We start from the raw sequence: 57,148 nt of genomic DNA, 5'->3' as shown, positions 1-57,148 counted from the left end.
GGCTCAGCGCGGAGGAGCGCGCCCGCGGCGTGGTGGCCGCCTCCGCCGGCAATCACGCCCAGGGCGTGGCCGTGGCCGCGAAGTCGCTGGGCATCGCCGCCCGCATCTACATGCCGGTGGGCGTGGCGCTGCCGAAGCTGGCCGCCACCCGCGGGCATGGCGCCGAGGTGGTGCTGCACGGCAACAACGTCGACGAGTCGCTGGCCGAGGCGCAGCGGTACGCGGACGAGACCGGGGCCGTGTTCGTACACCCGTTCGACAACGTGGACGTCGTGGCCGGGCAGGGCACCATCGGCCTGGAGATCCTGGACCAGATCCCCAACGTCGACACCATCCTGATGGGGGTCGGCGGCGGCGGGCTGCTGGCCGGCGTCTCGGTCGCCGTCAAGGCCCGGGCCAAGGAGCTGGGCCGGGAGATCCGGATCATCGGCGTGCAGGCCGAGAACGCCGCCGCTTACCCGCCCTCGCTGGCCGCGGACGCCCTGGTGCCGCTGAAGAAGGTGTCCACCATGGCCGACGGCATCGCCGTGGGCCGGCCGGGCCAGCTGCCGTTCTCCATCATCCGCGAACTGGTCGACGACGTGGTGACGGTCAGCGAGGATGCGCTCGCCCGGGCGCTGATCTTCCTGCTGGAGCGGGCCAAGATGGTGGTGGAGCCGGCCGGCGCGGTGGGCGTGGCCGCCCTCATGGAGGGCAAGGTTGAGAACCCGGGCACCACGGCGGTGATCCTCTCCGGCGGCAATATCGACCCGATGCTCATGTTGAAGGTCATCCAGCGCGGCCTGGCCGCCGCGGGCCGGTTCATGACGATCCGCATGATGCTCGACGACCGGCCCGGCTCGCTGGCCACCATCTCCCGCATCATCGCCGAGAACGACGCGAACGTCACGGGCGTGGACCACACGCGCGTGGGCGGCTCCATCAGCATGGGCGACGTGTCGATCACGGTGAACTTGGAGACAAAGGGCCACGAGCACTGCGAACTGGTGCTGACGGCCCTGCGCGCCGAGGGCTTCCAGCCGATCGTGGTGCATTAAGCACAAAACTGGTGGACGGTAGTTGCTGGGAATGCGTGGATTTTCAGCAACTACCGTCCACCAGTTGGGTGGCTAGCCCTTGTACGGGGTGGCCGCGAGGACCTCCACGTGGATGGTCTTGCCATTCGGGGCGACGTAGCTGAGCGTGTCGCCGACCTTGTGGCCGTGGATGGCCGCGCCCAGCGGGGACTTCTCGCTGAACACGTCCAGGTCGGTGCCGCCACCGACCTCGCGGCTGCCCAGCAGGAACGTCGTCTCGTCGCCGGCGATCGTGGCCGTGACCAGCATGCCGGGTTCGACGATGCCGTCGTCGGCGGGGGACTCGCCCACCTGGGCGTTGCGCAGCAGCTCGGTGAGCTGGCGGATGCGGGCCTCGATCTTGCCCTGTTCGTCCTTGGCCGCGTGGTAGCCGCCGTTTTCCTTCAGGTCACCCTCGGACCGGGCCTGCTCGATGCGCTTGACGATTTCGGCGCGACCCGGACCGGACAGCTGCTCCAGTTCGGCGGCAAGGCGATCGTAGGCGTCCTGGGTCAGCCACGCGGCGCTGTTGGTTGTAGTCACGTTCTTCTCCTTGAGCGTACTAACATGCAAAGACCCCGCTGGCTGCATGCAACGGCTCTGCACGCGACCTGGCGGGGCGAGGGTATTAAGTCAGTTTAGCAAGAGGGCGGTGCAACCCGCCAACCGACGGGAATCATCCCGGATGGACCACCCAGCAGTTGTCGACGACGCCGGTCACGGCGAGCGAGTCGGTGCGCACGTCGGCGCGGAGTATTGTCGTTTTCCCGTTGTTGGAGCCGGTCGCGGTGCCGTTCGGTCCGATCGTGACGGTCTTCCACCCCACCACCGCGTACGCCGCGTTCATGGCCTTGACGTCGCAGGCGGCCGTCGCGCCGGCGTCCTTCGTGACCTCGAAGTCGACGTGCGTCATGGTCGAATCCAGCACCGTGTAGCCGACGTCCTTGAACTGCACGCTCGGCCCCTGCCGGCCCACCGCCAGCCACGTGACGAACGCGAGCGCCAGCACGGCAATGACGACGGCGGTGAGCACCTTGGTGCGCTTGCCGAACGCGCGCTTGGGTGCCCCGTACCGATTGGTTAAGCTGGTAGCTGCAGGAGAGTCAGAAACAGTCACGTGGTCCACAGGGTCGAAGGTCGTCTCAGGGGTGTCGTGGCCCGGCCGATGCCGGTCCCTGACCACAAGTTTAGCGTTGAATTGAGCAAAGGAAGGTGCGTTCGTGGCTGCTGAGAAGGTGCACGCGTCGACAAGCCTGCGGCTGCTGGCCGTGCACGCCCACCCGGATGACGAGTCGAGCAAGGGCGCGGCCATGATGGCCGGGTATGCGGCCCAGGGTGTGGAGGTGCTGGTCGCCACGTGCACGGGCGGTGAGCGCGGCGGCATCCAGAACCCGGCGATGGCGTCCAACGCCCACGCCGCCCGGGACATGGGCGGGGCGCGCCGGCACGAGATGGCGGCCGCCGCGGCCATCCTCGGCGTCGAACAGCGGTGGCTCGGCTTCCAGGACTCCGGCCTGCCCGAGGGCAACCCGCTGCCCGCCCTGCCGGCCGGCTGTTTCGCGACCCTGCCGCTGGAGATCGCCGCCGCCCCGCTGGTCCGGCTGGTGCGCCGGTTCAGGCCGCACGTGATCGTCGCCTATGACGAGAATGGCGGTTACCCGCACCCGGATCACATCATGGCGCACAAGGTGGCCGTGGAGGCGTTCCGGGCCGCCGGTGACGCCGCCTGCTACGAGGGCCTGGGTGAGCCGTGGGAGCCGTCGAAGCTGTACTACGATCTGGCCTTCAACCCGCAGCGCTTCCGCGCCCTGCACTTCGCGCTGGAGGAGGCCGGCATCGCCTCGCCGTACGCCGAACGGCTGGCCGCCTGGCTTGAATCCGATTCCGAGGGCCACACGTCGCCGGCCGGATCCCATCCGGCCACCACGCAGGTCGACTGCGGCGACTTCATCGAGCAGCGCGAGGCCGCCCTGCGCGCCCATGCCACCCAGGTGGACCCGGACGGCTTCTTCTTCGCGGTCAGCCCGGCCATGCAACGCAAGGTGTGGCCGTGGGAGGATTTCTCCCTGATCGAATCCCGGATCCCCACGACGTTGCCGGAAAACGACCTGTTCGCTGGCCTACGATAGAGACGGGGCCACGCCCGCACCGGACCACGGGGACAAAACGAAAGACGCAACTGTGCACACCTTGATACTGCTCGCCGCCACCACTCCTCCCGTGCAGCCGGAACCGACGCTGCGGCCCGGCCTGACGGCCGACCAGGTGGGTCCCGGGTTCCTCGGCTTCCTGGTCACCTTCGGGATCGTCGTGGTCATGTTCTTCCTGATCCGCGACATGATCAAACGCAACCGCCGGGTCCGGTACCGTGCCCAGGTCGCCGAGCAGGAGCAGGCCGCCGTGGAGCGGGCAGCCGAGCAGGAGCGGGCAGCCCGGGACGCGGCCACGCCCGCCGGTGACGGCGACGCGGGGGCGCCCGGCGACCAGTCCGCCGGCGACGCCCCGGCGGACACGCCCTCGACCCCGGCCCAGTAGACCGGACGCCCGTCATGAACCGGTTGGCCGGCGAGCCCAGCGCATACCTGCGCCAGCATGCCGCCAACCCGGTCGACTGGCAGCCCTGGGGTGCGGCGGCGTTCGCCGAGGCGGCGGAGCGCGACGTTCCCGTGTTCCTGTCGATCGGTTACGCCGCCTGCCACTGGTGCCATGTCATGGCGCACGAGTCGTTCGAGGACCCGGCCACGGCCGCCGCCCTGAACGCGCATTTCGTGGCCATCAAGGTCGACCGTGAGGAGCGCCCCGACGTCGACGCCGTCTACATGGACGCCACGCAGGCGCTCAGCGGCCAGGGCGGCTGGCCCATGAGCGTGTTCCTGCTCCCGGACGGGCGCGCCTTCCACGCCGGAACCTACTTCCCGCCGCGCCCGGCACCCGGCCGCCCGTCGTTCCGGCAGGTGCTTGAGGCGGTCGCGGACGCGTGGACGCGGCGGCGGCCCGCGGTCGAGGCCAACGCCGCGGCGTTGGCCGACGCGCTGGCCCGCCCCGATTGGCCGGTGGCACCGGGGAACGTGGTCGTGACGGACGACGACGGCGGCCCCGGCTCAGCGGGCGGGGAACCGTGGCTGCCGCTCGCCGACGCGGCGGTGGCCGCCCTGCTGGTGGACGAGGACCCGGTGCACGGCGGGTTCGGCGGCGCGCCGAAGTTCCCGCCGACGCCGGGGCTGGAGTTCCTGCTCCGGCGGGCCGCGCTGCCCGGAGGGGCGGCCGCGCAGGCGCTGGCCGGGCGCACCCTGGCGGCCATGGTGAACTCGGCCGTGTTCGACCAGCTCGGCGGTGGCTTCGCCCGCTACAGCGTCACGGCCGACTGGTCCGAACCGCACTACGAGAAGATGCTCTACGACAATGCGGCGTTGCTGCGGGTGCTGGCCCACTGGCTGCGGCTGCCCGACCACCAGGCGTTCCCGGCCGTCGACGCCCGGCGGGCATTGGCCGCCACGGCCGATTGGCTGTTCCGCGAGCTGCTGCTGCCCGGGGGCGGCTACGCGTCGTCGCTGGACGCCGACACGGTGATCGACGGCGTCCACCACGAGGGCGCCACCTACACGTGGATACGGGCGGAGGCCGGGGAGCCGGTGGCCGCGCTCATGCACCTGCCGGCGGACGGCTCGCCGGGCCCGCTGCACCCCGGCCGGGCGTTGACCGCCGGGGAGCGTGCCGCGTGGGAGGCGGCGGCGCCGCGCCTGTGGGCGCTGCGGCGGGGGCGCCCGGCGCCGGCCCGGGACGAGAAGGTCGTGGCCGGCTGGAACGGGATGCTGCTCGCCGCCCTGGCCGACGCCGCCGCCACGGCGGGCGAACCGCGGTACGTGCGCGCCGCCGTCGACCTTGCCGGCTACCTGCGCGACGTGCACTGGCGCGGCGGCCGGCTGGCGCGCGTGTCGCACGACGGGGCGCCCGGGCGCATGCCCGGCCTGCTCGAGGACCATGCGGCCTGCGCCGACGGGTACTTTGCCCTCTACGCCGCCACGGGGGACGCCCGGTGGTACCGGCTGGCGGAGGAGCTCATCCTGGCCGCCGAGGCGCGGTTCCTGGTAGACGGGGTGCTGCTTGACGGCATCCCCGACGCGGCGACGGACGGCGATGACGGCGGGGCGCTGCTGCGGGCGGCGGGCGGGCCGCGCCGGGCGGATCCGTTCGACAACGCCACGGCCAGTCCGGCCGCGCTGCTGGCCGGGGCGTTCACGACGTACGCGGCGTATTCCGGCTCGACCCGGCACCGGGAGCTGGCCGAATCGTTGCTGGCGCCACTGCCCGCCCTCGTGCCGCGCGGCGTGCGGGCGGCCGGCGGGCTGCTGGCCGTCACACTGGCGTGCGCGGCCGGGCCGCTCGAGGTGGCCGTGGTCGGGGCGGATCCCGAGGCGAGGGCCGCGATGGTGCGGCGGGTCGCCGGGTCCCCGTCGCCCGGGCTGGTGCTGGCCGCCTGGGACGGCGTCGGCGCCGCCCCCGTGCCCCTGCTGGAAGGCCGGGGAACGACGTCCGTGCTGGCACATGTGTGCCGGAACATGGTGTGCGAACGCCCGGTGGGCACGGTGGCGGAACTGGACGCGTTGCTGCGCTAGTGTAGAGGAAGGACCGTGGACGTTCGTGGCTGGCCGTGTCCTGGGCTGGGGATGGCGCCTGATAGTCCTCTTCTGGATGTGGTGGATACGCCGCTGGCGTGCCCAGGTTCGGCAGTAACAATCCAGTGGTTCGCAGGAGCACCCATCACGGGGCTTACGAGGCTGCTGGTGGTTATGGATGCCATCGCCTTTGGCTCCTCGGTCCCAGCCACTCTCCGTCGCCGCTGAGAGGACAGGCACCGGCACCATCGAAAACTTTTCGCAAAGACAACTGCGCCCCAAGATCGAGGGTCTTGGGGCGCAGGATGTGAGAGGGTCAGCGCGCCTTACGAGTGCTCGTCTGCGATGAGGCATTGGTGAAGCGAGTCTCAGTGGCATCGCGGCGCAGAAGCCATGGGCGACGGCGCGCAGTCTTAAGCACGGCGGGAGCGTCCGGGATCGACTTCTTGGCCGTCGTGCGGATGAAGCCGATGCCTCCTGGCGATACTTCGACTCGTGTGCTCATACCCACAGTGTAGGCCGTCAGACTGACTTTTCGCTGCGTCCCGCGGCTGCGGCAATTGCGAATGCTGGCGCGAGCTCCGCTGCGATCAACTCCGCCAAGAAGACATCTCCCTTCGAGAGAGACCCTGCCTTCGGGGCGTCGACGGTGACCATGCCGAAGAGTACTCCGCTCGACCAGATCGGGGCACGGATGAACGTGCGGTAGCGTGCTCGATCGCCTTCGTAGTCCGAGGGCGCTTCTCTGGCCGTGTCGGTGTACAGCTCCCCTTCGGGCGAGCTGCTGGACAGGTACGCAAGGATCTCGGCGCCGTCTTGCTCGTCGAAGGAGAAGGTCCGGGGAACGTCGTTCCGGCCGAATCGGGCCAGCGGGTACATGCCGTTCGGCTGATTCATCGCATACACGATGGCCCTGACATCCGTGCTCGCCGGAATCATCGCATCGAGTGCGCCGCAGCAATGGGTGGCGATTGTCTTGAGGCTTTCCTTCAGCAGCTCAGGACTGGAGTATGCCGGATCGACCTCGGCGAGCTCGGCCATCAGGTCCAGCGCTGGACCGAGCTTGTTCCGGAGCTCTTTCATCGTGTCGTACCTGGCCTCTGCCACGGACAAGGATCTCTTGTGGTCCCGGACAGCCTTGACGATCAGCAGCCCCGTGGCCACAGCACCGGCGGCGATCGCCAGATATCGAAGAAGGGCGGCCAGCCCGCTGTTGAGCTGGGCCCACCCCATGAGAGTCGTCGCGATGCCGGCCAATGCCGTCGCCGCCACCGTCAGCAGCAGATCGGCCCGGTCCGCCAGGAAAAGACGGAGCCCGCTCAGGGCCGGCCTGTCGTGGCGCGATTGGCTGGACATGTCACCTTCTTCATGGACGTCGTTCCGTGTCGTACCCCTGAAGTTCAGCAGGACTGGGCCCACAGTTCCACTACACTGGGATAGCGGGTAAACCCGCCAGGGATTGACTTCAGGTTCAGAGTATCGAGATTCAGGCTTTCTGGCTGGTTTATACGTTCAGGCTGATTCGATGTATTTTCATGTCATGACACGCTTGGCCGACCGTTTCTTGGACTTCTCCCGTACTCTCAGCTCCAAGGAGCGCCAGGCCTTTGAAGCGCGGCGAGCCCGCCTTAATGGCCAGTTCGGCGAGGCGGCCGCCAATGCAACTGCAGCCATGAGCGACTACCTTGGCGCGCCGGGGCTGCTGGCGACCGAAGGGCTGCGAATACGGACCCCGTTCTGTCGTCTGGAGAAGCCGATTCCCGAAGGCGAGGTTTCGGACAGGCGGGCTCCGAAGCGCGCGCTGCGCCCTCCGGCCACGATGATCTCCTCGAGCAAGGGGGCAGCACTGCGCGTGTACCTCACAGCGCTGGCCGCTGCGCAAATCAAGAATCGCCCTGGCCGACGGGTCACGCTCGACATGCCCCTCGCGACCTTCTCACGGGAGCGGGGCTGGAATGACTTGGTGGCCACCCCAGCGGTCACCTCCGGCCGCGGGAAGACTACCTCGACCATCCGGGAAAAGAAGGCGAGAACGCTGCATACTGCGCTGGACACTCTCGAGGAAGCAAAGCTCGTGCATCTGCCGGGGACGCCGGGCAAACGCGGACGTTACGAAGGGTTCAGCCTCCTCGACGAGGCAGGATGGCAGCACAGCGGCGACCCGCTCCCATACACAGTCCCTCCCAAAGGCGAGGATTATTTCGCCCTGCCTGTTGGCTTCGTGACCAGCGGGTGGCTCCATGTGCTCGAGGACTCCGAGATCACGCTTCTCCTGATGGTCGCCTGCCGCCGCGGCACCCTCGCGGCCATGGGTGACGAGCCGGACATCGCGCAGGGTGAGGTTGCGATCCCCGCCGACGTCCGGCTCAGGTGTTACGGGATCCACCGCGATCCCTTCTCTACAGCACGAAAGACGCTCGAATGGTTCAAGCTCCTTGGCGTACGGGAAATGGACCGACGCGATGACGGTCGCGCCGAAGATGCGGCGAACAGACTGCATCGGCTCTCGCTGTTAAAGGACGGGTTCGAACCGACAGCGTTGGACGTCTTGCGCGAGACCATCGACCGCCAGCTGAGCCGGGTCTAGGGCCGGAAGACGGCGAGCACGATGGCGGCGAAGTGCAGGCCGAACCCGGCCAGCGTGAACGCGTGGAAGAATTCGTGGAAGCCGAAGTGGCGCGGGCTGAAGTTCGGCCGCTTGATGCCGTAGACCACGGCGCCGGCGATGTAGAAGGCGCCGCCGGCACAGACCAGCAGCGTGGCCGGGATGCTGGCCGCCCAGAACTGTGGCAGGAAGAACAGCGCCGCCAGCCCCAGGGCCACGTAGATGGGCACATAGAGCCAGCGCGGCGCCGTGACCCACAGGACGCGGAACAGCACGCCGGCCACGGCGCCCGACCAGATGAGCCACAGCACCAAGGTGGCCGTGGAGCGGGGCAGAAGCAGGGCGGACAGCGGCGTGTACGTGCCCGCGATGACGAGCATGATGTTGCTGTGGTCCAGCCGCTTGAGCAGGATCTTGACCGTGGGCGACCAGTCCACGCGATGGTATAGCGCACTCGTGCCAAAAAGCATGACGCCCGTCAGCGTGTAGATGGACGTGGTCACCTTGGCGGTGGTGCCCGGGGCGAGGAGGATGAGCAGCACGCCGGCCGCGAGGACCACGGGGGCCGCGCCGGTGTGCAGCCAGCCGCGCCAACTGGGCTTGAGCGCCGCGGGGTGGGGGGAGGACATGGACGAAGCATAGCCCGCCAATCCGTAGGTTACTTTGGGGTAACAATGCGCCTGCGGGATTCCCGCCGTTGCGGCGGGTAACGTTGGGTGCACACAGGCAGGTGACCGGATGGTCGTACGCGGAAGGATCGGTGGAGTGACCATGCGGCTTCTCTCGCGCCCGTTGCGGATGCCGCATCTGCTGTACGACTACTACGAACGGCGCCTGGCCCGGTCGCTGGACCGCGGCACGGTGCCGCGGCACATCGGCGTCATGGTGGACGGCAACAGGCGCTGGGCGAAGCAGTTCAACGCCCCGACCAGCCGCGGCCACCAGGCCGGGGCGGACAAGATCGTCGAGTTCCTGGGTTGGTGCCAGGAGCTGGGCATCAAGGTCGTGACGCTCTACATGCTCTCGACCGACAACATGAACCGGTCGTCCGATGAATTGGACGAACTGATGGGCATCATCGCCAACACGTTCGACCTGCTCGACGCCGACGCCAACATCAGCGTGCACGCCATGGGCGCCCCGGAACTGCTGCCGGACTACCTGGCCGAGCGGCTGTCCCGGCTGACCGCCCGCGCGCCCGAGCACGAAAGCGTCCACGTCAACATGGCCATCGGCTACGGCGGCCGGCGCGAGATCGTCGACGCCGTCCGTGAGCTGCTGCACGAGGCCGACGCCGAGGGGCGCACCATGGGCGAGGTGGCGGACACGCTCAGTGTCGAGGACATCTCCAGGTTCCTGTACACACGCGGGCAGCCCGACCCGGACCTGGTGATCCGCACCTCCGGCGAACAACGGCTCTCCGGCTTCCTGATGTGGCAGAGCGCGTACAGCGAGTTCTACTTCTGCGAGGCGCTGTGGCCGGCGTTCCGCCGGATCGACTTCCTGCGCGCCCTGCGCGACTACGCCGGGCGCAGCCGCCGCTTCGGCACCTGAGCGGGCGTGGGCTCCCGTGGGTGCGCCCCAAACGTTTACCGGGCCGTAACCGGACACGCCGGGGGCGTTGGCCGGGGTGCGGGGTGGGGCGGCGTAGCTTGGCGTTAACGGCGGGCATCCCGCCCGTCGTGAGGTTCGATTCCGGGCGATGTTTGCCCGGGGGCTGGAGTCGAAGTGGCGGCAAGGGAAGAACAGGCCCGGCGCAGTTACGTGATTGACACGTCGGTGCTGTTGTCGGATCCGCGGGCCATCCTGCGGTTCGCCGAGCACGAGGTCATTGTCCCGATCGTGGTCATCTCGGAACTGGAGGGCAAGCGGCACGACCCCGAACTGGGGTACTTCGCCCGCTCCGCGCTGCGCCTGCTGGACGAGTTGCGCACCGAGCACGGCGGGCTGGACCACCCGATCCCGATCGGCGCCGAGGGCGGCACGCTGCGGGTCGAGCTGAACCACATCTCCGCGGAGGTGTTGCCGGCCGGCATCCGCGGTGGCGACAACGATTCGCGCATCCTGGCGGTGGCGAAGAGCCTGGCCAACGAGGGCCGCCATGTCACCGTCGTGTCGAAGGACGTGCCGATGCGGGTGAAGGCGTCCGCGCTGGGCCTGGCCGCCGACGAATACCGCAACGAACTGGTGAAGGACTCCGGCTGGACCGGTGTGGCAGAACTCGAGGTCACGGACACGGACCTCGGCTCGCTGTACGAGCACCAGCCCGTGTTCATCCCGGCAGCCGCCGAGTTGCCGGTCAACACCTCACTGGTGCTGCTGGCCGGGCGCGGCTCCGCGCTCGGCCGGGTCGGCGCGGACAAGCAGGTCCGGCTGGTCCGCGGCGACCGGGAGGTGTTCGGACTGCACGGCCGTTCGGCCGAGCAGCGCCTGGCCCTGGACCTGCTCATGGACCCGGAGGTCGGCATCGTCTCGCTCGGCGGCCGGGCCGGCACCGGCAAGAGCGCGCTGGCCCTGTGCGCCGGCCTTGAGGCGGTCATGGAGCGCCGCGAGCACCGCAAGGTCGTCGTGTTCCGGCCGCTGTACGCCGTCGGCGGCCAGGAGCTCGGCTACCTGCCGGGGGCGGAGGTGGAGAAGATGAACCCGTGGGCGCAGGCCGTGTTCGACACACTGGGCGCGCTGGTGTCCAAGGCGGTCATGGACGAGGTCATCGACCGGGGCATGCTGGAGGTGCTGCCGCTGACCCACATCCGCGGCCGGTCGCTGCACGACTCGTTCGTCATCGTCGACGAGGCGCAGTCGCTGGAGAAGAACGTGCTGCTGACCGTCATGAGCCGGATCGGGCAGAATTCGAAGATCGTGCTCACCCATGACGTCGCCCAGCGCGACAACCTGCGCGTGGGCCGGCACGACGGGATCGCCGCCGTCGTCGAGACGCTCAAGGGGCACCCGCTGTTCGGGCACGTGACCCTGACCCGCTCCGAACGCTCGCCCATCGCCGCGCTCGTCACCGAGCTGCTGGAGGGCATCGAGCCGTAGGATTTCAGGCGCCCGGGCCCAGCTCCCACGGGATGTGGGCCCGGACGTCCGTCAACCCCATGCCGACCTCCTCGAACAGGTCGTCGAGCATGTACTCGTCCACGCCCAGGATGGCCAGCTCATGCCCGGCGCCGGCCAGGTCGCCGTCCAGGGCGCGGCTGGCCACGCACACGCCCGTGCCGGCGTCGACGCGCACCATGGTCCGGCCCGGGTACAGCAGCGGCGCGTCCACGGCATACGGCACATAGGCCGGGTTGGGCGTGAGCACGGCCTCCACGGCGGGTCGGCCCCCGTTCGCGACGCGGGCCGGTGACTCGATCTCGGCCACGTTCGAGCGCGGTTCCACGCTGGGCACGGGCCGCACCCCGGCCAGCTCCACCGGGTCCAGGGCGGCGGGGAACCGGCCCGAACCGAACGCCGGTTCCCCGTAGGCGGCCTCGGGCCGCCGCGCCACCAGCCCGCCGTCGTCGTACACGGGCGTGACCAGGTGCGGCGGCAACAGCCAGGGCTTGCGCCGGCCGGAGATGTACAGCGCGTCCCGCGAGGCGTTGATGTCCGGCGTGCAGGCCAGCAGTGCGCCGTCGAGCGCCTCGACACGCAGGGCCCCGGGCCGGCGCACCCAGGCGCGCACCGTCAACGGCTCCGCCCCGATGTCCAGGTCGGCCGGGCGGAACGTGAACTCGAAGCGCAGCGAATTCCACCGCCACGGGGACGATCGGCACAGGTGGCGGAAGGTTTCAACGTCGGGGACCGGCTCCATGCCCCCAGTGTAGGCCGGATAGGGTGGGGCCATGGCAGCCCCCGACTTCGTGCTCAAGCTCCGCCGGCAAATCGGCCACGACCCGCTCTGGCTGCCCGGCGTCAAGGGCATCGTGTTCGATGACGCCGGCCGGGTGCTGCTGGGCAAGCGCTCCGACAACGGCGAATGGGCGCCGATCACCGGCATCCTCGAGCCGGGGGAGGAGCCGGGGCCCGGCCTGGTGCGCGAGATCCTGGAGGAGACCGGCGTTGTCGCCGAGATCGACGCGCTGCTGGGCGTGCACGTCGTCGGCCCGGTCACGTTTCCCAACGGCGACGTGTGCGACTTCCTGAACGTCGAGTTCCGGTGCCGCCACGTCAGTGGCACGGCGCGCGTGAACGACGACGAATCGACCGCGGTCGGCTGGTTCGCGCTCGACGCGCTGCCGCCCATGCGCCGGGGCCACCGGGACAGCGTGGCGCGCGCCGCCGTGTTCGACGGCGTTCCGCACTTCAAACGCTGACGGCGAGCCACCGTCGTCGTCCCTCTCTGGAGTCCCTGTGTGAAGCACGACGGCGGCACCTCGCCGCGGGAGCGCGACGCTAGGAGCGTTGCGGGTCGCCGGCGCGCTGGGCCTCCAACAGCTCCGCCTCCTCGCCGCCGATCGCCTCGCCGCGGGCCACCATGCCGGACGTGTCCGAGAGCGGGATGACCTTCATGGTCAAGGCCAGGACCAGCGCCACCACCATGAACGGGATCAGGTACCAGAACACGGGGGCCAGGGAGTTGGCGTAGGCGTTGATGATGCCGTCCTTGACGGCCGGGGGAAGATGGGCCAGGGCCTTTGGGTCAAGGGTGGCCATGGAGTCGGCCGCCTGCTGGTGGCTGGCGCCGGCCTCCGTGAACAGCTTGGTCAGCGAGTCGGCCAGGCGCGTGGTGAACATGGCGCCGAAGACCGCCACGCCCAGGGCCGAGCCCACCTCGCGGAAGTAGTTGTTGGTGCTGGTGGCGGTGCCGAGCTGGTTGGCCGGGACCGAGTTCTGCACCACGATGACCACGATCTGCATGATCAGGCCAAGGCCGGCGCCGAAGACGAACAGCTGCGCGCAAATCACCCAGATGGGGGTGTCCGCGGAGAGCGTGGTCATCCACCCCATGGTGATGATGGTCAGGATGGAACCGGCGATCGGGAACATCTTGTACCTGCCGGTCCTGGTCATGCGAATGCCGGACCAGATGGACGTGCCCATCAGGCCGGCCATCATGGGCAGCATCAGCAGGCCGGACTCGGCGGCGGACGTGCCGGAGGACATTTGCAGGAACGTCGGCACGAACGCCAGCGCGGCGAACATGCCCATGCCCAGCACAAAGCCGATGGCCGTGGAGTTCAGGAAGATCGGGTTCTTGAACAGGGAGAGCGGGATGATCGGGTCCTGCGCCCGGGCCTCGGTGACGACGAACAACGCAACCGCGGCCATCAGCCCGGCACCCCAGGCCCAGGTGGCCAGGGACGTCCAGCCGTCGGTCTTGCCGCCGAAGTCGGTGAAGAAGATCAGGCAGGTCGTGGCGATCGACAGGAACACCACGCCCATCAAGTCGATCTTCTTCTCGGGCGACTTGTTCGGCAGGGTCAGCGTGAAGAACGCAATCACGAACGCGATGATGCCGACCGGGATGTTGATGTAGAAGCACCATTCCCACGTCAGGTGGTCCACGAAGTAGCCGCCCAGCAGGGGCCCGGCCACGGCGGCCAGGCCGAAGATGGCGCCCAGCGGGCCCATGTACTTGCCGCGCTCGTTGGCGGGGACAATGTCGGCGATGATGGCCTGGGACAGGATCATCAAGCCGCCGCCGCCCAGGCCCTGGATGGCGCGGAAGATCACGAAGCCCCAGAAGTCGGTGGCAAACGCACAGCCCACGGACGCCAACGTGAAGATGGCGATCGCGGCCAGGAACAGGTTGCGCCGGCCCAGCACGTCGCCGAACTTGCCGTAGATGGGCATGACGATGGTGGTGGCCAGCAGGTACGCGGTGGTGATCCACGTCTGGTGCTCGACGCCGCCGAGCTTGCCGACGATGGTCGGCATGGCCGTGGAGACGATCGTCTGGTCGAGGCTCGAGAGCAGCATCCCCGCGATGAGCGCGGAGAAGATGATCCAGATCCGTTTCTTGGTCAGGAGCAGCGGTTGCGGGGCTGCGGTCGCGGCACTCATCGAGTCCCTTCGGATGGTGGGAGCGAATGGATGAAGACCCCCTGGGCCTGGGCCAGGTGGCCGGTCAGCAGCTCACGGTAGGTGCGGGTGTTGGATTCGGTGAAGAACGCCGCGCCGGCGCGGCGCGACAGGGCGCCGAACAGCGCGGCAGCCAGCTGCGCCAGCGGGTCGTCGGACGGCAGGCCCTCGCGCTGGGCGATGAGCCCGGCGAACTCCTTCTCGCGTGCGTCGACGCTGCCCATCATCTTCAGCATCAGCTGCGGCTCGACCCGCATGGCGGCCATGAGGTCGCCGGCATTCTCGCGGGTCAGCTGCACCTGGTCGGCGACCGCGCAGGCCAGTTCCACCAGGTCGTGCAGCAGCGACGCCGAAACCCCCGACGGGCTCCGCCGCGCCCCGCCGGCCAGGAACGCCGCCATGGCCGCCGGCGGGAAATCGTCCAACAGGTAGCCGATGATCGCGTCTTCCTTGGACGGGAAGTAGTTGAAGAACGTGCGCCGGGAGATGCCGACCTCCTCGCACACCTGCTCCACGGTGAAGCCGTTCAGGCCGCGGTTGGCCGTGAACAGCCGCGCCGTCGCCGTGATGGCGGACCGGGTCGCCTCGCGCTTGCGTTCGCGCAGCCCCGGGTGCGTGTCCGGGACGGCGTTTTTTGCACTTTCACTCACAAAGTAAAAGTTTGCACTATTCGGGCCATAGTGCAAAATCTTTTGTGAGTGGCGTTGATCACTGCGCCGTTAACGCAAGGCGCCCGGGTCTCGACGGGCTCGACCACCGATGGTCGAGCCCGTCGAGACCCGGGCGCCTTGGAAGCGCGGTGGGGGAGCCGGTGGGGATTACTGCGGGGGACGGGTCATGGACAGCACGTCCAGGCCCGCATCCAACTGCTCGATGGTCAGCTCGCCGCGGTCCACGAAGCCCAGTGCCAGGACGGCCTCGCGGATCGTCAGGCCCTCCTTGATGGCGTGCTTGGCGATCTTCGCCGCGTTCTCGTAGCCGATGTACTTGTTCAGCGGGGTCACGATCGACGGCGACGCCTCGGCCAGGAAACGGGCGCGCTCGACGTTGGCGCTCAGCCCGTCGATCATCTTGTCCGCCATGACGCGGGACGTGTTGGCCAGCAGGCGGATGGACTGCAGCAGGTTCGCGGCCATGACCGGGATGCCCACGTTCAGCTCGAACGCGCCGTTCGTGGAGGACAGCGCGATCGTCGTGTCGTTGCCGATGACCTGGGCGGCGACCATGATGGCGGCCTCGCAGATGACCGGGTTGACCTTGCCCGGCATGATCGAGGAACCGGGCTGCAGGTCGGGGATGGAGATCTCGCCCAGCCCCGTGTTGGGGCCGGAGCCCAGCCAGCGGAGGTCGTTGCTGATCTTCATGATCGAGTAGGCGATGTTGCGCAGCTGGCCGGACGCCTCGATCAGCCCGTCCCGGTTGGCCTGCGCCTCGAAGTGGTTGCGGGCCTCCGTCAGCGGCAGGCCGGTGTCCTCGGCGAGCAGGGCGATGACGCGTTGCGGGAAGCCGGCCGGGGTGTTGATGCCGGTGCCGACGGCCGTGCCACCGAGCGGCACCTCGGCCACGCGCGGCAGCGAGGACTGAATGCGCTCGATCCCGTAGCGGACCTGCGCCGCGTAGCCGCCGAATTCCTGGCCGAGCGTGACCGGGGTGGCGTCCATCAGGTGCGTGCGGCCGGACTTCACCACGGTGGCGAACTCCGCTTCCTTGCGCTCCAGCGCCTCGGCCAGGTGGGCCAGGGCCGGGACGAGGTCGTTGATCAGTGCCGAGGTCGCGGCCACGTGCACGGACGTCGGGAACACGTCGTTGGAGGACTGGGAGGCGTTCACGTGGTCGTTCGGGTGCACGGTCTTGTCGCTGCCGGCGGCCTGCAGGGCGCGGTTGGCCAGCGACGCGAGCACCTCGTTGGTGTTCATGTTCGACGACGTGCCGGACCCGGTCTGGAACACGTCGATCGGGAAGTGCTCATCGAAGTCCCCGGCGGCGACCTGGTCGGCGGCGGCCCCGATCGCCTTCGCCAGCTCGGGGTCCAGCACGCCCAGTTCGGCGTTCGCGGTGGCCGCGGCCTTCTTGATGCGGGCGAGCGCCTCGATGTGGGCCCGTTCCAGCGTCAGTCCGGAGATGGGGAAGTTCTCCACGGCGCGCTGCGTCTGGGCGCTGTACAGGGCGTTGGCCGGGACCCGGACCTCACCCATCGTGTCGTGTTCGATGCGGAACTGTTGTGCGGTGGCCGCGGCATTGTCAGTCATGACTCCTACCATATCGCCGCCGCGCGGCTGTTTTGAAACCGCTACAGGCCCACGGTCAGGGCGCCATTGCTGTACACCAGCTCGGCCCGGCCCTCGTCCAGGTGGTAGGTGAGACCGACGACGGCGGTGCGCTGGCGGGTGACGGCGTTGGCGATGATGGGGGAGTTCTCCACCAGCCGGGCCGCCGTCTCCCGTACGTGTTCCTCGATCATGTCGTCGAGGGTGCTGTCCTGGTCGCGGCGCAGCGCCGTCAGCACCGACGGGGTGACCTTCTCGACCAGGTCCCGCACGAAGCCGCCCGGCATCTCGCCCGTGGCCACGGCGTCCCGCGTCGCCGTGACGGCCCCGCAGCTGTCGTGGCCCAGCACCACGATCAGCGGCACGTCCAGGTACTCCACGCCGTATTCGAGTGAACCGAGCACCGTGTTGTCGATCACGTGGCCGGCCGTGCGGATCACGAACGCGTCACCGAGTCCCAGGTCGAAGATGATCTCGGCGGCCAGCCGGGAGTCGGAGCAGCCGAAGATCAGCGCGAACGGATGTTGGGTGGTCAGCAGGGACGTGCGCCGGGACGCGTCCTGGTTCGGGTGGGAGGCGGCGCTTGCGACGAAGCGCTGGTTGCCCTCCATCAGGCGGACCCAGGCCTGGGCGGGCGTGAGCGGGTGGTCGGAAATGGCGTGGATGTTGCCGTCCTCGGCATCGGGCATCTAATTCGTCTCCTTCGGTGTGGCGGTCGTGCTGGGTGTCGGGGCGCCGGCCAGCATCCTGCTTGTGGCGGCGGCCAGGGCGTCGAAGTCCACGAAATCGGCCTTGCCTGTCAGGATAACCGTGGTGTGGTTGATGGTGGCAACCAGGCTGCGTGAGCCGGAGCCGTCGTCGCGCAATTCCCAGGTGGTGCCGGCAACCTGCCGCGTGCCGGTGACCGGTGCGTTGCCGGTCTGGCCGGCCAGCCAGGTCGGGTTCGCCCGGTCCGTCTGGCGCAGCGCGATGAACGTGTCATGCGGCGTAAGATTTCCCACATCCCAGTACGCCACGGCGCCCGGGCCGTTGGCCCCGTTCCACCGTGCATAGTTGGCCCGCCAGCCGGCGGGCAGGTGCGGGGCGGCGGGCGCGAATCCGGCCACGGGCGCGGCCTGTCCGGCGACGGCGGCCACGTCGACGGGCTGGATGTAGGAGGTGGCGTTCTTCTGCGGGTTCAACCCGACCACGACCAACACGATGGCGACCGTGGCCAGCATGGCCAGGATCATGCCGATCACCGACGCGTTGGCCCGCTTCGCGGCGGCGGCGCTGATCACCGGTTTGACGGACGGCATCTCGGGTGGCGGTTCGGGCGTTTCACTCACCCCTCCATCTTCCCCCATCGGGGCCGCTGCCTTCATCATGGTGCAGGTCACAGCCGGGGTCGGGGTGCGGCGAACTATGATGGAGCCGTAGGCGTCCGTTCGGCCGGCATGCCACGGGGCATGCGACGACTCCCAGGCCTACTCGACGATGAGGATTTTTTGACGTGACTCTCAACCCCTCCGCAGCAAATTACTCTCACCTCTCGCCGGCCCTGGCCGTCGGCGACGATGAACCGGACCGCAACCTGGCCCTCGAACTCGTGCGCGTCACCGAAGCCGCCGCGATCGCCGGCGGGCACTGGGTCGGTTTCGGGGAGAAGAACCTGGCCGACGGCGCCGCCGTCGACGCCATGCGTTCCCTGCTCGCCACCGTCCACTTCAATGGTGTCGTGGTCATCGGCGAGGGTGAGAAGGACGAGGCCCCGATGCTGTTCAACGGCGAGGTCGTCGGCGACGGCACCGGCGCCGAATGCGATGTGGCCGTCGACCCGATCGACGGCACCCGGCTGACCGCCATGGGCATCAACAACGCCCTGTCCGTTTTGGCCGTCGCCGAGCGCGGCGCCATGTTCGACCCGTCCGCCGTGTTCTACATGGAGAAGCTGGTCACCGGGCCGGAAGCAGCCGACATGGTGGACCTGCGCCTGCCGGTCAAGCAGAACCTGCACCTGATCGCCAAGGCCAAGGGCGTGAAGATCAACCAGCTCACCGTCATGGTGCTGGACCGGGACCGGCACCAGCGGCTGATCCAGGAGATCCGCGACGCCGGCGCCCGCACCAAGATCATCCTCGACGGCGACGTGGCCGGCGCCATCGCGGCCGCCCGTGCCGGCACCGGTGTGGACGCGCTCATGGGCATCGGCGGCACGCCGGAGGGCATTGTCGCCGCCTGCGCCATCAAGACGCTCGGCGGCGTCATCCAGGGCCGGCTGTGGCCCACGGACGACGACGAGCGGCAGAAGGCGCTCGACGCCGGCCACAACCTGGACCGCGTGCTGTCCACGAACGACCTGGTCACCAGCGACAACTGCTACTTCGCCGCCACCGGCATCACCGACGGCGACTTGCTGCGCGGCGTGCGCTACGACAAGGGGCGGGTCATGACCCAGTCCATCGTCATGCGCTCGAAGTCCGGCACGATCCGCATCGTCGACGGCGAGCACCAGGCCGCCAAGTGGGAGTCCTACGGCCGCCGCTCGTAACCTCGGCGCTTCACGGGCGGCCCGGTGATCGAGCAGGTTTCGACGGGCTCAACCACCGCGGTGATCGAGCTTGTCGAGATCCAGGTGACTTCCCGGCCGTCGGCCGCGGGCGGCCTTCGGGCCTCCTTGACGTCGCCTACGAAAACACCGGGCCGCCTCCTTGAGGGGTCAGTCGCCGGCTTCGAGCACGGACTTGAGCCGGTCGAGCTGGGCGACTTCCTGGCGCATGGTCCTGGCTATCGCGGGCGAGAGAAGTTTCATCATCCCGCTGGGCTGGACGTCCAGCGCGAACTTCACGCGGGTGCCGGCATCCTCGGCTGTGAACGTGTACGTCCCGGTCGGCCGGGCCGGGCCGGCCACCACGTGGAAGGACAATCTTTCGCCGGGCACGGCCTCGGTGATCTCGTAGTCTCCGGCGATGGCGCGACCGCCGGGGCCGGCCATGGTCTGGCCGTACACGGCGCCGACCGCGGCGGGTTCACCGCTGCGCAGCACCAGGTCGCGGACGCCATGGCGCCAACTCGGATTGTTCATCCCGTCGGCAAGATAGGAATACACGTCCGCGGCGCTGCGCCCGACGACCACCTCGTGTTCTGCGTGGACCATGCTTCGCCTCCGGGTCGTGTGCCTGTCATGTGACCGGCATCATCTCACGAACCGGCCGGCCGGCGCACCCCTACCGGGTGTGGTTCCGCACCGGCTTCTGGACCGGCTTCTGGATGGTGCGCAGGGCCCGTGCCGCCCCCGTGCGCAGCCGCCGGGCCAGCCCGTAGGCGCGGTACATGGCCACGTTGACGGGCAGGTCCCACGTGCCCGGGTACTCGACCTGCGCGCCACCGAACGATCGCTTGAACCGGGAGAACCCGGCCCACGGGTGGTCCGGCTCGTCCTCCGGGCTCACACCCCACATGTCGAATTCGCCCATGCCGGCCTCCCGGGCGTCCATCATCATGGTGACGAGCAGCGGGATGCCGGCGTTGAGCTTGCGGTGCGCGTCGTCGGCGGCCGCATGCGCGTACACGCGCGCGTCGGCCGTGTCGTAGGACAGCGCGGCGGCGATGGGTTCGCCGTCGAGCCGGGCGATGAACAGCTTCGCCGCGCCGGCCGGCATCAGCGTCGCGGCCGCCTTGGACAGGTAGTCGTCCGACTGGGCCTTGAACTCGGCCCGGCCGGAGACGGCGTGCAGGAACCCCAGCAGGACGGGCAGGTCGGCGGGGTCCGTGGACGATTCGAACGTGACACCCTTCTTGTGGATGTTGCGGTACAGGTTGCGGCTGGTGCCGCGCATGCCGGCCAGCAGCTCCTCCACGGGACGGGTCAGGTCGATCTTCCAGGACAGGTGCGGCTGGATGTCCTTGGGCGCGCGCACCAGCCCGGCGCCCTGCAACCGCGCGGCGGCGTCGTCGGCGCCGCCGAGCCCGGCGGCCACGGGTTCGACCCGCACATAGTGGCACTTGCGCCGCTTCGCCAGCGCCCGGAGGGCCCCCAGCGCGAGCCGGAACGCGGCAGTGTCGGACGCGCAGGGGCCGTACGGGACGTACAGGTAGGTGCCCAGCGGCGTCTTCTCCTCGATGGCGACGAATCCCCAACCGGGTCCGCCGGCCTCGTGCACCGTCTTGCCGAGGCTGCGCTGGAACGCGGCCCACGCCGTCGTCTGCAGGATGGGGATCATGCGCGCACCGCCGCGGCGCAGGTGACGGCGAACAGCACCGTCGTGCCGGCGTCGTGCGCGGGGTGGGCCAGCACGGGCTCCTCGCCCGCGCCGACGAACGCGGACTCGCCACGGGCCAGGCGCAGCTCCGACTTCGGCGAATCCAGCAGTGCCGCGCCGCTGACGGCCAGCACGACCAGCGGCCCGTTCTGGGCCAGCGGCACGGGCTCGTCGCCGGGCGCCAGCTCGACGCGCTGCAGCGCGAATTCACGGAACGGCGGCTCCCACACGTCCTGCCCCAGGTCCGTGGTGCGCGCGTCCAGGTACGGCACCGGTGTGGGGGAGAAGTCGACCGTGGCCAGCAGCTCCGGCACGTCGACGTGCTTTGCCGTCAGCCCGCCGCGCAGCACGTTGTCGGAGGACGCCATGACCTCCACGGCCAGCCCGTGCAGGTAGGCGTGGACGTTCCCGGCCGGCAGGTAGATGGCCTGTCCCGGGTGCAGCGAGACGCGGTTGAGCAGCAGCGTGACGAGCACGCCGGGGTCGCCCGGGTGGCGCGCCTGGAGGTCGACGACGGTGCGCAGGGCCGGTGCCAGGGCATCGGCGGGTGCCGGGCCGGGCAGCGCCAGTGAGGCGGCCGCCAGGTCGACCAGCGCGGCGGCGGTGTCGCCGCCGGTGAGCAGCAGCTCGAACGCGCGGCGGAGCACGGCCGGTTCGCCCATGCGGGAGTTGAGCGTGGCGATGACCCGGTCCAGCAGCTCGGGCACGGGCGAGCCGGCCGCCTCGATCGCGGCGGCGACCGCGCGGAACAGGTCGGCGGACTCGCCGCAGGGCCGGAAACCGCACAGCGCCTCGAAGTCCGTCAGCGCGTAGAGCATCTCCGGCTTGTGGTTGTCGTCGCGGTAGTTGCGGTGCGGGGCGTCCAGCGGCACGCCGGCGGCCTCCTCGGCGGCGAAGCGCGCCCGGGCCCACTCGAGTGTCGGGTGCACCTGCAACGACAATGCGGAGTCGGCCGCCAGCAGCTTCGCCAGGAACGGCAGCCGGCCGAACTGCTCCTGCACCGCGGCGCCCAGCAAGGAGCGGGGGTGCGCGGCGATCAGCGCGTCCAGCGGCATCGGCCCGTCCGGGGTGGCCGCCATGGACGGTGCATCGGGGTGCGCACCGAGCCACAGCTCGGCCTCCGGCCCGCCCCCCGGTTCGCGCCCGAGCAGCCCGGCGATGGCCGTGGCCGACCCCCACGCGTACGGGCGGACCGGGTTGGTCAAAGCGTACATGTTCCCTCTTTCACGAGTCTCACCCGGGCCTACCCGGGCGTGCACGAACCGTTGTTGGCCAGCAGCGCCTCGAGCTGCGCGTCGTCGGCGTTCACGGCCAGCTGCTGCAGGTATTGCTGGGTGACCTTCGGCGCCGGCGTCGACTCGGTGCCGTCGGCGGTGGCACCGTCGCCGGGCGTGGCACCGTTGCCGGTGGCGGGCGCCGGGGCGGCGGGTGCGGCGCCGTTGCCGGTCGTGGGCGCCGGGGCCGCGGGCTTCGGGGCGGCGGGTTTGGGCGCCGGCGGGTGCAGCAGGTCCTGCACGCGCTGATGGATGACGTTGAAGTCCGGGTACGTGGAGAACTCCACGGGGAAGTCCGGCGGGCCGATCGTCAGGCGCTTGAGCGGGTGGCCCTTGGCCTTGACGGCCAGCGTCACGAAACTGCCCAGCTGGCCGGCGGGGATGTCGGACTCGATGACCTTCGTGCCGGCGTCGGCGATCGCGTTGAACTTCGTGAGCACCGTGGCCGGATCCATCTGCTTGAGCAGGGCCGCCTGGATGCACTGCTGGCGCTCGCTGCGGGCGTACTCGAGCACCCACTGCCGGGACCGGGCATACCACAGCGCATGATAGCCGTCCAGGGTCTGCTCGCCGGGGTGGATCCAGCCCGTCGGGGGCAGGTGGTGGCCGTCGCCGTTGACGTCGTCGCCGCTGAGCGGCACCCAGCCGCCGGCGTTGACCTTGACCCCGCCCAGGGCGTCGATCAGTTGGGAGAAACCGGCCATGTCCACGAGCACGTAGCCCTGGACCTTCAGCCCGAGGATGCCCCCGGCCGCGTCCATCATGGCCTCCGCGCCGGGATCCGCCGCGTGCGGGTACAGGTCCTTGTGCTTTTCGGTGACGTCCGAATACAGGAAATCGATGATGCAGTTGTCCCCGCAGTTGTAGCCCTCGGGGTAGGCCTTCCACAGCGGCGACCCGGGCTCGAACTGGGCGTTCTGCAGGTTGCGCGGGATGCTGATGGTGCTGGCCTGGCCGGACTTCGCGTCCACGCTGACCACGATGATCGAATCCGGCCGCCGGCCCGAGCGACCCGCCCCGGCGTCGCCGCCCAGCACCAGGAAGTTGTACCGCCCGTCGACCGGCCGCATGTCCGGACCGCCGGCGAAAATGCTGGAGATCGCGTTCCGGCCGGAGTTGACCATGTAGGCGGCGTAGCCGAGCGTGCCGCTCGTGGCGACCATCAGCACGGCCAGCCCGGCGCACACGATCCCGCGCATGCCCGGGGCCAGCAGCCGGGGCCGGATGAGGCGCAGCGTGTCCAGGAACATGACGGCCCAGCCGAGCGCCGCGCCGGCCAGCAGCACGATCGCCAGCATCGCCGTCCACGGGTTGGTCAGCAGGTTGAGCAGGGTTTCCAGCGTCACCAGGGCAAGCACGACGACGGCGATCACCACGAGCCAGTAGGCGGCGGTGATGCGCAGGGCCAGCCGCCCCAACCGCCGGTTCCCGGCGACGAGCTGCGCGCTGCCGGGCAGCACGAGCGTCATCACCAGCAGGAGCCAGGCCCGCTTGGTGCGCAGCGGCGCGGACGCGGCCTCCGGATGCCGTGCCGGGTCGGTGAGCACGGGCGGGCGCTGCGAGGCGCGGGTGACCTTCGGGCTGTTGATCGTCATGGGAGTTATTTGCCGTCCGCGGTCAGCGTGGCCCGCAGTGTGGCCCGCAGCGCGGCACCCTTGGCGGTGGCCGCGGCGTTCAGCTCGGCGGCGAAGCGGGCCAGGTCGTCGCGCAGGTGCGCGGCGAGTTCATCGGTGCCCGACGCCAGCATGCGCACGGCCAGCAGGCCCGCGTTGCGGGCGCCGCCGATCGACACGGTGGCCACCGGCACGCCCGCCGGCATCTGCACGATCGAGAGCAGCGAGTCCATGCCGTCGAGCGTCTTCAACGGCACGGGCACGCCCACGACGGGCAGCGTCGTGACGGAGGCCAGCATGCCTGGCAGGTGCGCGGCCCCGCCGGCGCCGGCGATGATGACGCGCAGGCCCCGGCCGGCCGCATTCTGCCCGTACGCGATCATCTCGGCCGGCATGCGGTGGGCCGAGACGACGTCGGCCTCGTACGGGATGCCGAACTCGTCCAGGACCGCCGCGGCGGCCTGCATGACGGGCCAGTCGGAGTCGGAGCCCATGACGATGCCGACGATGGGGGCGGGTGTGCTCATGCGAACTCCTGGGTGGTGGGGGGCAATCCGTCGCTGATGATGCGTGCCACGGTGGTGGCGCGGGCACGCACGGCCGCCACGTCGTCGTCCGGGCCGCCGATCACGTTCACGTGGCCGATCTTGCGGCCGGGGCGCACCGACTTGCCGTAGCTGTGCACCTTCACGGTCGGCTCGGCGGCCAGCGCGGCCGGGTAGGAGTGGTACAGGTCCTGGTTGGCGCCGCCGAGGAAGTTCTTCATGACGACGATCGCCCCCAGCGCGTCGGTGGCGCCCAGCGGCAGGTCCAGGACGGCGCGCAGGTGCTGCTCGAACTGGCCGGTCACCGAGCCGTCCATGGTCCAGTGGCCCGTGTTGTGCGGGCGCATGGCCAGTTCGTTGATCACGTAGCCCGGCCCGCGGCCGGGTGTCTCGAACAGCTCCGCGGCCATCACCCCGGTGACGCCGAGCGCACCGGCTATCGCCAGCGCGGCCGCCTGCGCCTGTGCGGCCACGTCGGCGGGGATGCCGGGGGCCGGGGCGATGACCTCGTCGCAGACGCCGGCCACCTGGATGGATTCGGCCACCGGCCAGGCCTTCGCTTCGCCGCCCGGGGTGCGGGCCACGAGGGCGGACAGCTCCCGGCTGAAGTCGACCATCTCCTCGACCAGCAGCGGCGACATGGCCGCGAACCAGTCCCCGGTGTCGGCGGCGGCGGCCGCGTCCGCGATGACGCGCACACCCTTGCCGTCGTAGCCGCCGCGCGGCATCTTCAATACGACAGGCCAGCCGTTCGCGTCGCCGAAGGCCGCAATGTCCGTCGGCGCCGACACGGCGGCCCAGACCGGGTTCGGCAGGCCCAGCCGGGCGATGGCGGCGCGCATGACCAGCTTGTCCTGGGCGTTGATGAGCGCGTCCGGCCGGGGCTGGACGTTCACGCCCTCGCCGATGAGCGTCTGCAGGTGCCCGGTGGGCACGTGTTCGTGATCGAACGTCAGCACGTCGACGTCGCGGGCGAACTCGCGCAGCGTGTCCAGGTCGCGGTAGTCGCCCACCGGTGCGTGCGCCACGGCGGCGACGGCGGACACGTCCGGCGCTTCCGCCAGGACGCGCAAGTCAAAACCAAGGGCCACGGCGGGCGGGGCCATCATGCGGGCCAGCTGGCCGCCGCCCACGACGCCGATTACAGGGAAAGTCACAGGAACCAGCGTACCGAACGGGTGGCCGGAATCCGGTGATGGCAGCCTACTCCCGCCGCATTGCCAGCTGCCGGTCAACATTTCACCGTAGACTGAGGCGAACATTTTTGGCGGTGCCGCCGGTGCACCGCACCGCGCCGGCGTCGCCCCAACGTAAGGATCTACCGTGTCAAACGTCTACGCCCGGATCAAGGGCCTCGTGGGGCTGATGTGGCGCGAGGTGGCGAAATTCGGCGTCGTCGGCGGCCTGGCGTTCGTCATCGACACAGGCATCTTCCTGTGGCTGCTGTCCGGCTCGTTTTCGGCCCACCCGACGAAGGCGAAGATCATCTCGGCGGCCGTGGCGACGCTGTTCTCCTGGATCGCCAACAGGTATTGGACGTTCCGGCACCGGCGCCAGGCGAACATGGTGCGCGAGGTCGTGATGTTCATCATCATGAACGGCATCGGCATGGCCATCGCGGCCGCCTGCGTGTACGTCTCGCACTGGGTGCTCGGGCTGGAATCCGTGTCCGCCGACTTCATCTCCGGCTCCGTGATCGGCCTGGTCCTGGGCACCATCTTCCGTTTCTTCGCCTACCGGTACTGGGTGTTCACGGCGGAACTCGACGCCGAACCGGGCTTCGACCACGACCACGACCTGCTCGAGAAGAGCGGGGCGCCCGCGCCCCGCCGCGGCGAACTCTAGTCCCCGTCGGCTCCCGCCGCTCGCAGGCTCGCGGCGGGGCCCTCGCCGCCGTGGGCCCACCCGCAGGCTCCCGCAGCCATCGGCCCAGTCACACCCGCTCGGATTCACGCAGCCTGTCGGTGGCCGCCACGCCGGCGTCAAGGAGCACGATCGATCCGCCGCCGACCCAGGCGCCCACCGAGGCACGGACGACGGCGGCCCAGCCGTCGCTGCCCGGCACCAGGAGGCGTCGGCCCGTTTCGGCGGCGCCGAGGCCGGGCACAAGGGCTTCCAGCGGTTCCGTCCCGCCCGAGCCGAACGACTGGTACACGTCCGAATGTGCCCGCACCTCCCCGGCGTAGTCGAGGACGCCCCGGGGCAGGTCGCCCGGCCAGCGCATGGCCAGCGCCGGCAGGGCCACGGCCACGACCAGCGGGCCGGACGGCACGTCACCGGGGGTGTCCGTGACCACGATGTCCGCGCCGCTGGCGCCGGCGGGCGCGCCGCCGTCGTCGTCCGTCGCCGTGTCCGGCAGCGCGACGCCGGCCCCCACGGTCCAGCCGGCCAGCAGCCACACGAGGGAGCGCCAGTGCACGGGCAGGCGCAACGCGACCACCGTGCCGGGTCCGGCGTCGAGTTCGTCGACGAGGAAGTTGGCCGTCTTCGCCACCCAGTTCTCCAATACCCGGCCGGACAGTTCGATCCGTTCCGCGTCGGGACCGTACCAGGTCAACCGGGGCGCCGTCGCGTCCCTGGTGCGGAGGGCGTCCATCAATTGCAGGGGGGTGGCTGGTGTCGAAGGCATGGGCAGTATCTTTCCACGCCCGCACCGGGAACGTCGTGGGTGTGATTTCCTTCACGTCCACGGACGTGGCGGGCCGGCGAAAATTACCCGAACGGCCCGTGAACACACGGCCAACACCCGGTGTTTGCCGATTCGTGATCCAGCGCAAAATCGGGTAACAGTACGAAACACGCGGGCGTGGCGTGCGCCGGAATATCATCCCGGGGTGGATATGATCGGCGTCCCGCTTGACGCATGCGACTTACACGGCTGTAATTAGAGCCACGAACAGCCGCCGCACCAGGGTCCCGGCATCCACCGGATGATGCCACATACCGCCGGGTGGGAGCGGTGGCGACATTCAGGAGGATGATATGGGGCAAACTGCACTGAGTGTGAACGACCACGACGACACGGTGGACGTCGCGGGCCAGGCGGCGGCACAGTACCGCTCGAGGGGGGTGCCGGGGGACTGGTACGTCGATCCGGCGGATCCGGATGCGGGCGCCGCCTACCGGCACGCCGCGCTGGACGACGCGGCCACGGCGTTCCTGGCCGAGCATGAGGCGCTGGCCGACGACCCGCTGGCCGACATCCCGGGCGTCGGGCCGGCACCCGCGCAGGCCGTGTGGATCGGGTTGCCGTCCGGCGGCAACGATTTCAGCGACGAGGGCGAACTGGGCTGGCAGTCCGACGCGTTGTGCGCGCAGACCGATCCGGAGGCGTTCTTCCCCGAGAAGGGCGGATCCACCCGTGACGCCAAGAAGGTATGCGGCGCCTGCAATGTCCGGGCCCAGTGCCTGGAGTACGCGCTGGCCAACGACGAGCGGTTCGGCATCTGGGGCGGGCTCTCCGAGCGCGAGCGCCGCCGGCTAAGGAAGCGAGCAGTCTAATTTCTGATGCAGTAAAGGTCACCGCCGTTGTGGTTTCGCACAACGGCGGTGACTATCTCACCACCATCCTGGCGGCACTCGCCGACCAGACCCGCCCGGTGGACGTGCTCCGTGCCGTCGACACCGGTTCCACGGACAACTCCCCGGCCATCCTCACCCAGGCACTGGGCGGCGCCAACGTCATCACGGGCGCCCGTACCGGCTTCGGCGTCGCCGCGGCGGCCGCCCTGCGGGCGGTGCCCGCGGCGACGGGCGGCCCCGCCGATGACACGGTGCCTGCCGGTGACACGGTGCCTGCCAGTGACACGGTGCAGGAGTGGGTCTGGCTGTTGCACGACGACGCCGCCCCCGCGCCGACGGCTCTCGCCGAACTGCTCATGGCCGTCGAACGGGCCCCGTCCGTCGCCGTCGCAGGCTGCAAGCAGCTCGACTGGGACGAACCGCGCCGGCTCGTCGACGTGGGCCTGGGTGCCACCCCCTGGTTTGACCGGTTCGCCCTGATCGACCTCGACGAGCAGGACCAGGGGCAGCACGACGGGCGCACCGACGTGTTCGCCGTCAACAGCGCCGGCATGCTCGTCCGCCGCGACGTGTGGGACGCCCTGGACGGCTTCGACCCGGCATTCCCCGGCCCCGGCGACGACCTGGACTTCTGCGCCCGCGTCCGGCTGGCCGGCCACCGTGTCGTCGTCGTCCCCTCGGCACGGGTCTTCCACGTCGCCGGCCGGCCCGGCGGGCAGGGCACGGCCGCCGCGACCCGCAAGGCCACCGTGTTCATGCGGCTCAAGCACGCCCCCGCCTGGCAGGTGCCGTTCCTCGCCGCCGGGGCGTTGCTCACCGGCCTCTACCGGCTGCTCGCCGGCATCCTGCTCAAGGCCCCCGGCCACGCCGTGACCATGTTCGCGGCAACGTGTGCCGGCCTGCTGCGTCCCGTCATGCTGGTGCGCAGCCGCATCGCCCTGGCCCGGCACCGGAGCCTGCCGCGCTCCGTCCTGAAGCAGCTGACCATCCCGGCACGGGATGTGAAGCTGCACGTCCGCTCGCTGCGCGCCGCCGTCGACCCGGACTTCGAGTCCCCGGCCGCCGAGGCGGCCAGCCCCCTGTCCGCGGAGCCGACCGGCGATGCGACCGGCGAGGCGGCCATCTTGATCCAGCAGACCCGCACGCCTGCCGCCGTCGGCGCGCTGGCCGTGATCGTGGCGCTCGCGGTCGCGTCGGCACTGGCGCTCTCGCGCCTGCTCGGCGCCGGGGCGGCGGCCGGCGGCGCGCTGTTGCCGCTCTCCGCCGACCCGGGCCGGATCCTCTCCCGTGCCACGGACTGGTGGGTGTCGCTCGGCAGCGGGCTGCCCGGCCGTGGCGACCCGTTCAACTTCGTGCTCTGGCTGCTCGGCATGCTCGGCATCGGGCGGGCGCCGGCCGTCGTTCCCTGGGTGTTCCTGCTCGCCCTCCCATTGGCCGGGTTCACCGCCTGGCTGGCCGCGGGAGCGTTCTCGCGGCGCCGGCTGCCCCGCCTCGTCGCCGCCGTCGCCTGGGCCGCGGCACCCGCCTTGCAGGTTTCGCTGGGGCAGGGCCGGCTCGGCGCGCTGCTGGCGCACGTCGTCCTGCCGCTGGCCGCGCTCGGCATGGTGCGCGCCGTCGGCGGTGCCGTGCTGCGCTACTCCGGCGACCCGGTACCGGCCGACGCCGCCGGCCGGCCCGGTTCCGGCGGGGTGCCGTCGTGGACCGCCGCGGCCGCCGGCGGCCTGGCCCTGGCGATCGTCACGGCGGGGGCCCCGAGCCTGCTCGCCCCGGCCATCGTCACGGTCGTCGTCGCCACCGTCTTCCTGGGCCGGCGCGGACGCACCCTGTGGTGGTCGCTGGTGCCCAGTGTCGCCTTGTTCCTGCCCGTGGCGTTCTCGGCGCTGGACAACCCGCGCGCCCTGCTGGCCGACCCCGGGCTGCCGTTGGCCGGCACCCCGGGACCCCTCTGGCAGCAGCTGCTCGGCTACCCGCTGGCCGTTGACGCCGCGTCGGCGCCCGGGCTGGGTTGGCTGGCCCTCGGCGTGCCGGTCGTCGCGACGGCGCTGCTGGCCCTGCTCGCGCCGTTGCGCCGCGCCGCCACCGTCCGCACGCTGTGGCTCGTGGCATTGCTGGCGCTGGCCTGCTCCTGGGCGGGGTCGCGCATCGCCGTCGCGTTTGGCGGCACCACGCTCGTCACCCCGTTCAACGGGCCGGCCGTCTCGGTCGCCTCCTTCGCGCTGTTGTGCGCCGCCGTGCTCGGCCTGGACGCGCTGAACCGCGCCGCCACCGCCTCGGGCGAGCCGCACGGCGCAACCCGGGCACTCGCCGTCGTCCTCGCCGTGGTGCTGTTCGCGGCGCCGGCGGCCGGGCTTGTCGTGTGGACCGGCCAGAACATGGCCGGCACCCCGGTGCAGGCGTCCGGACAGGCGATGCTGGTGCACCCGAGCGCACCGCAGACCCTGCCGGCCACGGCGTCCGATCGCGGCAACGGCCCCGAGGCCAGCCGCACGCTGGTGCTGGGCGTGGGTGACGGCGGCACGGTGCAGGCGGCGCTCATGCAGGGCTCCGGCACCACGCTCGACGCGCTGTCGACGATCGCGTCGGCCGCCCGGGTCACCGGTGCGCCCGGGCGGGAGCGGGTTGCCGCGCCGGACGACGCCACGGCCCAGCTGCGCACCGCCGTGGCGGCCATCGTGGCCAACTCCGGCGTGGATCCGCGGCCCGAACTGACCGCGCTGGGCGTGGGTTTCGTGGTGCTGCAAAACGGCGACACCGCGGCCGAGCTGATGGCCGGGCAGATCGAGGCCGTGCCCGGCCTGGACACGGTGGGACCCACCGACGTCGGCTGGTTGTGGCGTGTGGCCCCCGACGTCAAGACGCCCGACGGCGCCGACGTCGTGGCCCGCGTCCGGGTGGTGGGCAAGGACGGCGCCACGGCCAGTTTCCTGCCCTCCGACGGGTTGGGTGTGAACACGCGCCTTGCGGCCGGCGAGGCCGGCCGCAAGGTGGTGCTTGCCGAACGGGCCGACGCACGCTGGACGGCCACGCTCGACGGCAAGCCGCTCGCGGCCGCCCGCCAGGGCTGGGCGCAGGCGTTCGTGCTGCCGGCCACCGGCGGCCATCTGCAGGTCCGTTACATCCAGCCGTGGGCGGGTCTGTTCGACGCCGTGCAGATCGTGCTGCTCGCACTGACCGGGCTGCTGGCCGTGCCCGTCCGTTCCCGCGGCGGCCGGGTCGGCGCGTTCCGGGATGAAGCTTCGTTGCAGAAGGCAGGTAGAGGTGTCTGAACAGGACCACCCCGAAACGGGACACGCAGGCAAGGGACAAACAAGCAAGGGTCGGGGCGCCAAGGGCCCGCGCAAGCCCCGGCGCTGGATGGCCGTTGCCGCCGGGAGCACGACGGCGTTGGTCGCCGCCGCGGCGGTGGCTGCGGCCATGGTCGTCCCTGGCGCCACCGCCACGGCCGACGTCGCGCCCAGCCCGGTGGTGCTGCCCGTCGGCGCGACCGTGGCCAACTGCCCCGGCCCCACCCAGCTGCTCTCCGGCGACGTGACCGGCACCGACCCGCAATTCGCCCCCGGGTCCTCGGGCACCACCAGCCAACTGGCCGCGCTGGTGCTGAGCACGGGCGCCGGGGTCCTGCCGGGCACCGTGCTGTCGGCGCTCGGGGCCGGCTCGTCCGCCGTGCCGCTGGCCACCCTGGCCGCCGCACCCGCCGACGGCGCCGCGCCCCCACCCCCCGCCGCCCAACGGGCCGCGTTCCTCGGGTCGCAGGCCGTTGCCGCGCCGACCGTGCTGAGCGGCCAGCCGGTGGGCGGCCAACGCGCCACCACGGGCGGGGCCGTGACCGTGGCGGCCAAGGACGGCGACCTGCGGGGCCTGGCCGCCGCCAACTGCCAGCAGTCGGCCAACGACCTGTGGATCTCCGGCGCCTCCACGACCGTGGGGCGCACGGCCGTGCTCAACCTGGTGAACTCGTCGCAGACGGCCGCCACGGTCAGCCTGGACCTGTTCGGCGCCAAGGGGCCGGTCCAGGCGCCCGGCGCCAGGGGGCTGCTGGTGCCGGCCGGGAAGTCCCGCGCCGTGGTGTTGGCCGGGCTCGCCCCGGACCAGGCGTCGCTGTCCGTGCACGTGAAAAGTTCGGGCGGGCCCGTCACGGCCACGATCCAACAGTCCGTGCTGCGGGGGCTGACACCCGGCGGCGTGGACTTCCTGCAGCCCGGCGCGGCGCCGTCCGCCACGGCCGTCGTCACGGGCGTGCGCGTGGCGGACCCGGCCGCCGCGGCGAAGGCCTACGGCCAGGACGACTACGCGGCACCGGCACTGACCGTCACCGTCCCCGGCGCCAGCGACGCCGTCGTGTCCGTGAAGGTGTACGGTGCCAACGGCCAGCAGGCCCTCGCCAACGGCGGGGTGCTCACGGCGAAGGCCGGCTCGGTCACGGAGCTGCCGCTGACGGGTTTGCCGGCCGGGACCTACGCGCTGGCCCTCGAGTCCGACTCGTCGATCACCGCGTCCGTCCGGGTCGTCAACACGGCCAAGCCCGGGGAGCCGATGGACTTCGCCGTCGTTCCGGCCACCAACCGCATCGGCGACGGCGGGCTCGTCATGCTGCCCAAGGACACGGCCAGCACCTTGACGTTCGGCGTCGCCGCCGGGCAGGCCGTCGTGTCGCTCGTACCGGTGACGGACACCGGCGTACTGCAACCGGCCAGGAAGGTCACGGTCAACGGCGGCACGTCCGTGGTCGTGGACCCGGCCAAGCTGGCCGGGGATGCCGCCGTCGGCTTCGTGGTCTCGGCCACGGGGGACCCGGTCTACGGCACCCAGCTGCTCGGCACGAACGGCACCGCGGACGTCGCGGCCCTGCCGTTCCCGGGCACGGACACGGGCCGCCAGTCCGTGACCATGGTGCTCGGCTACTGACCCGCCACCCAACTGGTGGACAGTAGTTGCTCAAAACCGGCGGAAAGCGTGCAACTACTGTCCACCAGTTGGGTGGTTCGCTAGGACCGGCCGTGGAAGCGGCGGAACAGCGGGTCGACGGTGTCCGGGTCCATGTTCAGCAGCCCGGCCACTTCCTCGATGACGACCTCATGGACCAGTTCCCGCAGTTGTGCGGGCGTGTCCACCAGCGCCTCCACCGGGTGCCGGTACACGGTGATGCACGCCTTCGCCCCGGCTTCCGCGCCCCGGTGGGCGCCCAGCGGGGCCCTTTCGCCGGTGGCCAGCAGTTCCTCGATGTTCCCCGGGATCTCCTCGACGAGGAACTCGACGTCGGCCAGGGCCGCCTCCCACAACTCGGTGAGCCGTTCGGCCGAGTCGACCACCAGGTCGTCGAAGGCCTCGCTTCGCGTCCGCGCGCCCGGCACGGCGGGCGGCATGATGTTTCCGCGCAGTCCCCGGCCGTGCCGGTCGCGCCGGCGCCGGGTGAAGCCGCGGCGTGGCCCGTCCCCGGGGCCCTCGAACTCCACGGTGAAACGTGGTTCCTGCGACTGCATACCCCCACTCTAGATGAGTCCGTGCCGCCGCGGGCCGGCCTTGCCGCGGAATCCGGCAAAGACGGGTAACCTTGGGAATCGTGGGAAATATTCGTCAGTGCTCGCGTTCTGCCTGCCGGCAATCGGCGGTGGCCACGCTGACGTACGTCTATGCGGACCAGACCGCCGTCCTGGGGCCGCTGGCCACGTTCGCCGAGCCGCACTGCTATGACCTGTGCGCTGAGCATGCCAACCGGCTCACCGCACCGCGCGGCTGGGACGTGCTGCGGCTGGCCGTGCCGACGTCCCCGCCGCCACCGGGCCCCGACGACCTGCTGGCCCTGGCCGACGCCGTGCGCGAGGCCGCCCGGGAGGAACCAGAGGCCGCCGGACCGCTCGCGCAGCGCGCACCCCGGTCCGCACTGGAACCGCCGGCCGCGACCTCGACGGCGACCGGGCGGCGCGGCCACCTGCGCATCCTGCGCGACTAGACAGCATCCAAGACCAGACAGAATCCAAGACGGCAGCACCACAGAAAGCAGACCATGGCCAAGATCAGCGACGACCTCCTGTCCATCCTGCGCTGCCCCGTGACGGGGGCGCCGCTGCGCCAAGACGGCGAGACGCTCGTCAGCACGAGCGCGGGCCCCGACGGCACACCCCCGGTCTACCGCATCGACGACGGCATCGTGTTGCTGCTGCGTCCCGACCAGCTGGCCACCACCTAGCCCATCCGAACCGCGCCCATCACGAAGGAACCCCATGAGCCCCCAGCTTGATGCCAAGCCTGTGAAGACAATAGACTACAAGGTCGCCGACATCACCCTGGCCGCCGCCGGCCGCCACCAGATCCGCCTGGCCGAGCATGAGATGCCGGGGCTGATGAGCCTGCGCGCCGAATACGCCGCAAGCCAGCCCCTGGCCGGGGCCCGCATCGCCGGGTCGCTGCACATGACCGTGCAGACGGCCGTGTTGATCGAGACGCTGACCGCACTGGGCGCCGAGGTCCGCTGGGCCTCCTGCAACATCTTCTCCACCCAGGACGAGGCCGCCGCGGCCGTCGTCGTCGGCACCGGCACCCCGGAGGACCCGCGGGGCGTGCCCGTGTTCGCCTGGAAGGGCGAGTCGCTGGAGGAATACTGGTGGACGGCCCAGCAGATCCTGTCCTGGCCGGGTGCCGACGAGGACCCGTCCCTGGGCGCCAACATGATCCTGGACGACGGCGGCGACGCCACCATGCTCGTCCACAAGGGCGTCGAATTCGAGGCTGCAGGGGACGTCCCGGCCCCGGCCGCCGACGAATCCGAGGAGGGCCGCATCTTCCTGGAGGTGCTGCGCGAGTCGTTGGCCGCCGACCCGCAGAAGTGGACGCGCATCGCCGCGCAGATCCGGGGCGTCACCGAGGAAACCACCACGGGCGTGCACCGGCTGTACCAGCTGGCCGCCGAGGGCAGGCTGCTGTTCCCGGCCATCAACGTCAACGATTCGGTCACGAAGAGCAAGTTCGACAACAAGTACGGCATCCGCCACTCGCTGCCCGACGGCATCAACCGGGCCACCGACGTGCTCATGGGCGGCAAGGTCGCCGTCGTGTGCGGTTACGGGGACGTCGGCAAGGGCGCCGCCGAGGCACTGCGCGGCCAGGGCTCGCGCGTCATCGTCACCGAGATCGACCCGATCTGCGCCCTCCAGGCCGCCATGGACGGCTACCAGGTGGCCGCGCTCGACTCCGTCATCGGCATGGGCGACATCTTCATCACGACCACCGGCGGCAAGGATATCATCATGGCCAAGCACATGCTGGCCATGAAGAACAAGGCGATCGTGGGCAACATCGGCCACTTCGACAACGAGATCGACATGGCCGGGCTGGCCGCGATCCCCGGCGTGGCGAAGGTCGAGATCAAGCCGCAGGTCCACGAGTGGGTGTTCGACGCCGGCAGTGACAAGGAACGGTCCATCATCGTGCTGTCCGAGGGGCGCCTGCTGAACCTGGGCAACGCCACCGGCCACCCGTCGTTCGTCATGAGCAACTCGTTCGCGAACCAGGTCATCGCGCAGATCGAGATCTTCACGAAGAAGGACCAGCCGGCGGAAACCCGCGAATACCGCAACCAGGTGTACGTGCTGCCCAAGCTGCTCGACGAGAAGGTCGCCCGCCTGCACCTGGCCGCGCTCGGCGTGGAACTGACCACGCTGACGGACGCGCAGGCCGCCTACCTGGACCTCGACCCGGCCGGCCCCTTCAAGCCGGACCACTACCGCTACTAAGCCCAGGTGGATCAGCCCATGTGGACGGTGACGAGCCCGCACACCCGGAGCCGGCGGGCCGACAACCCGGGCCCGATGACGCTGGACGGCACGAACAGCTACGTGCTCTCCGGCGTTCCGGGCGGGCCCGTCGTCGTGGTGGACCCCGGTCCGCTGCAGGAGGACCACCTGGCCGGCCTGGCCGCGTCCGGGCGGGTCGAACTGATCCTCGTCACGCACTGGCACCACGATCACACGGCCGGCAGCGCCCGGCTGCACGAACTCACCGGCGCGCCGGTGCGTGCCGCCGACCCTGCCTACTGCCATGCCGGCGCACCGCTCGTTGACGGCGAGGTCGTCCACGCGGCCGGCCTGGACATCAGCGTGCTCGCCACACCCGGACACACCGGGGACTCCCTGTGTTTCTTCCTGCCCGACGACGGCGAGCACGGCTCGGTCCTGACCGGCGACACGGTCCTGGGTACAGGGAGCACGGTGATCGTTCACCCGGACGGCCGGCTCGGCGACTTCCTGGCCTCCCTCGACCGGCTGGAACGGCTGGGGGCGGCCACCGTGCTGCCGGCGCACGGGCCCGTCCTGCCCGAGGTGGCCGCCGTCGCCCGCCAGTACCGGGCGCACCGGCTGGAGCGACTCGAGCAGGTGCGCGCCGCCGTCGCGCTTCTCGCTGGAACGACGCAAGGCGGGCCGGACGCCGAGGCGGTCACCGCCGTCGTCTATGCCGACGTTCCGCCGGAGTTGCGCGGCGCGGCCGCGTCGTCGGTGCGCGCGCAACTCGAGTACCTGCGCGCAGCGCACTGACGGTGGTCGAGCTCAATCACCGGTGGTCGAGCCTGTCGAGACCGGATTTCGGCAAGCTCAATCACCGGTGGTCGAGCTCAATCACCGGGTGCCCGGGGTAAAATGACTGTTCGGGTGCGCGGGCGCGCACGGGGACCACGTGGGGCGCGGGCGCCGATGGGGGAAAAATGCAGGATTCGACGTCACCGAAGGGCCGGCGCAAGGGCTGGAAGATCGCCCTGGTCGCCGCCATCTGCCTCGTGGTGGTGGGCGGCGGCGTGGGCGCCGCGGCAACCGCCGGTACCTGGCTGGGCACGGGCAACGGCGCGCCGCCACCGGCCCCAGCCAGTGTGACACCCACCCGCACCCTGCCACCGGTCGAACCGGTCGCGTTGACCGTCACGCCGAAGAACGACGCCACGTTCATCAACCCGGCCGACCCCGTGGTGGCCCGGGCCGACCACGGCACGCTCACGCACGTGGTCCTGAAGGTCACCGACACGGGGGAGAGCCTCGACGGCGAGCTGTCCGCCGACGGCGCCACCTGGAAGGCCAAGGACCGGCTGGCGTTCGACACGAACTACACGTTCGACATCACCGCCGAGGACGCGAACGGCGTCCCCGTCACCAGGCGCAGCACGTTCAGCACGGTGCCGCCGTCGAATGAGGCCAACGCGTTCGTGTACCCGAACGGCGACTTCACCGTCGGTGTGGGCCAACCGCTGGAATTCACGTTCAGCGAGCCGGTGACGAACAAGGCGGCCGTGGAAAAGGCCATCAGGATCACGGCAGGATCCGGGCAGAAGGGCGCGTTCCGCTGGTACAGCGACACCATGGCCCGGTACCGGCCGGCCGAATTCTGGGCGGCGAACACGAAGATCAAGGTCGACATGGACTTGTTCGGCGTGGACTTCGGCAACGGGCAGATCGGCAACTTCAGCAATTCGACCACCATCCAGGTCGGCAACAAGGTGGAGCTGGTGGCCGACGCCGCCAACCACGTCGCGGACGTCTACATCAACGGCGCGCTGGCCAGGCACTTCCTCGTCACCATGGGCGACGAACGGTTCCCGTCCGCGTCCGGCTACCTGGTGCTGCTCAACGACAAGCAGCGCAAGGCGCACTTCGTCGCCTCGACCATCGGCCTGAAGCCCGGCGACCCGGCCGACTACGGCGAGGTCGACGTCAACTACGCCACACGGCTGACCCCCAGCGGCGAGTTCATCCACCAGGCCACCGACTCCGCCGTGCCGTTCATCGGGCAGGTCAACCTGTCGCACGGCTGCATCGGCATGGACGCCGCCGGCGCGTCCTGGGTGTTCCAGAACATGGGCCCGGGCGACCTGGTGCACGTGGTCAACAGCCCGGCCGAGACGATCGCCCCGACAGACGGCTTCGGAGACTGGAACATCCCCTTCAACCAGTACGCGTCCCGGTAGCCGTGCGCTCGGCGCTGGCGGGCCTGTGGGGCCCCCATCCGGTCGCGTTCTGGCTGGTCCTGGCCGCCTGCCTGTACTTCGTGTGGATGGCCGTCCGGCTGGCCGGCATCGACATCCGGCACCACCTGCTGCCCAACCGCATCGTCTACCCCTCGGCGCTGGCGGCGCTCGTGTTGCTCGCCGGCGCCGCCCTGGCCGCCGGCGATCCCGGCGCCGCGCTGCGCACGGTGAGTGCCGGCGTCGTGCTCTTCATCGCCTACCTGGTGCTCAACCTGGTCTACCCGGCCGGGCTGGGCCTGGGCGACGTGAAGCTGGCGTTCGTGCTGGGCCTGTACCTGGGGTTCACCGGCTGGCCGGCGGTGTTCTGGGCGACCGCGCTGGCGTTCGTGCTGGCCGGGCTGTGGGGCGTGGTGCTGCTGGCGTCCCGTCGCGGCACCGGCAATACGGCGATCCCGTTCGGCCCGTTCATGCTGGCCGGCGCCGCCGCCGTACTGGTGGGCGGGTAGTCAGGCCTCGCCGCGCAGCCGCCGGCCCAGCGCCTCGGCGCGTTCCTGCGCGGCGGACATCCGCACGAAGTCGCGTTCGCGCCGCTCGGCCATGAGCGCGGCCAAGAAGTCCTCCGCCGGCGTGCCGGGGGCCGGCAGGGGCGCCACGTGCCCCGACGCCTCGTGCGCCAATGACTGCGCCAGCCCGAGACGGGACGCCGGCGCCATCTGCCGGCTCTGCCGCAGGAACGCGCCGATGCGCCGGGCCAGCGGGTCCGGCAGCCGGCCGATGTCCGCCACCGCCGCCCACGGGGCCAGGTACGGCGGGGTGGCAACGAGCAGCGGCGGGGTCTTCGGCGCCCGGTCCCGGATGGCGTACGTGCCCGCCAGCATGTCGCCCAGCCGCTTCGACTTGTCGTTGAACAGCGCGGCCAGGAACGCCACGGAGCCGAGCATCAGGTAGATCTCGAAGAAGCCCACCAGGCCCCTGACCAGGGCTTGCCGGAAGCGGACGGCGCCGCCGTCGTCGCGCACCACGCGCAGCCCCATGGCCAGCTTGCCCAGCGACTTGCCCCGTGAGAGCGTCTCCACGGTGACCGGCAGGACCACCAGGACGCCCACCAGCCCGACGATCACGATGATGCGTCCGGCGGCGGGGTCGACCACCTGCGGCAGCGCCGCGAAGCCGGCCAGCAGGCCGATGATGACGGCGATCCCGAGGAGCAGGTCGATGGCGGCGCCCAGGGACCGTGCGGCAAAGGAGGCCGGCCGCAGTTCCAGGACGACGGCCTCGCCGGTGACGATCGCGGACATGCTGCCAGTGTAGCCACCACCGGTGTGGGTGGAGCGCTAGGGTGGTGTTCGTGGACCTGGACGCATTCGCCGCCGTGCACCGGCCCCAATGGGACCGGCTGGACGCCTTGTCGCGCAAACGCCGCCTCACGGGGGCCGAGGCCGACGAGCTGCTCCACCTGTACCAGGGCGTGTCCTCGCACCTGTCACTGCTGCGGTCGGTGGCGGCCGAGACCCCGTTGTCGACGTCGTTGTCGTCCACCCTGGCCCGGGCGCGGACGCGTTTCACCGGCGCCCGGACGAATGTCCTCACCGACGTGGCCCGGTTCGTCGTCATCTCGCTGCCGGCCGCGTTCTACCGGATCCGCTGGCTGACGGTGGTGGTCGGCGTCCTGTTCACGCTCACGGCGCTGCTGTTCGGCGTGTGGGCGGCCCGGACGCCGGGCGTGCTGGCGGCGTTGGGCGGTTCGGCGGACCTGAAGCGGATCGTGGAGCACGACTTCGTCAACTACTACTCGGAGAACCCGGCGGCGTCCTTCGCCGGGTCGGTGTGGACGAACAACGCCTGGATCGCCGCCCAGTGCGTGGCGTTCGGCATCACCGGCATCTTCGTCCCGTACCAGCTGTTCATGAACGCCCAGAACGTCGGGATCACCGGCGGCGTCATGTTCGCCTACCACCGCGGCGACGTGTTCTTCAGCTACATCCTGCCGCACGGGATGATGGAGCTGACGGCCGTGTTCGTCGCGTCGGCGGCCGGGCTGCGCATCTTCTGGGCGTGGGTGAATCCCGGCCGGCACCGGCGCCTGGACGCGGTGGCGCGGGAGGGGCGGTCGCTGATCACGGTGGCGATCGGCCTGGTCTTCGTGCTGTTCGTCTCCGGGTTGGTGGAGGGATTCGTGACGCCGAGCCCGTTGCCCGTGTGGGCGAAACTGGGCATCGGGGCCACGGTCCTGGCCGCGTATTGGACGTACACGCTGGTGCTGGGCCGGCGCGCCTACCTCGCCGGTGAGCGGGGGGACATGTCCGACGACGACGCCGGCGCCTCCGTCCTGACCGCCTGACGGTGGTCGAGCGTGTCGAGACCCGAGGCGATTTCGACAGGCTCAATCACCGAACCGGTGGTCGAGCTTGTCGAGACCCGGGCGGCCCGTCCGGGCCCGGCCGCCGCGGATCCGTGGCGCTGGAACATAACGGTTTGCTGGGAGTTTTGGCATCTCCCGGGGTGGCACGGTGAGCGGCGCCCGCTGCGCCGGTAGGCTTCAAAGGTGAGCGAGAACCAGACACCAGCAGGCCCCGCCATCCCGACATCCAGGAATCCGGACGAAATCACGCCGGGGTCCACGCCCGGCGCCGTCGAGGTACCGGAGGACGACGCCGAGCCCGCCTTCGCGCGGATGGTTCCGAACGCCCCGGCAGGCGGGAACCCCAAGACCGGCGAGCCGGCCGGTACCACGTCCACGGATCCGGGTGTCCACGTGCCGGCGACCGTGAAGATCGACCATGCGTCCGACGGCGTGCAGGACGAGCCCATGCGCCCGGCCGGTTCGATGCCGAAATTCCCTGCGGTGGCGGACGCGGCGGCGGACAAGGGTGGCGCCGGGGATGCGGCCGAGGCTGACGGTGTTCCGCACGTCGAGCAGTCGCCCACGTCAATGCTCCACATCCGGCCGCCGCAGGAGGAGATCGACAAGCGAGTGGCCGCCCGCGAACAGGCGGCCCGGACGAAACCGGTGCTGCCGCGCGTCATCCAGGTCCTGCTCGCCGTCTGCTATCCGGTGGTGCTGCTCGTGCTGGCCTTGCGGCTCGTCACGACGAACGCGTTCCTGTGGATCGAGTACCACCGGCCCGGGTTTCCGGGTGACACGTTCGGCTTCAGCACCGGGGACCGCATGAGTTACGGCTCCTACGCCGTCGACTACCTCCTCAACCTGGCCCCACCGCGCTATCTTGGCGATCTCGTTGACACCCAGGGGCACCCCCTGTTCAAGCCCGGCGAGGTCAGCCACATGGCGGACGTGAAATCCGTCATCGACTTGGCCTTCATCGTCGGCACCGTGCTGGCCATCGCCATGGTCATCTTCTGCCTTTACCTGCGCCGCCGCACCGTCGGCGGGATCCGGCGCAGCCTGTTCGCGGGGTCCATCGTGACGTTGGCACTGGTCCTCGCCCTCGGCGTCCTGGCCGTCATCGGCTGGACCACGTTCTTCACCGACCTGCACGAGCTGTTCTTCGCGAACGGCACGTGGACGTTCTACGTCAACGACACCCTGATCCGGCTGTTCCCCGAGCAGTTCTGGATGGATGCGGGCCTGGTGGTCGGCGTCATCATCCTGGTCGTGTCGACTTTGACGCTGGCGTTCACCTGGCCCACGAAGTCGCGCCGCACCCAGGTTGCCAAGTCGCGTCGGCCGGGCCGCCGCGCGGCCGCCACGGAGTAACCCGCGCAACCCCGGGTCAGGGTTTGCGCGGGAACGCGCGGCGGGCCGCGACAACCAGCAACAGCGCCGTGGCCAGGATGGCGCAGCCGGTCCACACGATCGGCCGCAGGCCCGGCCCCGCCAGCAACGCGGCGCCGATGGCCGCCCCGGCGGCGATCCCCACATTGCTGGTCGCGTTGACCCAGGCCCCGGCCATTTCCGGCGCGACGGCATGCGTGCGGATCGCGGCCGACTGGTACACGGAGGGCACCGCGCCGAACGCCCCGTTCCAGGCCATCGCCGCGACGATGACCAGCGCCAGCGACGGGTAGGCGAGGCCCACCCCGGCCATGCCGGCCAGCGCCACCGCGAGGACGGCCACGCCGACCAGCCGCGGGTTGTGGTCGAGCCGCCGCGCAGCCAGCCACAGCCCCACCAGGCCGGCCAGCCCGCACAGCACCAGGATCGGCCCGATCGCCTCCTTGCCCGCACCGGAACCGAGCAGCAGCACGGTGATGTATGTGTATAGCGAGTACTGCCCCAGGAAGGACAGCCCGTTCGCGCCGACGACGGCGGTCAGTTGCCGTCGTCGTCCCGCCTCGCCGTGGGCGGGGGCCGGGACGGTGTTCGGCACCGGCGGCAGCACGATCGCGACGACGACGGCGGCGGCGCCGGTCACGGCGGCCAGCGCACCGAACGCGACCCGCCACCCCACGGCGGTGCCCAGCGACGTGGCCAGCGGCACGCCGAGCACGAACCCGGCCGAGACGCCGCCGGTGACCAGGGCCAGGGCCCGGCCCACATAGGCGCGGTCCACCAACCGGGACACGTAGCCGATGGCCACGGAGAAGAACAGCGCGTGGGTCACCCCGCCCAGCGCCCGCCCGGCGACCACGAGCGCGAAGCCCGGCGCCAGCGTGACGAGCAGGTTGCTCAGCGCGTAACAGGTCACGGTGGCCAGCAGGAGGGTCTTGCGCGCGGCGCGGCGCGTGGCCAGCGTCAACGGGACGGCAAGCACGGCCACCATGACGGCGTACACGCTGACCAGCAACCCGGTGACGGAGTCGCCCACCCCGAACGTGGACCCGATGGCCGGCAGCAGTCCGACGGGCAGCATCTCCGTGGTCACGGCCATGAAGCAGGCCACCGTGAGTGCGAGCAGGCCGGGCAGGGTGTGGCGCACTAGATCCAGCTCGGCATCCACATGCGGTGGACCCACTCCTGGAACGGGATCACCGAGGACGTCCAGACCGGGTAGAAGTAGGCGCTCAGCAGCACGGCCGCCAGCAGGAACAGGCCCACGAACAGGGCCCCCTGGCGGCGCCGCCACGATGGCGCCGCGGCCCTGCCCAGCACCAGGCCCAGCACCATGGTCACGGCCAGGATGAGGTACGGTTCGTACGCGATCGCGTAGAAGAAGAAGATCGTCCGATTCGGGTACGCGAGCCACGGCAGGTAGCCGGCGGCGAAACCACACAGGATGGCCCCGGCCCGCCAGTCGCGGCGCGCCGCCCACAACCCGACCAGGACCAGGATGGCCAGCGACCCGGCCCACCAGATCAGCGGGTTGCCCAGGCTCGTCACCATCGACGCGCACTTGTCGACGGTGCAGCCGTCCTCGCCCCGCACGGGGTACTGGGCATAGAACGACGTGGGCCGGCCCATCACGAACCACGACCACGCGTTCGCCTTGTACGGGTGGTCGGAGTCCAGCCCCGTGTGGAACGCGTACGCCGTCGCATGGTAGTGCCACAACGAGCGCAACGGGCCGGGGATCCACCCCCACGCACCGCCGGGGTTGCCCGCCGCCCATTGGCGGTCGTAGGCGTCGGAGGAGAGGAACCAGCCGGTCCACGTGGCCAGGTAGGTCACGAACGCCACCGGCACCGTCGAGACGAACGCGAACAGCCCGTCCTTCAGGATGGCCGCGGAGATCCAGTACCTGATCCCGGCGATGCGCCGCGCGTTGGCGTCCCACAGCACCGTCATGAGGCCGAACGCGGCCAGGAAGAACAGGCCGGACCACTTCGTCCCGATGCACAGGCCCAGGGCCACGCCGGCCGCGAGCCGCCACCAGCGCACGCCCAGCCACGGGCCGTACATGAGCGCCCGCGACGGGGGAGCACCCCCGTCCGGGGCGAGCGCGGCAACCCGCCGGGCCAGCCGCCGTCGTCCGTCATCACGGTCCATGAGGAGCGCGCCGAAGGCGACCAGCGCCCAGAACATGACGAAAATGTCCAGCAGGGACGTGCGCGACTGCACGATCGCGTGCCCGTCGACGGCGAACAGCAGGCCCGCGATCGAGGCGAGGATGACTGACCGGAACAGCTTGTACGCGATCAGGGCCAGCAGGAAGATGGACACGGTGCCGACGGCGGCGGCGGAAAAACGCCACCCGAACGAGCTGGACGGCCCGAACAGCCACATACCGAACGCGATCATCCACTTCCCGACCGGTGGATGCACCACGTATTCGGGCGTGTGCTGCAGGGCCGAGAAGTTGCCGGTGACGAACAACTCGTTGGCCTTGTCCGCCCAGTTGCGTTCATACCCGCTCTGCAGGTAGCTGTAGGCGTCCTTGACATAGTAGGTCTCGTCGAACACGAGCGAATGCGGATCGCCGAGCCGGACAAAGCGCAGCACCCCACCGACGACGGCGGCCAGGGCCGGCCCCAGCCAGGCCCACAGTCGCAGCGACACCGGCAGGGCCGGCCGGTCGCCGAGCAGCCGCACGGCCAGGGCGGCCCGGGTGAACGCCACGGCCGGGTCGCGCACCCACCGCGGGCGTGCCGCCGGCTCGCTGGGCGGGGGCACGACGGCGGATACCTCAGTGGTCGGGTGCACCCTGCCATGCTACCGACACGGCCGCGCAGCCACGGGACACTACGCTGGAGGCATGGACGATTCACAGCAGCACGAGCCGCAGGGCACCGTCGAAGTCCCCGCCGACGGCCTCATCGTGCTGGCCGGGACGCCCATCGGCAACATGGGCGACGCCACCGCCCGGCTCGTCGAGTGGCTCGGCACCGCCGACCTCATCGCGGCGGAGGACACCCGCCGGCTGCACCGGCTGGTGACGGCGCTGGGCGTGACGGTCGCCGGCCGCGTGGTCAGCTACCACGAACACAACGAGGCGGCGCGGACGGCCGACCTGTTGGCGCAGGTGCGCGATGGCAAGGTCCTGCTGATGGTCACCGACGCCGGCATGCCGTCGGTCTCCGACCCCGGGTTCCGGCTCGTCGAGGCCGCCGTCGCCGCCGGCGTGCGGGTCACGGCCGCGCCCGGACCGTCCGCCGTGCTGACGGCGCTCGCATTGTCCGGGCTGCCCACGGACAGGTTCTGCTTCGAGGGGTTCCTGCCGCGCAAGGCGGGGGAGCGGGCCGGCCGGTTGCGGGACCTGGCCGCGGAACGGCGCACCATGGTGTTCTTCGAGGCCCCGCACCGGCTCGAGCCGATGCTGCGCGCGCTGCACGAGGCGTTCGGCCCGGACCGGCGCGCGGCCGTGTGCCGGGAACTGACCAAGACGTACGAGGAGGTGCTGCGCCTGCCGCTGGCCGGCCTGCTCGAGTGGGCCGAGGCGACCGAGATCCGCGGCGAGATCGCCGTCGTCGTCGCCGGCGCACCGGACGCCGCCCCGTCGGAGCCGGCGGACCACGTCGCGGACGTGGCCGCATTGGTGGCCGGCGGCCTGCGCCTCAAGGAGGCCGTCGCCGTCGTGGCCGGCGAATTCCACGTCAGCAAACGCGAGCTGTACAGCGCCGTGCTGGCCGCCCGGGCCTGAGCGTCCCTCTGCGCCGGACGGGGGTTCCGGGCCGCCGGCGGCCGCTGTACAACTGCACTGTACAACTGCACTGTACAGCTGCACAGTGATGGCCGTGTTCCGTAGTGCGTGCATGCATAGACGCTCCCGGATTCGGGGACATACCGTGAGGGAAGCGACATCCCCGTTTCCCCATGCTGCCCGGCCCCCACCGCAGCGCACCCGTCGAAGGAGTCATCATGACCGTCAGCGCCACCAATGAATTGACGCAGCGTGAAAGCGAGCTGCTGGCCGGCGTGCCCACGGGCCTGCTGATCAACGGTGCCTGGCGCCCCGCCGCCTCGGGGAAGACGTTCGACGTCGAGGACCCGGCGACGGGCAAGGTGCTCCTGAGCATCGCCGACGCCGGCGTCGAGGACGGCGCCGCCGCGCTGGACGCGGCCGTGGACGCGCAGGAGGCCTGGGCCGCGACGGCCCCGCGCGAGCGCGCCGAGATCCTGCGCCGCGCCTTCGAGCTCGTCACCGCCCGCGCGGACGACTTCGCGCTGTTGATGACCCTGGAGATGGGCAAGCCGCTGGCCGAGGCGCGCGGCGAGGTCACGTACGGCGCCGAGTTCCTGCGCTGGTTCTCCGAGGAGGCCGTGCGCTCGTTCGGCCGCTTCTCCCAGTCCCCGGAGGGCACCAGCCGGCTGCTCGTGCAGAAGAAGCCGGTGGGCCCGTGCCTGCTGATCACCCCGTGGAACTTCCCGCTGGCCATGGCCACCCGCAAGGTCGCCCCGGCCGTCGCCGCCGGCTGCACCATGGTGCTCAAGCCGGCCAACCTGACGCCGTTGACGTCCCAGCTGTTCGCCCAGGTCATGCTCGACGCCGGCCTGCCCGCCGGCGTGCTGAACGTCGTCGCCACGTCCAGCGCCGGCGCGGTGACCGGACCGATGATCCAGGACTCGCGCCTGCGCAAGCTCTCCTTCACCGGCTCCACCCAGGTGGGCCGGCGCCTGCTGGCCGACGCATCGCAGAACGTGCTCCGCACGTCCATGGAACTCGGCGGCAACGCCCCGTTCCTGGTGTTCGAGGACGCCGACCTGGACGCCGCCGCCGACGGCGCGATGGCCGCGAAGCTGCGCAACATGGGCGAGGCCTGCACGGCCGCGAACCGGTTCATCGTCCAGGAGTCCGTGGCCGACGAGTTCGCCGCGAAGTTCGCCGCCAAGATGGCCGCCATGACGACCGGCCGCGGCACCGAGCCGAGCACGAACGTCGGCCCGCTGATCGACGCCAAGAGCCGCGACAAGGTCCACTCGCTGGTCGCCGACGCCGTGGCCGACGGCGCCGAGGCCGTGGTCGGCGGGGCGCCCGTCGACGGGCCGGGGTACTTCTACCAGCCGACCGTGCTCAAGGGCGTCGAGCCGGGGGCGCGCATCCTGACCGAGGAGATCTTCGGCCCGGTCGCCCCGATCGTGACGTTCAAGACCGAGGACGAGGCCGTCGCCCTGGCCAACGACACCGAATTCGGCCTGGCCTCCTACGTGTTCACGAAGGACCTCAACCGCGGCCTGCGCATGGCCGACCGGATCGAGGCCGGCATGATGGGCCTGAACGCCGGGGTCATCTCCAACGCCGCCGCCCCGTTCGGCGGCGTCAAGCAGTCGGGCATGGGCCGCGAGGGTTCGATCGAAGGCATCGCCGAGTACCAGTACACGCAGTACATCGGCATGCCGAACCCGCACAGCATGTAACCCCGGGATCGCATCACCCACGGATACTCCCCGGACCCAACCCGCGGAAGACCCTCGTCCAGCATTATCCGGACGAGGGTCTTCCGCGTTCTGCCGGATTCTAGCGGCTGTTGCGTTCGAGTGCCTGGCCGAGGATGCGGGCGCCTTCCGGGAAGGCGCCCGGGTTCGGTCCCGAGTAGTTGAGCCGGATGAACGGGCCCGCAGGTTCGGCCGGGAACCATTCATCGCCGGCGGCGATCATGACTCCGGCGCTCTCGCAGTCACGGGTCAGCCGGTCGAGGTCGGTCCCATCGGGCAGGCGTGCCCAGAGGTTCAGCCCTCCCGTTGGCACATGCTCAATATGGGCCCGCGGGGCATGCTCGCGCAGGCTGGTGACCAGGAGGTCACGGCGTGATTGGAGCTGATGGCGGAGGCTGCGCAGATGGGTCTGCCAGGCAGGCTGTGTGACGACGTCGAGCGCCGCGGCCTGAAGGAGGCCGCTGACATACATCGACTCCGCTCCCCGGTCCGCAAGAATGCGCTCGCGTGCCGGACCGCGGGCGATGACGGCGGCGATGCGGATGGCCGGGGACACGCTCTTCGTCAGCGAGCGAAGGTAGACGACATGGCCCGAATCGTCGTGCGTGGCAACGGGTACGGGGGTGGTGCTGATGCCGAAGTCGTGCGCCCAGTCGTCCTCGACGAGGAACGCGCCGTTCTCACGGACGACGTCCAGGACCTGTTCGCCCCGCCCGGCGGCCCATTGCGCGCCGGTGGGGTTCGCGTAGTTCGGTTGCGCGTAAAACAGGCGCGCGCCGGTCTCCTCAAAGGCCCGGGCCAGCTCCTCCGGGTCGGGGCCGTCGGGTCCGCTGGGCACCGGGACGACGCGGACGCCCGCTTGGGCCGCAGCCAGGATGGCGCCCCAGTAGGTCGGGGATTCCAGGAGCAGCGGCTGCCCGCTGCCGACCAATGCGCTGAAAATGGAGCTGAGTCCGCTCTGGCTCCCCGGCAGCACGATGACGTCTCTCGGTGTCGGCGGGGTGACCCCCACCGGGGTCGAGGCGCCGAGTTCGTGCGCGAACCAGGACTGCAGCTCCGGCAGCCCTGCCACGGGCGGACGGGACAGGGCGGCATCACCCCGGGCCGCCCTGGTCAGGGCCGCACGCACCTGGCGCTCCGGCAGGAGCTCCCGGTCCGGGTACCCTGCGTGGAAGGCAATGACATTGTTCGATGCGCCGCGCATCGTCGTGGAGGCCGGGCGAAGGGGCGCCTGCGGCGATCGGAGGGCCGCGCTCTGCCAGCCGTAGTCCGACGGGCGTGCGGTCCGGACGGCCCGCACGAAGGTCCCGACCCCGGGCCGGCTCTCGATCAGGCCCTGCGCCGTGAGGGTCTGCAGGGCCTTCTGCACCGTCACGGGGCTGGCCCGGTACTCGGCAACCAGGGACCGCGTGGACGGCAGCCGGGACCCCGGCGCGGCCCCGGCCAACCATTCCCTGAGTCGCGCCGCGATCCGGGAACTGCTATCGTTATTCATGAGATACAATAGTAGCGCTACTACACTTGTTTTGCCAGTGATACCGTCCCGTTCCGGCACCGGCCTGTGGTGGGGCCTCCTCGGGGTAGCGGCGTTCTCGTTCACCGTTCCCTTCACCCGAGTGGCGGTCGGCGGCCTGTCGCCCCTGTTCATCGGGTCGGCCCGCGCCGTCGTGGCGGCCGTGCTGGCCGCCTTCGCCCTCGCGCTCACCCGGCAGCGCTTTCCTCACGGCGTGCAGTGGGCGCGGCTCGCCGTGGTCGCCGGAGGGATCGTTGTCGGCTTCCCGCTGCTCACCTCGTTCGCGCTGACCACCGCGCCCGCCAGTCACGGGGCCGTCGTCATCGCCCTGCTCCCCGCCGCGACGGCAACGGCCGCGGTGCTCCGCGGGCGCGAGCGTCCACCGGTGGCGTTCTGGGCCGTCACGGCCGTGGGCGCCCTGGCGGCCATCGCTTTCGCCTTCGCGCAGTCCGGTGGCTTCGGGCAACCGCACTGGGCGGACCTGCTGCTCCTCGGCGCCGTCGCGGCCGCGGCCATCGGATACGCCGAAGGTGGCCTGCTCGCCCGCGAACTCGGCGCGTGGCAGACCGTATCCTGGGCGCTTGTCCTCGCAGCGCCGCTGATGGTGTTCCTGACGGCGCTCTCCATGGCCCAGGGGCCACCGTCAGGCACCCCGGTCCAGTGGGCCGCTTTTGCCTACCTCGGCCTCGTCAGCATGTTCCTTGGCTTCTTCGCCTGGTACCGCGGCCTCGCCCTCGGCCCCATGGCCCAGGTGAGCCAGATCCAACTCATCCAACCCGTGCTGAGCATCTGCTGGGCCGGACTGCTGCTCGGCGAGACCCTGACCTGGACCACCATCATCGGCGGCCTCGCCGTCATCCTGTGCGCCGGCATCGCGGTCCGCGTCCGGCTCACCCCACCGCCCCCGACACGGAATCCCTGACGATTCACAGACCATGAACACAGACCATGAACACAGACCACGAACATCCTTCATCCAAAGGAAGAGCCCCATGTACATCCCAGCGCACTTCGAAGCCGGCCCCGACTCCGTCCACGACCTCCTCACCCGGCCGGCCGCAGCCAACCTGGTCACCATGACCTCGCGGGGCCTGCTCGCCACCTTCCTGCCCTTCATCTACGATCCCTCGATCGGCGACCACGGCGCGCTGCACGGGCACCTCGCCCGAAACAACACCCAGTGGTCAGAGCCCGCGATCGGAGAGTCACTCGTCATCATCCAGGGCGCGGACGCCTACATCTCGCCCTCCTGGTACGCATCGAAGGCCGAACACGGACGCGTCGTACCGACGTGGAACTACTCCACCGCCCACGTGTACGGCCGGCTCGCCGTCCATGACGACCCCGCCTGGCTCGGCAATCATGTCAGGCGGCTGACCGACCTCAACGAGGCCCATTTTGAGCGACCCTGGTCCGTGGACGATGCGCCGGAGCGCTATGTCTCCGGTCAGCTGCGCGCCATCGTCGGCGTCGAACTGCTCATCACCAGGATCGACGTGAAAGCCAAACTCAGCCAGAACCGCCCCGACACCGACATCGACGGCATCGTGGCCGGCCTTGACACCCACGGGCAGGCAGGATGCGCCGCCGACGTGGCGCGAGCGAGACACGAAGCCCCGATCACCGGGTCCTGGAACCGCTGAGGCGCGAGCCGCCCGGCGTGCTTCACGACCGGCTGAACAACGACTGCGGCAGCACCACGGCGCGCAGGCGGGCTGCCGCCGTCGCCGAGTTCTCCAGCCCGGCCACGACGGATTCGAGCTGCTCGGCCAGGAGGTCGACGTCGACCGCGGACGTCCGCTCCAGTGTCGCCGTCCCGGCCCCGGACGACGAAGCCCCGGTCGAAGGGGCCGGTGCGCGCCCGTACACGGCGCGTTCGAACGCGTGCGCCAGCGCCATGACGGCATCCGCGCCGTCCGTCGCCGGCCCGAGCCGTGCCCCGATCATCGCCGCCTGCGCGCGCGGCGTCCTGGCCGGGTCGGGACGGACCCCGTAGTCCACGGCCGAATCCCGCACCTCGCGCCAGGCGATCACGGCCGGGTCGGGACGGGACGCACCGCCGGCGCCGCGCACCAGGGCCAGCCGCCGCCGTCGAACGAGCGCCCGGCACACGCACGGACCGGCCAGCGCCACGAACGCCAGCACCAGGGCCATCCCCCATCCGGCACCGCGCTCCGCCGCCGGGGTCGCCCCGGCCGCGGCCGCCGGGGCGGCGGACGCGCCGGGCGCGGGCGTCGCCGGCGCCGTGGGCTGCTGCCGGGACGGGTTGAACAGGTCGTTGTTGTTGGCCGAGGGCGCCGACGAGACGGGCACCTGCGCGTACGCGGGAACCTGGCCGCGCGTCGGCGTCGGCTCGAACGGCACCCAGCCGACGCCCTCGAAGTACAGTTCGGGCCAGGCGTGCGCATTGTGCCCGTTGACCATGTACCCGGTCAGCGGGTGCCCGTTCAGGTCGTCGGTGCGGCCCGTGAGCGAGCCGGGCGCGTAGCCGATGGCGATCCGGGACGGGATGCCCAGCACGCGTGCCATGACGGCCATGGCCGAGGAAAAGTGCACGCAATACCCGGCCTTGACCTGCAGGAACTTGGCGATGACGTCCATGCCGGCGCCGTCATAGCCCTGTTGCAGCGGCGTCTTCTCGCTGTAGGTGAAGTCGGTCGCGCGCAGGTAGTCCTGCAGCGCCAGGGCCTTGTCGAACGCCGTGTCCAGGCCCTTCGTGACCGAGCGCGCCGTGTCGGTGATGATGGAGGGCAGGTTGCCCGGCAGCTTCGTGAACACCGGGTCCAGGCCGCGCCGCGGACTACCGGTGGCGCGCAGGATCTCCGGCGTGAGCTCGGGCCTGACGCTCGTGACGAGGTAGGACTGGTTCATGGTGGTGACGGTCGACCCCATGACGGTCAGCGTCTCCGGGTCCCACGTCCACGGCCCCTTGAGGCCCAAGATGCGCGACGGCGCGTACGGCGCCGGCAGCCAGTTGCTGATCAGGTAGTCGGTGTAGATCCTCGTCTGGGTTGTCACCACCGGCACGCCTGCAACCGGGCCATAGGCGTTGCGGATGTCCTCCGGATCGCCCTGGCGGTCCTTCGTGCGCGGGTCCGGCTTCCAGGTGTGGCCGGAGAAGTCCTCCAGGGTGGACGTGCGCAGGTAGACGGGGGTGGCCGAATCGGTGTCGTAGAACACCTGGGCGCCGCTGCCCTGGTTGCGCAGGTCGTTGCCGAGGGACACCATCGGGTCGATGCCGGCGACGTTGCCGGGCTGTCCGAGGCGGCTGCCCTGCGGGAACGCCCCGGTGCTGAAGCCCGGGATGGCCAGCGGGATCGCGACCGTGGCCGCGACGACGACGACCGTGAGCCACGCGGCCCGGGCCCGGGTGCCGCTGGGGGCCACATTGCCGCTGGGCCGCGGCTTCCCGCCCGGGGCGTACCAGTGGCAACAGCCCAGCAGGATCAGGTAGCCGACGCCGGCGGCGACGAACCCGGGCACGCCGACGCTTTCGGGCTTGATGATGGCCGGGACGAACAGGATGAGCAGGATGCCCAGCCCGCCCGCGGCCGGCAGCGCGGCGGCCAGGGCCAGGATGTCGATGAGCAGGGCGGCCAACCCGAGCCCGGCGCAGATGATGAACGCGATGCCGTCGTCGAGCGGGATGGGTGCCGAACGGACCAGGATCGTCTGGCCGGACTGTTCCAGCAGGGCACCCATGTCCTCGAACGTCTTGACCGTGGGGATGACCCCGAGCACGGACGAGTCGGCGAAGAACAGCAGCACGAGCCCGGCCCACAGGGCGGCGAACCCGGCCAGCGGGGCCAGCGGCGCCACTCGCGGGAAGCGCCGGGTGGCGGCGGCGGCGGCCAGCACGACCGCCACGGTGAAGGCGGCGCGCGGCATCCAGGCGACCCCCAGCACCACGCCGTTGAGCCCGATCGAGGGGCCCATGACGGCGGCGAAGACGGCCAGGGCGAGCACCCAGCGGGACGTGGCCGTGTGTCTCATGCGAGGCCCTCCCCGACCAAGGACGCCCCGTCCAGTTCCATCCAGGCGTCGGCCAGGGCCGTGTCGGCGCCGACCGCCACGGCCTGCCAGCCGGCGCGCCGCAGCACGGCCAGCTCGGGTCCGGCCGCGGCGGGGTCGTCGCACACCACGAGGGCGAAGGCCCCCTCGGCGGCGTCGGCGGCCTCGGCCAGCACGGCCGCGTCGTCGGGTCCGAGCCGCCCGGTGATGGCCACGATCGGCCCCCGCCGCCGGCTCTGCAACAGCCTGTCGACCAGGTTCTCGTCATATCCGTGCTCGCCCTGTGCCGGGGCCGTCAGTTCGAGCGCGGCCAGCGACTGGGCCACGGCGACCACCCCGCCCGGCCCGGCATAGTTCTCCAGGCCCGGCTCGGGGGCCGAGGTGGAGGACAGGAACGCCGGCCGGCCATGCTCGTCGAGGACCCGCAGCAGGAAGCCGCGCTCCAGCACGTGCGTGGCCACGGACACGGCCGCCACGACGGCCCATTCGAAGTTCGCGTTGCTGCGCAGCTGGCCGGCCACCCCGTGCCGGACCTGTCCGCCGAGCCCGGTGCGCGGCACGGCGCCGAACGCGCCCAGCCGCCGGTCCAGCAGGAGCACGGCCTCCGGGGTCGTCACGGACTCCTCCTGGCGCACCATGAGCCGGCCGGTGCGCGCCGTCGCCGGCCAGTGCACGCGGCGCAGCGGGTCGCCGTACCGGTAGTCACGGGTCATGACGTCGTCGTCGCTGGGGTTGGCGCGCTGCCGTGTGGCACGGCTGCCGTCGGTGCCGCGGCCGCCGGTGAGCGACGCGGCCGGAAGCACGACGGCGGCCGGCGCCACCGTGAGCACGTCGCCGTCGTCGAGGGTGCGCAGCTGGAACGCGACGTCGAACGGGTCGCTGAAGCGGGCGCGCAGCGGCCCGATGACGTACTGTCCCCGCCGGGTCGGCCTGATCGTGTACGTGTAGCGGCTGCGCAGGCTGCGCGGGGTCACGGGCGCCGGGTAGGGGAACGTCGGTGCCCGCACGATGTTCGCCGGCAGGTCCTCGTGCAGCACCGCCTGCCCGCCACCCGGGGTGGTGCCGTGCACGTCCAAGGTGACCGCCGCCGTCGACCCCGTCTCCACCAGGGCCGGTGCGAACGAGCGCCTGACCGTGAAACCGGGATGGAACAGCCGCACCCCGGCACCGGCCAGCGGCGGCAGCACGAGCAGGAATACGCTCACGGTGAGCAGGTCGCGGCGGCCCAGGATGGCGGCCAGCAGCAGCGCGAGGGCGCCGGCGGCGATCATCAACCAGCCCCGGGGCCGGAGGAAGTTCTGCGGCAGCCAGCCCAACGCGATCGCCTCCTAGCGGGACCCGGACGAATGCGCGGACCCGGCCGTGGCCGGGACGGGGATGGAGGCCAGCACGCCGGCCAGCACGTCGTGCACCGTGGCACCCAGGCTGGCCGCGCGCCGTTCCAGGATGAGCCGGTGCGCCAGGACCGGCTCGGCCAGGTCGCGCAGGTCGTCGGGCAGCACGAAGTCACGGCCGGCCAGGGCGGCGTGCGCCTTTGCCGCGCGCAGCAGCTGCAACAGGGCGCGCGGGCTGGCGCCGAGGCGCAGTTGTTCGTGCACGCGCGTGGCGTGGCCGATCGCCACCGCATACTCCTTCACGGCCGCCGATGCGTACACGTCCGCGACGCGGGTCAGCATGGCGGCGACGCCGGAGGCGTCCACCACCGGGATCAGCCCGTCCAGCGGGCTCGTCGATTGGTGCGTCTCCAGCATGGCCAACTCCGCCGTCACATCCGGGTAGCCCATGGAGATGCGGGCCATGAACCGGTCGCGTTGGGCCTCCGGCAGCGGATAGGTGCCCTCCATCTCGATCGGGTTCTGCGTGGCCACCACCATGAACGGCTCGCTGAGCCGGTAGGAGGTGCCGTCCACCGTGACCTGGTGCTCCTCCATGCATTCGAGCAGTGCCGACTGCGTCTTCGCCGAGGCGCGGTTGATCTCGTCACCGATCACGATGTTGGCGAAGACGGCGCCCGGGCGGAACTCGAACGTGGCGGAGGCCTGGTTGAACATGGACACGCCCGTGATGTCCGACGGCAGCAGGTCCGGGGTGAACTGGATGCGGCTGACCGTGCAGTCGATGGTCCTGGCCAGCGCCTTGGCGAGCATGGTCTTGCCCACGCCCGGCACATCCTCCACGAGCAGGTGGCCCTGGGCCAGGAACACCGTCAGGGCCAGCCGGACGGCCTCCGGCTTGCCGTCGATCACGGTGTTCACGCCGGCCATGACGGCCCCGCACAGCTGGTCGAAGCCCTCGCCGTCCAGCGGCCGGCCGTCATAACGTCGCATGTGACCCACGTTACTGGAAAACAACGGGATTGCGGGGCAAAGATAGAGTGGACAACCATGTGCACCCCCGCCGTCCCCCTCCCGTACCGGCATCTCGGAGCACCGGCCGGAAAGTTCGCGCCGGCCCCCGAGCCGCTGCCGGTGCCCGTGTACGACAACCACACGCACTTCGACTTCGGCGAACACGCCGTTCCGCTGGCCGACGCGCTGGACGCGGCGCAGGCCGCCGGCGTGGCCGGCGCCGTCCAGGTCGGCTGCGACCTGGCGTCGTCGCGCTTCACCGTAGCCGCCGTCGACGCCGACCCGCGGGTGCTCGGCGCCGTCGCCATCCACCCGAACGACGCCCCCGCGCTGGCGGCCGCCGGCGCCCTCGAGGCCGCCCTGGCGCAGATCGACGCACTGGCCGCCCACCCGCGCATCCGCGCCATCGGCGAAACGGGCCTGGATTTCTTCCGCACCGGCGCGGACGGCATCGCCGACCAGCGGCACTCGTTTCGCCGGCACATCGACATCGCCAAGCGCCGCGGCCTGGCGCTGCAGATCCACGACCGCGACGCGCACGCCGACGTGGTGCGGACGCTGGCGGAGGAGGGGGCCCCGGACACGGTCGTGTTCCACTGCTACTCCGGGGACGCGGACCTGGCCCGCACCTGCAATGCCAACGGCTGGTACATGTCGTTCTCGGGGACCGTGACGTTCAAGAACGCGCGGAACCTGCGCGACTCGCTGGCCTTGGCCGATCCGGCGCTGCTGCTGGTGGAAACCGATGCGCCGTTCCTCACGCCCCACCCGTTCCGGGGCCGGTCGAACGCCAGCTACATGGTGCCGTACACGGTGCGGGCCATGGCGGAATTGCTGGGCCGCGACGTGGCCGGCCTCGCGTCGCAACTCAATGCGAACACGCATGCCGTCTACGGGTCCTGGGCCTGATTTCCGGTGGCCGTCTTGTCACCAAGGTAACGATTGGGTTACGCTGGGTGACTATTAGCCGGGGTCGGGGAAGGCCCTCGGATAACGCACTCCCGTTCATGGCGCCATGCTCCCGGCGCCGGGAGGCGTGGCAGCGCACGTGCCGAGGGCCAGGAATTGGGGTCCTGCCGCATGGTTTTCATGCGCGATTCCCCGTGCCCGGATGTACTAGTAGTTACGGCTTCCAGTGGCACAATTCTTCACGACAAATGGCAAACTGAGTGTGATCAAGATCGGCGGGCAGGCCCTGATCCTGCTGGCCCTGGTTCTTGGACTGGTCTCGTACATCGGGGCCAACAAATCCGTCACCATCAACGTGGACGGCAAGGCAAGCTCGGTGTCGACATTTGGCGGCACGGTCCGGGACGTCCTGGACAAGGCGCATGTGAGCGTCCGGGCCGCGGACCACGTCAGCCCCGCGCTGGCGGATTCGGTGAAGAACGGCACCGTCATCACGGTGAACACCACCAAGGACGTCAATGTCTCCGTCGACGGCGCCGTGCGCACCGTCCAGACCACGTCCAACAAGGTCGGGGACCTGATCGGCGACCTCGGCATCGCGGCCAGCTCGCAGATCTCGGCCCCGGCCGACATGCTGCTGGCCTCCTCCACGTCCACCATCAGCATCAGCACGCCCAAGCATGTCACCGTGCTCGTCGACGGCGCCAAGCGCGTCGAGACGACGACGGCGGCCAGCGTGGGCGACCTGCTCACCTCCCTGAACGTGAAGGTCGGCGCCACCGACCTGGTGTCCGTGCCGCGCGGCGCGGACGTCGTCGAGGACATGGTCGTCAAGGTGTCCCGCGTCAACCGCGCCGGCACCGCGACCGGCACCTCCAGCATTCCCTTCGAGACGGTCAAGACCGTCGACAACTCGATGTACACGGACCAGCAGACGACCACCACGGCCGGCGTCGCCGGCACGCTGGAAACGAAGTTCGCCGTCGTGACCATTGATGGCAAGGAGGTCAGCCGCACACAGACCGGCACCACGGTGCTGACCGCGCCCGTGGCCGCCCAGGTCACCGTCGGCGGCAAGGCCCGCCCGGCCCCGAAGACCGACGCACCGGGCGCCAACACCGGCGCGGCCGCCCCGGCCATGGCCAACGAGGCCATGTGGGACCGGATCGCCCAGTGCGAGTCCGGCGGCAACTGGTCCATCAACACCGGCAACGGCTACTACGGCGGACTGCAGTTCGACATCTCGTCCTGGCTGGCCAACGGCGGCGGCCAGTACGCGCCCCGGGCCGACCTGGCCACGAAGGCCCAGCAGATAGCCGTCGCCAACACCTACTACGCCAAGGCCGGCCTGGGCCCCTGGGGCTGCGCCGGCGCCGCGTAAGGACTCGCCAGTAAATTAGCCAGCGTTTCATGGTTGGGGGCCCTATCGTTGTGTTATGGCCATTGACGCAGAGGTTGAGACG

Annotated in this window: 52 protein-coding genes (1 of these 52 cut by a window edge); 27 read left to right on the top strand and 25 right to left on the bottom strand. The window is 70.7% G+C overall.

What is annotated here, in order from left to right; translation table 11 throughout:
- A protein-coding gene (gene ilvA, locus EJC77_RS05905; RefSeq protein WP_125610648.1) for a threonine ammonia-lyase crosses the window boundary here: on the top strand, positions 1–1,037 show its 3' portion. The gene continues 202 nt to the left of window position 1, outside the view; 1,037 of the gene's 1,239 nt are visible here — the last part of the coding sequence; the start codon falls outside the window, past its left edge; the stop codon is at positions 1,035–1,037.
- Positions 1,038–1,109: 72 nt separating this feature from the next.
- Here the strand turns inward: ilvA and greA are convergent, their stop codons facing one another.
- Positions 1,110–1,598: a transcription elongation factor GreA gene (gene greA / locus EJC77_RS05900; protein ID WP_125610647.1), complete on the bottom strand. Its 489-nt coding sequence runs from the start codon at positions 1,596–1,598 to the stop codon at positions 1,110–1,112.
- A gap of 133 nt (positions 1,599–1,731) precedes the next feature.
- Positions 1,732–2,172 (bottom strand): DUF4307 domain-containing protein, encoded by a 441-nt coding sequence (locus EJC77_RS05895; RefSeq protein ID WP_240629836.1) that lies wholly within the window; start codon positions 2,170–2,172, stop codon positions 1,732–1,734.
- A 103-nt stretch (positions 2,173–2,275) separates the two neighbouring features.
- Here EJC77_RS05895 and mca point away from each other — a divergent pair, with 103 nt between their 5' ends.
- The 3 genes from mca to EJC77_RS05880 are packed head-to-tail and all read left to right on the top strand — an operon-like array spanning position 2,276 to position 5,671.
- Positions 2,276–3,184 carry a mycothiol conjugate amidase Mca gene (mca, locus tag EJC77_RS05890; protein ID WP_420820300.1) on the top strand — a complete coding sequence of 303 codons (909 nt, stop codon included), beginning with the start codon at positions 2,276–2,278 and terminating at the stop codon, positions 3,182–3,184.
- 52 nt (positions 3,185–3,236) lie between these two features.
- Complete coding sequence (locus EJC77_RS05885) at positions 3,237–3,590, top strand: hypothetical protein (RefSeq protein WP_125610645.1); 354 nt, start codon at positions 3,237–3,239, stop codon at positions 3,588–3,590.
- A 14-nt stretch (positions 3,591–3,604) separates the two neighbouring features.
- Positions 3,605–5,671, top strand: a complete 2,067-nt coding sequence (locus tag EJC77_RS05880) for a thioredoxin domain-containing protein (protein ID WP_125610644.1) — start codon at positions 3,605–3,607, stop codon at positions 5,669–5,671.
- 522 nt (positions 5,672–6,193) lie between these two features.
- Here EJC77_RS05880 and EJC77_RS05875 read toward each other — a convergent pair.
- Complete coding sequence (locus tag EJC77_RS05875; protein WP_125610643.1) at positions 6,194–7,027, bottom strand: hypothetical protein; 834 nt, start codon at positions 7,025–7,027, stop codon at positions 6,194–6,196.
- Between the two features lie 184 nt (positions 7,028–7,211).
- Here EJC77_RS05875 and EJC77_RS05870 point away from each other — a divergent pair, with 184 nt between their 5' ends.
- On the top strand, positions 7,212–8,258 hold the full coding sequence (locus EJC77_RS05870) for a hypothetical protein (RefSeq protein WP_125610642.1): 1,047 nt from the start codon (positions 7,212–7,214) through the stop codon (positions 8,256–8,258).
- On the opposite strand, the gene trhA is transcribed toward EJC77_RS05870, so the two are convergent.
- A complete protein-coding gene (gene trhA / locus EJC77_RS05865) occupies positions 8,255–8,905 on the bottom strand; it encodes a PAQR family membrane homeostasis protein TrhA (RefSeq protein WP_125610641.1) in 651 nt (216 codons plus the stop codon). The two genes, EJC77_RS05870 and trhA, sit on opposite strands and share 4 nt — an antisense overlap.
- Positions 8,906–9,047: 142 nt before the next feature.
- Between trhA and EJC77_RS05860 the strand changes: the two genes are divergently transcribed.
- Together EJC77_RS05860 and EJC77_RS05855 are read left to right on the top strand one after the other, a co-directional pair.
- Positions 9,048–9,830, top strand: coding sequence for an isoprenyl transferase (locus tag EJC77_RS05860; protein ID WP_205786925.1), 783 nt, complete (start codon positions 9,048–9,050; stop codon positions 9,828–9,830).
- Positions 9,831–10,004: 174 nt separating this feature from the next.
- Positions 10,005–11,315 carry a PhoH family protein gene (locus tag EJC77_RS05855; RefSeq protein ID WP_240629834.1) on the top strand — a complete coding sequence of 437 codons (1,311 nt, stop codon included), beginning with the start codon at positions 10,005–10,007 and terminating at the stop codon, positions 11,313–11,315.
- Between the two features lie 4 nt (positions 11,316–11,319).
- Here the strand turns inward: EJC77_RS05855 and EJC77_RS05850 are convergent, their stop codons facing one another.
- A complete protein-coding gene (locus EJC77_RS05850) occupies positions 11,320–12,075 on the bottom strand; it encodes a hypothetical protein (RefSeq protein ID WP_125610639.1) in 756 nt (251 codons plus the stop codon).
- Between the two features lie 31 nt (positions 12,076–12,106).
- Between EJC77_RS05850 and EJC77_RS05845 the strand changes: the two genes are divergently transcribed.
- Positions 12,107–12,577: an NUDIX hydrolase gene (locus tag EJC77_RS05845; protein WP_125610638.1), complete on the top strand. Its 471-nt coding sequence runs from the start codon at positions 12,107–12,109 to the stop codon at positions 12,575–12,577.
- Between the two features lie 79 nt (positions 12,578–12,656).
- Here the strand turns inward: EJC77_RS05845 and EJC77_RS05840 are convergent, their stop codons facing one another.
- The 5 genes from EJC77_RS05840 to EJC77_RS05820 all read right to left on the bottom strand — a co-directional run bounded on the left by EJC77_RS05840 (position 12,657) and on the right by EJC77_RS05820 (position 17,880).
- Positions 12,657–14,267, bottom strand: coding sequence for an MDR family MFS transporter (locus tag EJC77_RS05840; protein WP_125610637.1), 1,611 nt, complete (start codon positions 14,265–14,267; stop codon positions 12,657–12,659).
- Positions 14,264–14,935 carry a TetR/AcrR family transcriptional regulator gene (locus EJC77_RS05835; RefSeq protein WP_125610636.1) on the bottom strand — a complete coding sequence of 224 codons (672 nt, stop codon included), beginning with the start codon at positions 14,933–14,935 and terminating at the stop codon, positions 14,264–14,266. Before EJC77_RS05835 ends, EJC77_RS05840 begins: the two co-directional genes overlap by 4 nt.
- A 168-nt stretch (positions 14,936–15,103) precedes the next feature.
- Positions 15,104–16,534 (bottom strand): class II fumarate hydratase, encoded by a 1,431-nt coding sequence (locus tag EJC77_RS05830; protein WP_125610635.1) that lies wholly within the window; start codon positions 16,532–16,534, stop codon positions 15,104–15,106.
- A 41-nt stretch (positions 16,535–16,575) separates the two neighbouring features.
- Positions 16,576–17,241: a carbonic anhydrase gene (locus EJC77_RS05825; RefSeq protein WP_125610634.1), complete on the bottom strand. Its 666-nt coding sequence runs from the start codon at positions 17,239–17,241 to the stop codon at positions 16,576–16,578.
- Entirely contained in the window at positions 17,242–17,880 is a 639-nt protein-coding gene (locus tag EJC77_RS05820; RefSeq protein WP_164520327.1) for a DUF4245 domain-containing protein, read from the bottom strand.
- A 164-nt stretch (positions 17,881–18,044) separates the two neighbouring features.
- Between EJC77_RS05820 and glpX the strand changes: the two genes are divergently transcribed.
- Positions 18,045–19,082 carry a class II fructose-bisphosphatase gene (gene glpX / locus EJC77_RS05815; protein ID WP_125610632.1) on the top strand — a complete coding sequence of 346 codons (1,038 nt, stop codon included), beginning with the start codon at positions 18,045–18,047 and terminating at the stop codon, positions 19,080–19,082.
- 168 nt (positions 19,083–19,250) lie between these two features.
- Here glpX and EJC77_RS05810 read toward each other — a convergent pair whose 3' ends face one another.
- From EJC77_RS05810 to EJC77_RS05785, 6 genes are all read right to left on the bottom strand, one after another.
- On the bottom strand, positions 19,251–19,688 hold the full coding sequence (locus tag EJC77_RS05810) for an SRPBCC family protein (protein ID WP_125610631.1): 438 nt from the start codon (positions 19,686–19,688) through the stop codon (positions 19,251–19,253).
- 70 nt (positions 19,689–19,758) lie between these two features.
- The gene (locus EJC77_RS05805; RefSeq protein WP_125610630.1) at positions 19,759–20,754 is read right to left on the bottom strand and encodes a lipid II:glycine glycyltransferase FemX; all 996 of its coding nucleotides are present in this window, start codon (positions 20,752–20,754) and stop codon (positions 19,759–19,761) included.
- Positions 20,751–22,007 carry a mannose-6-phosphate isomerase, class I gene (gene manA / locus EJC77_RS05800; RefSeq protein WP_125610629.1) on the bottom strand — a complete coding sequence of 419 codons (1,257 nt, stop codon included), beginning with the start codon at positions 22,005–22,007 and terminating at the stop codon, positions 20,751–20,753. The genes EJC77_RS05805 and manA overlap by 4 nt, the downstream gene beginning before the upstream one ends.
- 29 nt (positions 22,008–22,036) lie before the next feature.
- Entirely contained in the window at positions 22,037–23,662 is a 1,626-nt protein-coding gene (locus EJC77_RS05795) for an LCP family protein (protein WP_125610628.1), read from the bottom strand.
- Between the two features lie 5 nt (positions 23,663–23,667).
- Positions 23,668–24,207, bottom strand: coding sequence for a 5-(carboxyamino)imidazole ribonucleotide mutase (purE, locus tag EJC77_RS05790; RefSeq protein ID WP_125610627.1), 540 nt, complete (start codon positions 24,205–24,207; stop codon positions 23,668–23,670).
- The gene (locus tag EJC77_RS05785; RefSeq protein ID WP_276309047.1) at positions 24,204–25,382 is read right to left on the bottom strand and encodes a 5-(carboxyamino)imidazole ribonucleotide synthase; all 1,179 of its coding nucleotides are present in this window, start codon (positions 25,380–25,382) and stop codon (positions 24,204–24,206) included. The genes purE and EJC77_RS05785 overlap by 4 nt, the downstream gene beginning before the upstream one ends.
- Before the next feature lie 166 nt (positions 25,383–25,548).
- On the opposite strand from EJC77_RS05785, the gene EJC77_RS05780 reads away from it, so the two are divergent.
- Positions 25,549–26,070, top strand: coding sequence for a GtrA family protein (locus EJC77_RS05780; protein ID WP_240629833.1), 522 nt, complete (start codon positions 25,549–25,551; stop codon positions 26,068–26,070).
- Between the two features lie 88 nt (positions 26,071–26,158).
- Here the strand turns inward: EJC77_RS05780 and EJC77_RS05775 are convergent, their stop codons facing one another.
- Positions 26,159–26,854 (bottom strand): TIGR03089 family protein, encoded by a 696-nt coding sequence (locus EJC77_RS05775; protein WP_125610625.1) that lies wholly within the window; start codon positions 26,852–26,854, stop codon positions 26,159–26,161.
- Positions 26,855–27,207: 353 nt separating this feature from the next.
- Between EJC77_RS05775 and EJC77_RS20940 the strand changes: the two genes are divergently transcribed.
- The 3 genes from EJC77_RS20940 to EJC77_RS05760 are packed head-to-tail and all read left to right on the top strand — an operon-like array spanning position 27,208 to position 32,652.
- Positions 27,208–27,726 carry a WhiB family transcriptional regulator gene (locus EJC77_RS20940; RefSeq protein WP_125610624.1) on the top strand — a complete coding sequence of 173 codons (519 nt, stop codon included), beginning with the start codon at positions 27,208–27,210 and terminating at the stop codon, positions 27,724–27,726.
- A gap of 29 nt (positions 27,727–27,755) precedes the next feature.
- Complete coding sequence (locus EJC77_RS05765) at positions 27,756–31,013, top strand: glycosyltransferase family 2 protein (RefSeq protein WP_205786918.1); 3,258 nt, start codon at positions 27,756–27,758, stop codon at positions 31,011–31,013.
- Positions 31,006–32,652, top strand: a complete 1,647-nt coding sequence (locus tag EJC77_RS05760) for a DUF5719 family protein (protein WP_125610622.1) — start codon at positions 31,006–31,008, stop codon at positions 32,650–32,652. Before EJC77_RS05765 ends, EJC77_RS05760 begins: the two co-directional genes overlap by 8 nt.
- Positions 32,653–32,732: 80 nt before the next feature.
- Here the strand turns inward: EJC77_RS05760 and EJC77_RS05755 are convergent, their stop codons facing one another.
- The gene (locus EJC77_RS05755; protein ID WP_125610621.1) at positions 32,733–33,227 is read right to left on the bottom strand and encodes a metallopeptidase family protein; all 495 of its coding nucleotides are present in this window, start codon (positions 33,225–33,227) and stop codon (positions 32,733–32,735) included.
- Positions 33,228–33,307: 80 nt separating this feature from the next.
- Between EJC77_RS05755 and EJC77_RS05750 the strand changes: the two genes are divergently transcribed.
- The 6 genes from EJC77_RS05750 (at position 33,308) to EJC77_RS05725 (ending at position 38,199) form a co-directional block, all read left to right on the top strand.
- Positions 33,308–33,697, top strand: a complete 390-nt coding sequence (locus EJC77_RS05750; RefSeq protein ID WP_125610620.1) for a DUF3499 domain-containing protein — start codon at positions 33,308–33,310, stop codon at positions 33,695–33,697.
- Between the two features lie 54 nt (positions 33,698–33,751).
- On the top strand, positions 33,752–33,934 hold the full coding sequence (locus EJC77_RS05745) for a Trm112 family protein (RefSeq protein ID WP_125610619.1): 183 nt from the start codon (positions 33,752–33,754) through the stop codon (positions 33,932–33,934).
- Positions 33,935–33,968: 34 nt separating this feature from the next.
- Entirely contained in the window at positions 33,969–35,477 is a 1,509-nt protein-coding gene (gene ahcY / locus EJC77_RS05740; RefSeq protein WP_125610618.1) for an adenosylhomocysteinase, read from the top strand.
- Positions 35,478–35,495: 18 nt separating this feature from the next.
- Positions 35,496–36,275, top strand: coding sequence for an MBL fold metallo-hydrolase (locus EJC77_RS05735; protein WP_125610692.1), 780 nt, complete (start codon positions 35,496–35,498; stop codon positions 36,273–36,275).
- Positions 36,276–36,442: 167 nt separating this feature from the next.
- On the top strand, positions 36,443–37,693 hold the full coding sequence (locus EJC77_RS05730) for a L,D-transpeptidase (protein WP_125610617.1): 1,251 nt from the start codon (positions 36,443–36,445) through the stop codon (positions 37,691–37,693).
- Between the two features lie 2 nt (positions 37,694–37,695).
- Positions 37,696–38,199, top strand: a complete 504-nt coding sequence (locus EJC77_RS05725) for a prepilin peptidase (protein ID WP_240629831.1) — start codon at positions 37,696–37,698, stop codon at positions 38,197–38,199.
- Here the strand turns inward: EJC77_RS05725 and EJC77_RS05720 are convergent, their stop codons facing one another.
- Complete coding sequence (locus EJC77_RS05720; RefSeq protein ID WP_125610616.1) at positions 38,200–38,991, bottom strand: RDD family protein; 792 nt, start codon at positions 38,989–38,991, stop codon at positions 38,200–38,202.
- Positions 38,992–39,041: 50 nt separating this feature from the next.
- On the opposite strand from EJC77_RS05720, the gene EJC77_RS05715 reads away from it, so the two are divergent.
- Positions 39,042–40,034: a stage II sporulation protein M gene (locus EJC77_RS05715; RefSeq protein ID WP_205786916.1), complete on the top strand. Its 993-nt coding sequence runs from the start codon at positions 39,042–39,044 to the stop codon at positions 40,032–40,034.
- Positions 40,035–40,238: 204 nt separating this feature from the next.
- Positions 40,239–41,411: a TIGR01906 family membrane protein gene (locus EJC77_RS05710; RefSeq protein WP_240629830.1), complete on the top strand. Its 1,173-nt coding sequence runs from the start codon at positions 40,239–40,241 to the stop codon at positions 41,409–41,411.
- A gap of 16 nt (positions 41,412–41,427) precedes the next feature.
- On the opposite strand, the gene EJC77_RS05705 is transcribed toward EJC77_RS05710, so the two are convergent.
- Entirely contained in the window at positions 41,428–42,573 is a 1,146-nt protein-coding gene (locus EJC77_RS05705) for an MFS transporter (protein ID WP_205786914.1), read from the bottom strand.
- Positions 42,573–44,234, bottom strand: a complete 1,662-nt coding sequence (locus EJC77_RS05700; RefSeq protein WP_125610615.1) for a dolichyl-phosphate-mannose--protein mannosyltransferase — start codon at positions 44,232–44,234, stop codon at positions 42,573–42,575. Before EJC77_RS05700 ends, EJC77_RS05705 begins: the two co-directional genes overlap by 1 nt.
- A 52-nt stretch (positions 44,235–44,286) precedes the next feature.
- On the opposite strand from EJC77_RS05700, the gene rsmI reads away from it, so the two are divergent.
- Both rsmI and EJC77_RS05690 read left to right on the top strand, forming a co-directional pair.
- Positions 44,287–45,171, top strand: coding sequence for a 16S rRNA (cytidine(1402)-2'-O)-methyltransferase (gene rsmI, locus EJC77_RS05695; protein ID WP_125610614.1), 885 nt, complete (start codon positions 44,287–44,289; stop codon positions 45,169–45,171).
- A 218-nt stretch (positions 45,172–45,389) separates the two neighbouring features.
- Positions 45,390–46,886 (top strand): NAD-dependent succinate-semialdehyde dehydrogenase, encoded by a 1,497-nt coding sequence (locus EJC77_RS05690; protein ID WP_125610613.1) that lies wholly within the window; start codon positions 45,390–45,392, stop codon positions 46,884–46,886.
- A 100-nt stretch (positions 46,887–46,986) separates the two neighbouring features.
- Here the strand turns inward: EJC77_RS05690 and EJC77_RS05685 are convergent, their stop codons facing one another.
- Entirely contained in the window at positions 46,987–48,399 is a 1,413-nt protein-coding gene (locus EJC77_RS05685) for an aminotransferase-like domain-containing protein (protein WP_125610612.1), read from the bottom strand.
- Between EJC77_RS05685 and EJC77_RS05680 the strand changes: the two genes are divergently transcribed.
- Positions 48,398–49,339 carry a DMT family transporter gene (locus tag EJC77_RS05680; RefSeq protein WP_125610611.1) on the top strand — a complete coding sequence of 314 codons (942 nt, stop codon included), beginning with the start codon at positions 48,398–48,400 and terminating at the stop codon, positions 49,337–49,339. The two genes, EJC77_RS05685 and EJC77_RS05680, sit on opposite strands and share 2 nt — an antisense overlap.
- A 70-nt stretch (positions 49,340–49,409) precedes the next feature.
- Positions 49,410–50,060 (top strand): FMN-binding negative transcriptional regulator, encoded by a 651-nt coding sequence (locus EJC77_RS05675; protein ID WP_125610610.1) that lies wholly within the window; start codon positions 49,410–49,412, stop codon positions 50,058–50,060.
- Positions 50,061–50,082: 22 nt separating this feature from the next.
- Here EJC77_RS05675 and EJC77_RS05670 read toward each other — a convergent pair whose 3' ends face one another.
- The 3 genes from EJC77_RS05670 to EJC77_RS05660 are packed head-to-tail and all read right to left on the bottom strand — an operon-like array spanning position 50,083 to position 54,755.
- Positions 50,083–52,410: a transglutaminase TgpA family protein gene (locus tag EJC77_RS05670; protein WP_125610609.1), complete on the bottom strand. Its 2,328-nt coding sequence runs from the start codon at positions 52,408–52,410 to the stop codon at positions 50,083–50,085.
- Positions 52,407–53,744 (bottom strand): DUF58 domain-containing protein, encoded by a 1,338-nt coding sequence (locus tag EJC77_RS05665; RefSeq protein ID WP_125610608.1) that lies wholly within the window; start codon positions 53,742–53,744, stop codon positions 52,407–52,409. Before EJC77_RS05665 ends, EJC77_RS05670 begins: the two co-directional genes overlap by 4 nt.
- 12 nt (positions 53,745–53,756) lie before the next feature.
- Positions 53,757–54,755, bottom strand: a complete 999-nt coding sequence (locus EJC77_RS05660) for an AAA family ATPase (RefSeq protein ID WP_125610607.1) — start codon at positions 54,753–54,755, stop codon at positions 53,757–53,759.
- Between the two features lie 57 nt (positions 54,756–54,812).
- On the opposite strand from EJC77_RS05660, the gene EJC77_RS05655 reads away from it, so the two are divergent.
- Together EJC77_RS05655 and EJC77_RS05650 are read left to right on the top strand one after the other, a co-directional pair.
- A complete protein-coding gene (locus EJC77_RS05655; RefSeq protein WP_125610606.1) occupies positions 54,813–55,685 on the top strand; it encodes a TatD family hydrolase in 873 nt (290 codons plus the stop codon).
- A 262-nt stretch (positions 55,686–55,947) separates the two neighbouring features.
- Complete coding sequence (locus EJC77_RS05650; RefSeq protein ID WP_240629828.1) at positions 55,948–57,066, top strand: resuscitation-promoting factor; 1,119 nt, start codon at positions 55,948–55,950, stop codon at positions 57,064–57,066.
- Positions 57,067–57,148: the final 82 nt, after the last annotated feature.

It is taken from the genome of Specibacter cremeus, from assembly GCF_003946885.1.
Lineage (GTDB): Bacteria > Actinomycetota > Actinomycetes > Actinomycetales > Micrococcaceae > Specibacter > Specibacter cremeus.
The sequence above is the reverse complement of the archived record's forward strand: the minus strand, read 5'-3'. Positions and strand labels throughout refer to the sequence as shown.

Excerpts from the sequence above, each read along its gene's own strand:
- EJC77_RS05880 (WP_125610644.1), top strand. The coding sequence starts at position 3,605 with ATGAACCGGTTGGCCGGCGAGCCCAGCGCATACCTGCGCCAGCATGCC.
- EJC77_RS05875 (WP_125610643.1), bottom strand. The coding sequence starts at position 7,027 with ATGTCCAGCCAATCGCGCCACGACAGGCCGGCCCTGAGCGGGCTCCGT.
- EJC77_RS05870 (WP_125610642.1), top strand. The coding sequence starts at position 7,212 with ATGACACGCTTGGCCGACCGTTTCTTGGACTTCTCCCGTACTCTCAGC.
- trhA (WP_125610641.1), bottom strand. The coding sequence starts at position 8,905 with ATGTCCTCCCCCCACCCCGCGGCGCTCAAGCCCAGTTGGCGCGGCTGG.
- EJC77_RS05860 (WP_205786925.1), top strand. The coding sequence starts at position 9,048 with ATGCGGCTTCTCTCGCGCCCGTTGCGGATGCCGCATCTGCTGTACGAC.
- EJC77_RS05850 (WP_125610639.1), bottom strand. The coding sequence starts at position 12,075 with ATGGAGCCGGTCCCCGACGTTGAAACCTTCCGCCACCTGTGCCGATCG.
- EJC77_RS05845 (WP_125610638.1), top strand. The coding sequence starts at position 12,107 with ATGGCAGCCCCCGACTTCGTGCTCAAGCTCCGCCGGCAAATCGGCCAC.
- EJC77_RS05840 (WP_125610637.1), bottom strand. The coding sequence starts at position 14,267 with ATGAGTGCCGCGACCGCAGCCCCGCAACCGCTGCTCCTGACCAAGAAA.
- EJC77_RS05830 (WP_125610635.1), bottom strand. The coding sequence starts at position 16,534 with ATGACTGACAATGCCGCGGCCACCGCACAACAGTTCCGCATCGAACAC.
- EJC77_RS05825 (WP_125610634.1), bottom strand. The coding sequence starts at position 17,241 with ATGCCCGATGCCGAGGACGGCAACATCCACGCCATTTCCGACCACCCG.
- EJC77_RS05810 (WP_125610631.1), bottom strand. The coding sequence starts at position 19,688 with ATGGTCCACGCAGAACACGAGGTGGTCGTCGGGCGCAGCGCCGCGGAC.
- EJC77_RS05805 (WP_125610630.1), bottom strand. The coding sequence starts at position 20,754 with ATGATCCCCATCCTGCAGACGACGGCGTGGGCCGCGTTCCAGCGCAGC.
- manA (WP_125610629.1), bottom strand. The coding sequence starts at position 22,007 with ATGTACGCTTTGACCAACCCGGTCCGCCCGTACGCGTGGGGGTCGGCC.
- EJC77_RS05795 (WP_125610628.1), bottom strand. The coding sequence starts at position 23,662 with ATGACGATCAACAGCCCGAAGGTCACCCGCGCCTCGCAGCGCCCGCCC.
- purE (WP_125610627.1), bottom strand. The coding sequence starts at position 24,207 with ATGAGCACACCCGCCCCCATCGTCGGCATCGTCATGGGCTCCGACTCC.
- EJC77_RS05775 (WP_125610625.1), bottom strand. The coding sequence starts at position 26,854 with ATGCCTTCGACACCAGCCACCCCCCTGCAATTGATGGACGCCCTCCGC.
- EJC77_RS20940 (WP_125610624.1), top strand. The coding sequence starts at position 27,208 with ATGGGGCAAACTGCACTGAGTGTGAACGACCACGACGACACGGTGGAC.
- EJC77_RS05755 (WP_125610621.1), bottom strand. The coding sequence starts at position 33,227 with ATGCAGTCGCAGGAACCACGTTTCACCGTGGAGTTCGAGGGCCCCGGG.
- EJC77_RS05745 (WP_125610619.1), top strand. The coding sequence starts at position 33,752 with ATGGCCAAGATCAGCGACGACCTCCTGTCCATCCTGCGCTGCCCCGTG.
- ahcY (WP_125610618.1), top strand. The coding sequence starts at position 33,969 with ATGAGCCCCCAGCTTGATGCCAAGCCTGTGAAGACAATAGACTACAAG.
- EJC77_RS05735 (WP_125610692.1), top strand. The coding sequence starts at position 35,496 with ATGTGGACGGTGACGAGCCCGCACACCCGGAGCCGGCGGGCCGACAAC.
- EJC77_RS05730 (WP_125610617.1), top strand. The coding sequence starts at position 36,443 with ATGCAGGATTCGACGTCACCGAAGGGCCGGCGCAAGGGCTGGAAGATC.
- EJC77_RS05720 (WP_125610616.1), bottom strand. The coding sequence starts at position 38,991 with ATGTCCGCGATCGTCACCGGCGAGGCCGTCGTCCTGGAACTGCGGCCG.
- rsmI (WP_125610614.1), top strand. The coding sequence starts at position 44,287 with ATGGACGATTCACAGCAGCACGAGCCGCAGGGCACCGTCGAAGTCCCC.
- EJC77_RS05690 (WP_125610613.1), top strand. The coding sequence starts at position 45,390 with ATGACCGTCAGCGCCACCAATGAATTGACGCAGCGTGAAAGCGAGCTG.
- EJC77_RS05680 (WP_125610611.1), top strand. The coding sequence starts at position 48,398 with ATGAGATACAATAGTAGCGCTACTACACTTGTTTTGCCAGTGATACCG.
- EJC77_RS05685 (WP_125610612.1), bottom strand. The coding sequence starts at position 48,399 with ATGAATAACGATAGCAGTTCCCGGATCGCGGCGCGACTCAGGGAATGG.
- EJC77_RS05675 (WP_125610610.1), top strand. The coding sequence starts at position 49,410 with ATGTACATCCCAGCGCACTTCGAAGCCGGCCCCGACTCCGTCCACGAC.
- EJC77_RS05670 (WP_125610609.1), bottom strand. The coding sequence starts at position 52,410 with ATGAGACACACGGCCACGTCCCGCTGGGTGCTCGCCCTGGCCGTCTTC.
- EJC77_RS05660 (WP_125610607.1), bottom strand. The coding sequence starts at position 54,755 with ATGCGACGTTATGACGGCCGGCCGCTGGACGGCGAGGGCTTCGACCAG.
- EJC77_RS05655 (WP_125610606.1), top strand. The coding sequence starts at position 54,813 with ATGTGCACCCCCGCCGTCCCCCTCCCGTACCGGCATCTCGGAGCACCG.